Below are 57,671 nucleotides of genomic sequence, written 5' to 3' on the forward strand. Positions count from 1 at the left end.
CGGCCTGCTGGGCATCCGTTACCGACAACGGCGGGATCTTCGGGCCACGATGATTCACACCAAACCAACGAAGAATCTCCGACTCAGGTCACTAGGGTCTGTCCGATGGATCAGGGCCGGGCAGACCCTACCGGGCGAGGCGCTGCTCGTACCCGACGAGCCGTACGCACGTGGTGAGCCCGAGCATCGCCTGCTCCAGGTCGGCCAGGCCCGGGTAGCTGGGTGCGATCCGGATGGTCGCGTCGCGCGGGTCGTCGCCGTACGGGTGGGTCGCGCCGGCCGGGGTCAGCACGATGCCGGCCTCGGCCGCCCGGCGTACGACGTCCTCGGCGCAGCCGTCCGGTACCTCAAGGGTGACGAAGTAACCGCCCTTGGGCTGCGTCCACTTGGCCAGGCCCGTGCCGCCGAGCTCGGCCTCCAGAATGCGCTGCACGGCCTCGAACTTGGGCTGCAGCAGGGCGCGTTGGCGAGCCATGTGGGCCCGTACGCCCTCCGCGTCGCGCAGGAAGAGGACGTGGCGCAGCTGGTTGACCTTGTCGGGGCCGATGGAGCGCTTGGCGTTGTTGGCGAGCAGCCACTGCACATTGGCGGGGGAGGCGCCGAAGAAGGCGACGCCCGCGCCGGCCGCGGTGATCTTCGAGGTGGATCCGAACACGAACGCCCGGTCCGGGTTCCCGGCCTCGGCACAGGCCGCGAGCAGATCGGCGATCTCGGCGGGCTCGTCGGTGAGGTGGTGGGCGGCGTAGGCGTTGTCCCAGAAGACCCGGAAGTCGGGGGCGGCAGTGCGCATGCCGGCGAGGCGGGCCACCGTCTCGTCGGTGTAGCAGACGCCGTCCGGGTTGCTGTACTTCGGTACGCACCAGATGCCCTTGATCGCCGGGTCCTCGGCGACGAGCCGCTCCACGACATCCATGTCGGGGCCCTCGGCGGTCATCGGCACCGGGATCATGTCGATCCCGAACCTCTCGCAGAGCGCGAAGTGCCGGTCGTAGCCGGGCACCGGGCACAGGAACGCGATCCGCTCCTGCTCCACCCAGCGCGATTCGGCGCCCGGCAGCACGCTCAGCAGGGCGTGCACCAGGCAGTCGTGCATCAGCTCAAGGCTGGAATTCCCGGCTGCGAGCAGCTGCCCTGCCGGCACCTGGAGCACCCCGGCGAAGATCTCCCGGAGCTCTGGCAGCCCCTGCAACCCGCCGTAGTTGCGCACGTCCGTGCCGTCGGTGGAGGTGTACCGCCCGCCGGGCAGGCTCAGCAGGTCCTCGGAGAGGTCGAGCTGCTCCGGTGCCGGCTTGCCCCGGGTGAGGTCGAGCGAGAGCCCGCGTCCCGCGAGGTCCTGGTAGTCCTGGCGGGCCCGGTCAAGGAGCCCGGTCAGGGCGTCGGGGCTCAGCTCGGTGGTCATGGTGTTTCCTCTCAGGGGCCGCTCGAGGGCCGGGTCGATGGGTGGCGCCTGCCGAGAATACAAACCGGCCAGGGTCCGGCAGGCCTACCCCTGCCCCCCCTCCCCCGCCGGCCACGACTCTCTCCTGCGCCTCGGCCAGGTCCTCCTCTGTCGGAGCGTCGTCCTGCGTGAGCTTGCGGCGCCAGTAGCCGGTGAAGTCGATCTGACGCTTGTCGATGCCGCGCTCCCCCACCAGGTGTCGCCGCAGCCCACGCACCGCGCCCGCCTCGCCGGCGAGCCAGGCGAACACCGAGCCGGACGGGAACGGGCCGGCCTCGCGCAGGGCGCTCAGCAGGGCGTCACCGTGCCCGGCTTCGATGCCGTTGCGGTGCACCCAGTGCACGGTCAGGTCGGCCCGGGTGGGGAAGGTCTGCTCCTCCGCCGCGTCGGCCACTTCGATATAGGCGACCGCGCGGGCGCCCGGGGGCAAGGATTCGACGAGGGAGCCGATAGCCGGCAGTGCCGTCTCGTCGCCGGCCAGCAGCAGCCAGTCGGCGGTGTCGAGCGGCAGTGGTCTGGCGTAGATCGCCGCCGGGCCGTACCGGGCGAGGGTGTCCCCCACGGACGCGGAGGCCGCCCAGCGGGTCGCCGGACCACTCGCCGTGTCCGCTGTCGACGCGGATGTGCCGTGCAGGACGAAGTCGACGGTTATCCGCTGACGGGCCGGGTCGTAGGACCGCACCGTGTAACTGCGCATCCATGGCCGCTCGTTCTCGGGGATGGCGAGGAATGCCTGGTACCAGCGCATGACGTCGCCGTCCGCACCCTCGTCGGGCAGTCGGGGCTCGGTCTGGCCGGGCTTGGGGAAGCACAGCTTGAGCTGCTGGTCGGGCCAGGTGGGGAAGTCGTCGAGTCCGTCCCCGGCGAAGGTGATACGGGCCATGTGCGGGGTGATCCGCCGGACGTCGGTGACCTGGATGAGCGCGACGGGTACGTCCGCCATCGAATCCTCCATGCAGGGTGAGTGGGTGGGGGGTGGGGTGGGCCGGCAGCCGTCCTCCCTCGCACCGCGAACCTCCATCACACCTCCCCCTGATATCCTTACAGCGTAAAGAGTTATCTCCGCCGAGATTACTTTATGCCGTAAGGAGTTGCAAGTGGTTCTCTTCGCCGGCCAGGGCGACCCCCGCCGTTCGATGTCGCTGCTGTGGCGCACCGAGGGCTCCGCGGGAACGCGATCGACCCCCGGACCGAAACCGGCGCTCAGCGTGGACGCGATCGTCGACGCGGGAATCGCGGTGGCCGACGCCGAGGGCATGGCGGCGCTGTCCATGCGCGCGGTCGGCGACCGCCTCGGGCGTACCGCGATGGCGCTCTACACCTACGTCCCCAGCAAGAGCGAGCTGGTGGACCTGATGTACGACCGCGCGCTCGCCGAGCTGCCCACCGACTACGACCTCGCACCGGGCTGGCGGGCCGCCGTGACGTCCTGGGCCGAAGACACCTGGGAGTTCTATCTGCGCCACCCGTGGGTGCTCCAGGTGTCCCAGGCGCGGCCGGTCCTCGGCCCCAACGAATATGTCGCCCTGGAGACGCTGGTACGCCTGCTGTACGCGACGGAACTGCCCTCCGCCGCGCTTCGCCGGATCGTCGGGGCGCTCTTCCATTTCGTCCGTGGGTCCGCGCAGACCGTCACGGAATCGCGGCTGGCCGCGGCGGCGACGGGCGTCTCCGACGAGGAGTGGTGGCAGTCCCGCTCCACCGTGCTCGGCGAAATCGTCCCCGACTTCTCGGACCGCTTCCCGCTCGTCGTCCGCCTGGAAACCGAGGGCGCCTCCCACCACCCGGGCGACTCGGCACCCTACGACGACTCAGTGCCCTACATGGAACGCGAGGCAAAGACGACCTTCGAGGTCGGCCTGACCGTAATCCTCGACGGGATCGAGGCGACGATCCAGAAAGGCCGTTAAGGCCGGGGGCTCCCCCGCGCACACCATGGGCGTCTCCCCAACTCGCCCCGGAGTCAGGTGCGACCCGCTGGAACGTAGTTTCTGCCCGTCACCACCGGAGGGGCATCTGACGGCCCTAGCGGCCCCGCCCCGCAACTCGGAGACAGATTTCGGGTTGAGTCCGGACATGGACGCCAAACCGACCGCCGGTCACCGTTTCCAGCGCATCTCCGGCCCGCACCAGCCCCCGCCGCCCGCGCCCCCGTACGTCCCCCGGCCACCGGAGGAGGGCACGCCGATCTTCGATCAGCTGCTCAAGGACTGGCGCGCCGGCGCGCTTCGGCCGGTCGTGTCATGGCCGGTGGACGAACCGGGGAAGAACCGGCCGGGCGCCGGTGTTGTGACCGATGATGGCCGTCCCTGTCCGCGGCCCCGCAACGAGGAGCATGCCCGTGAGCCTGTACGACATTCCGCTGCGCACCCTGACCGGTGAGCCCGCTTCGCTCGCCGACCACCGCGGCAAAGCGCTGCTGGTCGTCAATGTCGCGTCCAAGTGCGGGCTGACCCCGCAGTATTCGGGTCTGGAGCGGCTCCAGGAGCGCTACGCGGCCCGCGGCTTCAGCGTGCTCGGCTTCCCCAGTAACCAGTTCGCGGGCCAGGAGCCGGGCACCGCGGAGGAGATTGCCACGTTCTGCTCGACGACGTACGGGGTCAGCTTCCCCCTGTTCGAGAAGACCGACGTCAACGGGCAGGCCCGGCACCCGCTTTACGAGGTGCTGACCGGCACCGAGGATGCCGAGGGCGCGTCCGGCGATGTGCAGTGGAACTTCGAGAAGTTCCTCATCGACCACAAGGGCGAGGTCGTGGGCCGGTTCCGGCCGCGTACGGAGCCGGAGGCCGATGAACTGGTCGCGGCCATCGAGGCGGCACTGCCCGCCTGACCCGCCCTGACAGCGCGCCGACCGGATGCCTCGCCCCTACGGACCGGCCGGCCCGGCGGCGCGCGATCAGTGCCGTTACATCCCAGTTTGCGCCTCTACACCCATAGTTGCACCGTTCCATCCCTGCACCTCGGCTACACCACGGCTACACCACAGCGCCATCCGCGACATCCGTGACGCCGGAGACGGCGACGCGGCCGATCATGCTGATGTGGTCGGCCACGATGCCCTCGACAATGAGCCCATGGGTGGCGGGGCGGTCGGCGACGATCTCGAACTCGCCGGTCAGGCCGGTCATCCGCAGCAGCCGCGCGACGCTTCCCCCGGCGGCGACGCCGGTCAGCCGCAGCCGGCCGCCCCGGTCCCGCGTCCGCTGCCCGGCGCGGACCAGCAGGGACAGCCCGGCGCAGTCCATGAAGGTCACCGCGCGCAGGTCGAGGAGCAGATCGGGGCGGCCGCCGGTGAGATCGTCCAGCCGGTCGGACAGCACCGCCACGGCGAAGATGTCCAGCTCGCCCCGGAGTTCGAGCACGGTGGTGGTGCCCGCCGCTCGTATGCGTCCGACGAATCCTTGGTAGTCCTGGCCCGCGCAGTCGTGGCCCTCGGTGTCCCGGCCCACGACGTCCTGGCCCTCGTCCATCATCAGCCCGACCCACTTTCGTGCCAGTGCGCGGGACGCGGGATTTCGCCAACGCGCGTGCGGAGGAGGCGTACGGAAGGTGAGGGGAGCGCCCGGCGCGATCCTGGCGGATCCGACGTATCCGGGTCGTCGGCTGTAGCCCTTACGCGTCTACGGCATACCCACCGGACGGGGCGTCAAGTCCCGTCCGGTGCCACGAAAATTAGTTGTCTCAAAGTCATCCCGAAGGGAGCCGGGGCAGAGCGATCCAGATGGGTGGCGCCGCCCTCGCTCATGCCTTGCGTGCGTAACCGAGATAGGTGACCAACGGGCTGGCATCAGGGGCGAGTTCGAAGTCGACCATGCGCGCGACCTCGTCGTCGGTGATCCGGCCCCGGCGCCGGGCCAGGACGGCGGTGATCAGGCTGCGCACGGTGCGTGGCTTGAAATCGCAGATATCGGCATTGCGCAGGCCGTGGCGTGCCAGGAACGCGGCGACCTCGGCCGGTGTACGGAGGCGGCGCGCGGCATAGCGGCCGGCCGGCATGACCCGGGTCATCGGCAGGCCCTGGAACGCCACGAGGTAGACCAGGCGGGACACCGGGGTGCGGTTGACCGTGTCGTAGACGAGGACGCCGTCGGGCGTGAGGGCGCAGGCGACTTGTTCGATCACCCGGCCGGGACCCGCTGTGATCTCCAGCGTGTCCGCGAGGTAGACGAGGTCGAACTCGGCGGTGGGGAGTTCGAGGCGCTCCGCGGGTGCGGTGCGGTGGTCGATGTCGAGGTGTTCCCGGTCGGCCGCCGCGCGTGCCATCGCCGTCGCGGACCGGGACGGATCGACGGCGGTGACGTCGAAGCCGAGGCCGGCCAGACCTCGCGCCAGCAGGCCGCGGCCGCTGCCCACCACCAGGGCGCGCCCGGCCGTATCGCGGCCGACGCGTTCCAGTACCTGCGCCGTGTACGCAAGGCGCACGTCCTGGAAGGCGACGGCGCGGATCTGGCGCCCGTCGACCGCCTCCGGGGCGGGTGAGTCCAGTTCGATCAGCGGAGCGCTGCCCATCAACTTCTCCCTCGGCCGCCGGCCCAAAGACGAGGATCTCCAAGGTGACCCCAGGGGGACCCAAGCGGAACCCAGGGAACCCCCTGACGAGTTCCCTGAGGGAACTTACCATCCTTAGTTTCCTGAGGGAACTCAGATACTCTCGAAGTGTGACCCGCACCCCCCTCTCCGACGTAGCCTGCTCGATCGCGCGCGCCACCGACCTGTTCGGCGACGCGTGGACAGCGCTGATCATGCGCGACGTCCTGACCGGCATCGGCCGCTTCGACGATCTCGCCCATGACCTGGGAATCTCCCGCAAGGTCCTCACCGCCCGGCTGTCCAGGCTGGTCGAGGAGGGCGTACTGGCCCGCGAGCGCTACCAGGAGCGGCCGCCGCGCGAGCACTACGTCGCAACGCCCAAGGGGGCGGAGCTCTACCCCGTACTGCTGGCCCTGATGAACTGGGGCGACCGCTGGTACGCGGGCGCGGCCGGGCCGCCGGCCCGAGTCCACCATCTGGCCTGCGAGCGGGACACCACGATGGTCGCCGCCTGCGCGCACTGCGGCGAACCGCTCACCGTGGACAACACCACCCAGCTCCCCGGCCCCGGCGGCCAGGTCGGGCCGGGCACTCGGGTGATCGGCCCGCTGATCGCGTCCCGGGCGCCCCGGTCCTGACGGACGCCAGAAGCCACCGCGCCCCGTCCTGCGTCAGCGCGCGCTCGGCCTGACGAACGGCAGATCGCGGGCGGCCAGTCGCGACGCCGGGCCGGCGGCACGCAGGACGATGTCCAGGGTCAGTTCCGGGTCGCTGGCGTAACGGCCGCTCGCCCAGGCGGCGTTGGCTTCGATGACCGCCCAGCGGCCGTCGATGCGGCCCCGCCCTTGTCGCCCTCGCCCCCGCGTCGCATGCCGGCCATCGTACCGACGGGTTCAGCCTTGCCATCAGCCCTGCCATCAGCGCTTCAGCAGGCTCAACGGGGTTCACCGGACTCGCCGACGTCGCCGGACTCGCCAGCCCGATCGACGGCACCGGCCCCATCGCCCGCATCGCCCCGAGCATGAAGGCACCCCCGGAGGTACCCCGGAGAGTGACCGAACGGGAATCCCTTGACCTCAAGATTGGTTTAGGTCCTAGGTTCCTTTCATGTCGCCGGTCAGCCACGGCGATCGTTCCCGTGACGACCACGACACCTTGGAGGCCGCGATGGACATGGAAGTCACCGCCTGGCATTCGCTGCACAGCACGATGACCGCGCAGCAAGGCAGGCGCCCGTTCTCCCGCACCACCCTGCGCCGCATCCTGGCCTTCGCCCGCCCGCACCGCCGTCGTCTGATGTGGTTCCTGGTGCTGAGCACGGTGACGGCGATGCTCGCGGTCGCCACCCCGCTGCTCGCCGGGCGGGTGGTCGACGCGATCGTGGGCGGCGACTCGTCCCGCCTCGTCGTCGGACTGTCCGGGCTGATCGCCGCCATCGCGGTCGCGGAGGCGGGCCTCGGTCTGCTGACCCGCTGGCTGTCGGCGAGCATCGGCGAAGGGCTGATCCTGGACCTGCGGACCACCGTGTTCGACCACGTGCAGCGGATGCCCATCGCGTTCTTCACCCGTACCCGCACCGGAGCTCTGGTCAGCCGCCTCAACAACGATGTCATCGGTGCCCAGCGGGCCTTCAGCGACACCCTCTCCGGAGTCGTCAGCAATATCGTCACGCTGCTGCTCACCCTCGCCGTCATGCTGAGCCTGTCCTGGCAGATCACTCTGATCGCGCTGGTACTGCTCCCGGTGTTCGTACTGCCCGCACGCCGGGTGGGCCGGCGGCTGGCCGATCTGCGGCGCGAGGGCGCCGACCACAATGCCGCGATGGGCACGCAGATGACCGAGCGGTTCTCCGCTCCGGGCGCCACCCTGGTCAAGCTGATGGGCCGCCCGTCCCGTGAGTCCGCCGAATTCGCCACCCGAGCCCGGCGGGTGCGCGACATCGGCGTCCGTTCGGCGATGGTGCAGACGTACTTCGTCACCGCGCTGACCCTGGTCTCCGCACTGGCACTGGCCGTCGTCTACGGGCTGGGCGGGTTCTTCGCGCTGCGCGGCCAGTTGGAGGCCGGTGCGATCGTCTCGCTCGCCCTGCTGCTGACCAGGCTCTACGCCCCGCTGACCGCGCTCTCCGGCGCGCATATCGAGGTGATGAGCGCGCTGGTCAGCTTTGAGCGGGTCTTCGAGGTGCTGGACCTCAAGCCGCTGATCTCCGAGAAGCCGGATGCCCGCGCGGTGCCCGAGGGCCCGGTGTCGGTGGAGTTCGACTCCGTACACTTCGGCTACCCGTCCGCCGACAAGGTCTCCCTCGCGTCCCTGGAAGAGGTCGCCAGCCTCGACACCCGGGGCGGCGAGGAGGTACTGCACGGCATCTCCTTCCGCGCCGAGCCGGGCCAGATGGTCGCCCTGGTCGGTTCCTCGGGCGCCGGCAAGTCGACCATCGCGCAGCTGCTGCCTCGGCTGTACGACACCGATGCCGGCGCGGTCCGGCTGGCCGGGCACGACGTACGCGACCTGACCGCCGCCTCACTCCGTGACGTGCTCGGCATGGTCACCCAGGACGGGCATCTCTTCCACGACTCGATCCGCGAGAACCTGCTGCTGGCCAAGCCGGAGGCGGCCGATGCGGAGCTGTGGGACGCACTGCGCCGCGCCCGGCTCAAGGAGCTGGTCGGCTCCCTCCCCGACGGCCTGGACACCGTCGTCGGCGAGCGCGGTTACCGGCTCTCCGGCGGCGAACGGCAGCGGCTGACGATCGCCCGGCTGCTGCTCGCCCACCCCCGGGTGGTGATCCTGGACGAGGCCACCGCCCACCTGGACAACACCTCCGAGGCGGCCGTCCAGGAGGCGCTCACCGAGGCGCTGGAAGGCCGGACCTCGGTGGTGATCGCGCACCGGCTGTCGACCGTACGGGCCGCCGACGTGATCCTCGTCGTCGAGGGCGGGCGGATCGTCGAGCGGGGGACGCACGAGACGCTGCTGGCGGCGGAGGGGCGGTACGCGGAGCTGTACCGGACGCAGTTCACGACGTCGGATTCCGGCCAGGATGACGTGGTGAGCATCAGCCCGGACGACGCACTCGGCACCGGCCCGGACTTCGCAGGCGAGACGGCGCTGGTCCGCTGACGGCACGCCGGACGGTCCCCGCCCCTTGGCGGGGACCTCCGCATGCCGAAAACTGAGGCGATGACGCAGCGTTCGGAACACTCGACTGTCATGGACCGCCTCGCCATCGACGATCTGATCACCGGATACGCCATCGCCGTGGACGACGGCGACTGGCCGGGCTACCGGGCTCTGTTCACCCACGACGGCCGGGCCGACTACCGCTCCGCGGGAGGCATCGAGGGCGGCACCGAAGAGATCGCGGCCTGGCTCGCCGAGACCCTGCGCCACTTCTCCGTACGCCAGCATCTGATCGTGAACCGCCGCATCACCCTCGCACGGCGCGACGGCGCCCCTGGTGACACGGCCACCGTCCAGGCCGACTACCTCAATCCGATGCGCCTCGCCGACCTGGCGACGGACACCGGCGACGGGGCCACCGCCCCCGATTACACCTGTGGCGGCCGCTACCGCTTCGCCGCCCGCCGCACCACCGACGGCTGGCGGCTGACCGAGGTCGTCGTCCACGAGAAGTGGCGGCAGGTACGCCCCGCCGGCGACTGAGCCTCCGCCAGCCGCGCTGCACCGTACGAATGCGGACGCGTTGACCCGTACGGATGCGGACGCGCCGCGGAAGACGGACCGCGGACGCACTCTTTTCTTGATCGGTCCGCCCCCCGCACACTGGCCGTCCGCACACACCGGCCGCCCGACCGGCGGACACTGGCGGGACACGGCAGACTCCGGTGCACACCGGAGAAATCCGGCAAGAGGGGAGACGGTATGCCCAGACCGCTCGGCCACCGGGCGCGGTGGCTCGCCTCCCCCTGGAAACGGGGCGTGGCCGTGGCGCTCGCCGGCGCGCTGCCGGTCCTGGTCTTCCCCGCCCCGTCCTGGTGGTGGCTGGCATACATCGCTCTGGTCCCGTGGCTGCTGCTGGTGATGTCGGCGCCGACGAACCGGCGAGCACTGCTGGACGGCTGGCTGGGTGGTGCCGGCTTCATACTGGCCGTCCACCATTGGCTGCTGCCGAGCCTGCACGTCTTCATCCTCGTACTGGCGCTGCTGCTCGGTGCGCTGTGGGCGCCATGGGGGCTGCTGGTGCGCGCTCTGCTGGGCGGCGCGCCCGAAAGGCGGCGGGCGGCGGGCGGGAGATACGCGGCCGCCCTGGTGCTGGTGCCGTCCGGCTGGCTGATGGTCGAACTGGTCCGGTCCTGGGAATACTTGGGCGGCCCGTGGGGGCTGCTGGGCGCCAGCCAGTGGCAGCTGCCACCCGCGTTGCGGCTGGCGTCGATCGGCGGGGTGTGGCTGCTGACCCTGCTCATCGTGGCGGTGAACACCGCGCTCGCCGAGCTGATAGCCCGCCCGGCGGCCCGGGTGCCCGCCGTCGCCGGACTGCTGGTGTGCGCGCTCGCCGGCACCGCCGCCTGGCTCTGGGCACCGCTCCCCCGGTCCGCGGGCACGGTGCGGATCGCGGTCGTCCAGCCGGGCCTCGGCGACGGCCCCGAAGGGCGGCTGGCCCGCAGCGAGGCGCTGACCCGTTCCCTGGCGGGCCGTGGGGTGCGGCTGGTCGTCTGGGGCGAGAGCAGCCTCTACCGGGATCCGGCGGAACGCCCCGCCCTCGCCGCCCGCCTCGCCGCGCTGTCCCGCCGGACGGGCGCGGACCTGCTGGTCAACACCGACGCGCCGCACGCGGACCGGCCGGGCATCTACAAGAGCGCGGTGCTGATCGGTCCGGACGGGCCGATCGGTGAACGCTACGCCAAGATGCGGCTGGTGCCGTTCGGCGAATACATACCGGCCAGGGCCGTCCTGGGCTGGGCGACCCAGGTCGGCAAGGCCGCCACCACCGACCGCCTGCGAGGCACCCACCAGGTGGTGCTGCCGGTCCCCGCGGCCGACGGACTGCGCATCGGGCCGCTGGTGTGCTTCGAGACGGCCTTCCCCGACATGAGCCGCCGTCTGGCGCGCGACGGCGCACAGGCGCTCGTCGCCCAGTCCTCGACCTCGACGTTCCAGGACAGCTGGGCGCCCGCCCAGCACGCCTCGCTCGCCGCGCTACGCGCCGCGGAGACCTGGCGGCCCATGGTGCACGCCACGCTCACCGGTGTCAGCGCGGTGTACGGGCCGCGCGGCGAGCCGGTCGGCGAGCGGCTGGACACCGACCGCAGCGCCGTCGCCGTCTACGACCTGCCGCTGGCCGAGGGCACCAGCCCGTACACCCGGTTCGGTGACTGGGCGCTGTACGGGGCGATGGGCGCCCTCGTGCTCTACGGCCTGGTCGGCGCCCTCGCAGGGCTGCGGACGGTCAGGCGGCCTGCGCGAGCGCCTCGGTGACCACCCGTTCGCACAGCTCGTGGGTGCGCAGCGCGTCGCGGGCGGACGGCTGCCGGCCGGCCCGTACATCGTCCAGGAACGCGAGGACGATCTGCTCGATGCCTCGCTGGCGGGCCACCGGCACCCAGTCGCCGCGGCGGCGCACGGTCGGCTGCCCCTTGTGGTCGATGACCTCGGCGAGGTTGGTCACCTGGCGCTTGGTGTCGTGCCCGGAGACATCGAGGATCTCCTCCGAGGAGCCACTGAGGCGGTTCATGGTGCCGATGGCGGTGAAGCCGTCACCGGAGAGCTGCAGGACGACATGGTGCATCAGCCCGTCGCGGATCCTGGCGCGCACATCCACCTGCTCGATCTCGCCGGGGACCAGGAACCGCAGGGTATCGACGACGTGGATGAAGTCGTCGAGCACCAGGGTGCGCGGGTCCTCGGGGAGGCCGATGCGGTTCTTCTGCATCAGGATCAGATCGCGGGCGTGCTCCAGGCACTGGGCGTATCCGGGTGCGAAGCGGCGGTTGAAGCCGACGGTCAGTCCCACTCCTCGTTCCTCGGCGAGCCGCACGATGCGCGCGGATTCGGCGAGGTCGTAGGCGATCGGCTTGTCGACATAGGCCGGCACGCCGGCCTCGATCAGCCGGGTCACGATCTCGGGGTGCACGGAAGTCGGCGCGTGCACAAAGGCCGCGTCGAGGCCGGCGGAGAGCAGCGAGTCCAGGTCCGTGTGGAGCTGGCTACCCGTCAGTCGATAGGTTTCGCCGACCCGTTGGAGTGTGGCCGGGGTACGGGTCTGCAGATGCAGTTCGACACCGGGGTGTGTGCCCAGCACGGGGAGATACGCCTTCTGGGCAATATCACCGAGTCCGATGCAGCCGACCTTCACTCGCTCTCCTCGGGTAGTTCCACGGTCCTGGTGCCCCGCGCCCCGGAAGCATACGTGGCGGCCGGCGGCCGCCAGTCCGCGATGCCGTCCAGGCTGCGCAGCGCGAGATCCGGCGCGAGGCGGGCGCTCGCGGCCATCAGGGCGGCGCGCAACGCGCAGGCCGGACGGGACCGCCAGGTGGTGAGCCGGCCGATCCGCTCGGACCGCCGTACCACGTCCATGGTGCGCGGCATCCGCTGCCGGGTGTACGCGGCGAGCGCGGCGCCGAGATCGGCGTCCGGCGCGGCCTCATGCGCCAGCACCACGGCGTCCTCGATGGCCTGGCAGCCGCCCTGGCCGAGGTTCGGGGCCATGGGGTGGACGGCGTCACCGAGCAGGGCGACCCGCCCTCGGTGGAAGGCGGGCGGCGGGGCGGCCGCGGAGCGGACGTCGTTGCGGAGGATGGCGGCCGGGTCGACGGCGGCGAGGAGGCTGGGAACGGGGTGATGCCAGTCGCCGAAGCGGCGCAGGAGTTCGGCCCGTTCGCCGTCCGCGGCCCGCCCCCGGGGCGGCACCGCTGCGGCGGCGTAGGCGTAGACGCGTCCGTCGTGCAGCGGCACGGTGCCCCACAGGCTGCCGGGGCCCCAGGTCTCATGGGCCGTATACGGGTGCGCGGGCGCGGGGGCGACGAAGCGCCAGGTGGTGAAGCCTGCGTAGCGGGGTTCGGGGTGGCCGGGGAAGAGTGCGCGGCGGACGGCGGAGTGGATGCCGTCGGCGGCGACTACGAGGTCGGCGGTGAGCTCCTCGTCGGGCTCGCCGCCCTCGGCTCCCTTGATCCGTACACGGGCCGGGCGGCCCCCCTGGACCGGGTCGCCCGCATCGACGAGTTCGGTCGCGGCTCGGGTGCGTATCGCGCCTTCGGGCAGCCGGGCCGCGAGCAGGCCGATCAGTGCGGCGCGGTGTGCGATGACGACCGGGCCGCCGAAGCGCCGGACGGCCGCTCCGTTGTCCGTACGGGCCAGCCGGCGGCCGCCGGGGAGGCGGATCTCGCCGGCCGCCTGCCAAGCGGCCATGGCGCGGACCGCGTCACCCGCGTCGATCGCGTCCAGCGCGCGCTGGGCGTTGGGCGCGAGACCGATGCCGGCGCCGACCGGTTCCAGCGCGGCAGCGCGCTCCAGGACGGTGACCGACCAGCCGCGGCGGTCCAGGGCCACCGCGGCGGTGAGCCCGCCGATCCCGCCGCCGATCACGATCGCGGTGCGTTGCCCCATGATCCCTCCCGTGCTCTTGCCGACCGCTCCTGTCGATGCCTTCCACTGGAACTACACCTGTAGTTCCAGCGACTCCACACTACACCTGTAGTTAGCGCGATAGGCTCACCTGCCATGACCGTCCGCAGCACCCCCCGCAATGAGCTGATCGCCGATACGGCACTGGCGCTGCTCGCCGAGCGCGGGATGCGCGGACTGACCCACCGGGCCGTCGACGAAGCGGCCGGGCTGCCGCAGGGCTCCACGTCGAATCTCGCACGCACCCGCGCGGCCCTCCTGGAGGCGACGGTACGGCGGCTGTCCGAACGCGAGACGGCGGTTCTGACGCCGGGCGAGATGCCGCACGCCCCGACGGCAGCGGCAGCCGGGGGCGATGCCGCGGCGGCGGTCGCCGACGCGCTCTCGCTGGCGCTGCACCGCTATCTGTCCCGGCACCGGCAGCTGGTCGTCGCCCGTTACGAGCTGGCGCTGGAGGCGACCCGCAGGCCCGAGCTGCGGGCGATCTACGACCGGGCGGGCCGCGCCTTCCGCGAGCCGATGGCGGCGATGCTGGTGGCGGCCGGGTCCACCGACCCCGAACGGCATGCGCTCAGCATGGTCGCCTGGTGCGACGGTGTGCTGTTCTCCTGCACGGCGGGCCAGTTCCACGCCGCGGTCCCGACGCGCGACGCGCTGCGCGCCTCCTGCGCGGAACTTCTCGACGGCATGCTCCGCCGATAGCGCCGGCCGCGCGCCACCGCGTCCCCTCGGCGATGCACCGTTCACCCCTGGGGGGCATTCCCAAACGCCCATACGTCAAGGACAGTTGCGCGGGTGCGCCGACTACTCGCTGTGGCCATTCTGGCGGGGCCGGTTCTGGCGGCGGCGGTCGCGACGACCGTCGCCAGCTGCTCGACCGACCCGCCTCGTACCGTCCCTGAGCCCCTACCCGGGCCGCCCTCGCTCTCCGTGGAACCGCGGGGTCCCCGCGTTCAGGCCCCCGGCGACGACCGGGTGGCGATGGTGGTGCCCCCGCCACCCTCGCAATCGCCGTCGCAGTTGTCATCACAGTCGCGGTCGTCATCACAGTCGCGGTCGCCTTCGCTGTCGCCGGGCAGCCGCATCCGTCCGGACAAGGGTCGGGATGGGGATCGGAATGGGGATGGGGATGAGGGTCGGGATCAGGTCTCCGGGGCCGACGACGCCGGTAGCGGGAGCGCCCGGCAGGGCAGGCGCAGCCGGCCGTTCCCGGCCGCTGACGACGCCGGCCCTCGGCCCACCGACCGGGGAGGCGACGGGGCACCCGCTCGCCGAGCCGGACCGCCCCGTGAGCGCCACCTGCCCCGGAGCGAGCACAAGCTCGCCGCACCACCCGACAGGGACGGCTGTGCCCCGGGCCAGGCGTACGGGCACGGGAAGCGTGGGGGCGGGAAGCATGGGGACGGCAAGCATGGGGACGGCAAGCATGGGGACACGGCGCGGCAGGATTGCGGCCGGCCCCACGACGAGTGACATACGCCGACTGACGTACGCCGAGTGAGGCGGGCGTAGTGAGGCGGGCGTGATGAGGCGGGCGTGATGAGGCGGGCGTGATGAGGCGGGCGTGATGAGGCGGGCGTGATGAGGCGGGCGTGATGAGGTACGCCCGGCTACGACGAACGCCCGGCGGCCCCGTCGATCCGCGATTCCAGACGCTCGATCGCCTCTCTGAGCCCCTGGCGGTATTCGCCGTCGGCGAGAGCGTTGGCCGACGCGCGGGCCCGCAGCAGCTGGGCGCGTGCGTCGGCGAGCCGGTCGAGCCCGGCGTAGTCGGCCGCGAGGTTGAGATGCAGTGAGGGGAAGAACGCCCGCAGCGCGACGAGGGGGTGGCGCGGCCCGGGACCGTCGGCGACGCTCGTCGCTCCGAGGGCGGCGCCGGTGTCCACGGCGCGCTCGGTGACAAAGCCCTCGGCCGCTTCCAGGGCCCTGAGGTCCCAGTCGAGTTCGTCCTTGGGGTCGTCCTGGGTGTCGGCCATGTAGTGGGCGAGGGTGCAGCGGTGGAAGGCGTCGCCGTGCGGCCCGATCTCGTGCCATAGCTCCGAGAGGCGATTGCGCGCCTCTTCCCGGTCACCGGCGCGATGCAACATGATCGCTTGCCCGATCCGGGTCAGGACACCGTCCTCGGCTGCGTCCTCCCGCCGCCGCTGATCCGCTCGCCGCCGCTCCTCGCGCCACTGCTCCCCTCGCTGCTCCTCCGCCACCGCGCACTCCCCGCGTTCGCTCGCCGCCGCCCAGTCCGGCCCGGCGGATCCGCGCGTCCCGGTCCCGGCCCTTCCCCTGACGCTAACCTCCAGGGGAAGGCTCCGCGCGGTGTGCGCGGCGCGCCGGGGTGCGGCTCAGCCCAGGTCGGGGATGCGCCAGTCGATCGGGGCGTGGCCCTGCTCGGCGATCGCGGCGTTGATCTGGGTGAAGGGACGGGAGCCGAAGAACTTCTTCGCCGACAGCGGGGAGGGGTGCGCGCCCTGCACCACGGCATGCCGCTCCTCGTCGATCAGCGGCAGCTTCTTCTTGGCGTAGTTCCCCCAGAGCACGAAGACGGCCGGGTCGGGCCGGGCGGCCACGGCGCGGATCACCGCGTCGGTGACCTTCTCCCACCCCTTGCCCTTGTGCGAATTGGCCTCGCCCTCGCGGACCGTGAGGACGGCGTTCAGCAGCAGTACGCCCTGCTGGGCCCAGGGCATCAGATAGCCGTTGTCCGGAACCGGGTGGCCCAGCTCCTCCTTCATCTCCTTGTAGATGTTCCGCAGCGACGGCGGCGTCTTGACGCCGGGCTGCACGGAGAAGCACAGGCCGTGGCCCTGCCCCGCGCCGTGATATGGGTCCTGGCCGAGGACCAGCACCTTCACCTGGTCGTACGGTGTCGCCTCCAGCGCCGCGAAGACCTCCTCACGAGGCGGGTAGACCGGCCCCTGGGCCCGCTCCTGCTCGACGAAGTCGGTGAGCTCCTTGAAATAGGGCCTCTCCAACTCCTCGCCGAGGACCCCGCGCCAGGATTCGGGCAGCATGTCGGTCACCACGTCAACAACCTCCGGTGTGCGTTGCGTTCTCACTCACAGAACTTACCGGCGACCACTGACAACGCCGTCCACAGGCCGGATCCGCCGGCCGGAGCGGGTGCCGGAGGCAGGGCCGTGCCACGTCTCACGCGGTGTCGAGCCGGGCCCGCTGGTACGGATCCAGGTCGACGTCGAGCGCCGCCAGGCATTCGTCCAGCTGCCCCACCGAACTCACACCGATCACCGGGACCACCGGCACCAGGCCGCCCATCAGCCAGGACAGCACCACCTGATTCTCGGTGGCCCCACACTCGGCCGCGACCTCCGCCAGCACCCGCAGCCGCGCCACGGAGCCCGGATGGTCATACCGTTCCGGCAGCGGCTTGTCCTCGCGGGTGTAGGCGCCGTGCATCAGCGTCGAGTAGCCGAGCAGCGTCAGGCCGGGGTGCGCCGCCGCGTAGTCGAGGAGTTCCTCGTCGGCCTCTCTCTGAAGGCCGTACGGCAGGCCCTGGCGCGGCCGCAGATAGGTGTGCCGCTGCTGTACGGCCCGGAAGCCTGGCAGTCCGCGCCCGGCGGCGAGGTGCCGGGCCTCGGCGAGCCGCCACGTCGGATGGTTGCTGACCCCGAGGGTGCCGACCCGGCCGTCCTGGACGAGTCCGGCGAGCGTCTCGACGGTCTCCTCCAGAGGGACGCCGCGGTCCTCGACGTGCGCGTAGTAGAGATCCACCCGGTCGGTGCCCAGGCGGCGCAGGCTCCCCTCGATCGCGGCACGGATGGCCGACCGGCCCAGCCCCTCCGTGTTGGCGGGCCACTGGGGGCCGCGGGCCGGGTCGGGCCGGGCGCCGACCTTGGTCGCCAGGACCGTACGGCCGGCCGCGCCCCGGCTGCGCAGCCAGCGGCCGAGCAGCAGCTCGCTCTCGTCCCCGGTGGCGCCGGGCACCCAGAAGGCGTAGTTGTTCGCGGTGTCGACGAAGGTGCCGCCGGCCTCTGCGAAGCGGTCCAGGATGGCGAAGGCGGTCCGCTCGTCGACGGTGGTGCCGAACGGCAGCGCCCCCAGGCAGACGGCGCTGACCCGGGGCCCCTGATCGCCGCCGAGACTGCGGTAGTGCATGGCGTGTCTCCGTCCAAGAGGTCCGCGAAGAGGTCCGCTGATGAGTGTGGTGCCGGCCCCGAAAAGGACCGGCACCACAGACTCTGCCTCTTGGAGTGCACGCCAAGGCAAGGCTCCCTGGGCCCCGGCGTTTCAGACCCCGGGCGTTTCAGACCCCGGCGTTTCAGACCCCGGCGTTGAGGAACAGCCCGCCATCCACGACCAGCGTCTGCCCGGTGATCCAGCCCGCGGCGTCGGACAGCAGGAAGGCCGCGGCCCCGCCGATGTCCTCCGGGACGCCGAGCCGCGCCATCGGGTACCCGGCCGCCGCCTCCTCCTCGCGGTTCTCGTACAGCGCGGCCGCGAACTTGGTCTTCACCACGGCGGGTGCGATGGAGTTGACCCGTACCAGCGGCGCGAACTCGTGGGCGAGCTGCAGCGTCAGGTTCACCATCGCGGCCTTGCTCATGCCGTACGCGCCGACGAAGGGCGAGGCGTTGAGGCCGGCGACGGACGCGATGTTGACGATCGCGCCGCCGTTCTCCTTCTGCCACGCGTGCCAGGTGCGCTGCGCGAAGCCGAGCGCCGAGACGACATTGGTCTCGAAGACCTTGCGCGCCACGCTGAGATCGAGGTCGGCGATGGGGCCGAACACCGGGTTCGTACCGGCGTTGTTGACGAGGTAGTCGACCCGGCCGAACGTCTCCATCGCGCGCTCGACGGCGACGGCCTGGTGTGCCTCGTCGTGTGCCTTGCCGGCGACGCCGATCACCCGGTCCGCGCCGAGCCTGTCGACGGCCTCCTTGAGGGCGTCCTCGTTGCGGCCGGTGATGACGACCCGGTCACCGCGGGCGACCAGTGCCTGGGCGATGCCGTGGCCGATGCCGCGGCTGCCACCGGTGACCAGCGCCACCTTGCCGGAGAGCTCGGGCAGCCCACTGTCCTGTGCGGTCATGTTCGGTACTCCTGAAGTCGGTGGGGCGGCGGTCAGTTGAGCGGGCCGCCGGCGACGTACATGACCTGGCCGGAGACAAAGCCGGCCGCCTCGCCCGTGAAGAAGGCGATGGCGTTGGCGATGTCCTCGGGGCGGCCGACGCGCTGCACCGGGATCTGGGTGGCGGCCGCGGCCTGGAAGTCCTCGAAGCCCATCCCGACGCGCTCGGCGGTGGCCGCGGTCATGTCGGTGACGATGAAGCCGGGGGCGACGGCGTTGGCGGTGACGCCGAACTTGCCGAGCTCGATGGCGAGCGTCTTGGTGAAGCCCTGCAGACCGGCCTTGGCGGCCGAGTAGTTGGCCTGGCCGCGGTTGCCGAGCGCCGAGCTGGAGGAGAGGTTGACGACCCGGCCGAACTTGGCGTCCACCATGTGCTTCTGACAGGCCCGCGACATCAGGAACGCGCCACGCAGATGCACGTTCATGACGGTGTCCCAGTCGGTTTCGCTCATCTTGAACAGCAGGTTGTCACGGAGCACGCCCGCGTTGTTCACGAGGACCGTCGGCGCGCCGAGCTCGGCCGCGACCCGTGCCACCGCCGCCTCCACCTGCTCCGCGTCCGAGACATCGCAGCCGACGGCGATGGCCTTGCCGCCGGCCGCAGTGATCTTCTCGACGGTGTCCTTGCAGGCCGCCTCGTCGAGGTCGAGTACGGCGACGGCGCGGCCCTCGGCGGCCAGGCGTACGGCGGTGGCCGCGCCGATGCCGCGGGCCGCGCCCGTCACGATGGCGACGCGCTGCTCGGTGGTGGACATGCGGGTTCTCCTCACCCTCGAAACCTCGACAAGCGGTCCGTCGCCCACCAGGTCCCGAAGGTGAGCAACCGCTTAGTAGCTTCAGCAGGGCTGACGCTAGAAGCCAGGCCACCCGCTGTCAACGCCCCACCACCGCGCCGTTGCCCACCTCACCAGCGACGCGGGCCGGGACGTGGCCCGATCCCGCCCCGTCCCGGCCCGCCGCCGCCCGTTCCCGGCTCAGCGCACCAGCAGCTCCAGCAACCGCTCCGCCTCCACGGCGGGATCCGCGGTCAGCCCGGTGTGCACCGGCCCCGGCTGGACGATCGTGCTGCGCGGCGCGATCAGCCAGCGGAAACGGCGCCCCGCGTCGTCCCCCGCCGCCTGTCCGGCCTGTTCGCCGCCATGGCAGATGCCCTCGACGGCGCCGAGCGCAGCCCGTACGCCCTCGACATCGGCCGAGGGATCCAGGGCCAGCAGCCGGGCCTCGTCCAGATGCGTCCGGGCCTCGACGAAGCGCCGGGCGTGGCAGTACACGACCACTCCGGCATTGATCATCTCGCCGCGCTCGACCCGCGGGACGACCTTCAGCAGGGCGTACTCGAAGACATCGCGCCCGTTGTGCAGACCGCTCATGCCGAAACCTCGCTCCGCTCGGCCTCGCACTCGCGAGGCGCGCACCTCTCCATGGCTCGCTCGCTACGCTCCCTCACGCCGAAACCTCGCTCCGCTCGGCCGCGCATTCGCGAGGCGCGCGCCTCTCCATGGTTCGCTCGCTGCGCTCCCTCACTTCACTGCCCTCCGCGGCGGCCTGCCCGCCAGCCACCCCGGCACCTGGGAGGGCTTGGCCTTGGTGGGCTCCCCGATGGTGATGTGGTCGCTGATCGTCCCGGCACGGGCCAGCAGTGTGGCCACATACGCCCGGCGCAGCGCGTCCGGGGAGTCGAAGCCGGGCTCGTCAACCAGCCATTCGTCGGGGACTTGGGCCGCGATCCCGGTCAGCATCTCCTCGGTGACCTGCGGCGCGAACTCGGCGGCGGCCGCCGCGACGTCCGGTGCGAACGTGGCGAGGACATGGTCGGAGGCGTCGTAGGGCTTGGTCGCGGCCTTCTCGGCGGTCGGCCAGTTGTGGTGCCAGATCATCGTGGCGCCGTGGTCGATCAGCCACAGTTCGCCGTGCCAGACCAGGGCGTTGGGGTTGCGCCAGGAGCGGTCGACGTTGTTGATCAGCGCGTCGAACCACACCACGCGGCCCGCCTCACGGGAGTCCACCTCGAACGCGAGCGGATCGAAGCCGAGCGACCCGGGGAGGTAGTCCATACCCAGATTCAGTCCGCCGCTGGCCTTCAGGAGCTCCTGCACCTCCTGGTCGGGCTCGCTGAGGCCGATCACGGGGTCGAGCTGCATCTGGACGAGATCCGGTACCCGCAGGCCGAACCGGCGGCCCAGCAGACCGCAAATGACCTCGGCGACCAGCGTCTTGCGGCCCTGTCCCGCACCGGTGAACTTCATGATGTAAGTACCGAGATCGTCGGCCTCGACGATCCCCGGGAGCGATCCACCCTCACGCAAGGGCGTGACGTAGCGGGTCGCTGTGACTTCTGTCAGCATTTTCCCAGGTTATCTAACCCAGCGGCCTTACAATCAACAATTAAATCCGGACCCGCACAAACCGGGAATCCGCCGCGAACAGGCCCTGGGGAGAATCTGGCTAAGAAGATAGCCACTAGGCGCTGATCTCGATCTGCGACCAGCGCGCCTGGCCGACGCGCACACAACGCCCTTTGTCTGCTGCGCGCGCTTCGTCGAGCTACCGCTCGCTGAGCATGCCGTCCTCCAGCGAGTCGTGCGGCCAGGCGGCGGCCAGTTCATCGCTCCCGCCCCACGCGTGGATGCCGTCGGCGACCGTCTGGCCTGGCCTGCAGATCCTCAGCCGAGCGGCGCCCCGCCTCGTCCCGCTGTGCGGCATGCACGGCGCGCGCGACGGCCTCGACCTGGAGCAAAGTCATCGACTGAAACCGCAACTCCTCTACCTGCGGCAGAGGTCAGGAGTGCATCAGCCCTTTCGGATGCCGCGCGGCGCCGCTGGGTAGAAAAACGGAGGAGGAACCGGAACCGGTCTTCCCCAAGGCACCCGACAGTGGGACCTCCTGCACACCGAGAACTTCGCCCCCTCATCCGGGTGATCGAGGTAGTACGAGATGAGCTGCTGCCCACTTGGCGGGACGGGCTTCCCGACTCGGTTCGGCTACCCGCCCGGGTCTCAGTCCCCCGCTCGTGGCACGGGCCGGCTGTTGTCCGCCGCAACCGGGCGTTCGGCCGCGGGGCTCGGCTCGGGGGTAGCCGGAGCGCCCGCCGCGGGGTCTGCGCCCGGGCGGAGGAAGAGGGCGACGGCGGCCGTTACGGCCAGGATCGCCACTCCCGCGATGAGCAGGCTCAAGCGCAGCCCGTCCGCGAAGGCTTCGGTGAAGTAGTGGTGCACGGTGTCGGCAGGAATGCGGAGCGATGTGGGGGCCTGGCCGTGCTGGGCCACGATTTCGGCGGCGGTGTCGCGGGCACCGGCGCCGGCGGCGTCCTTGATGTCGGCGGCCATGTCCGTCGTGGCACGGGCGCTGAGTACCGAGCCCAGCACGGCGATGCCGAGGGCGGTGCCGGCCTGCCGGGCGGCGTTGACCGTGGAGGCGGCGGCGCCGGAGCGCTGGCGTGGTACGGCCGAGAGGGCGGCCGCGTTGGTCGGGGCGATGGCCAGCCCCATTCCGGCGCCGAGCACGGCGAAGAGCACGCCCACCGTGACGTATCCGGTCGTCGGGGAGAGCACGAGCAGGCCCAGCAGGCCGACGCCGATCAGTCCGTATCCGCCGATCATGGTGCCGCGCGGTCCGAAGCGCGCCGTGAGCCGTCCCGCCTGGGTGGAGCAGAGCGCGATGGCGATCGAGTACGGCAGGAACTTCACACCGGTCATGGCGGCCGAAGTCCCCTGGATCTGCTGGAGGTAGAGGGAGAGCAGATAGAACGTGCCGTAGGCGCCGAAGCCGAGGACGAAGGAGGCGATGTTGGCGACGGTGAAGCGGCTGTCGGCGAAGAGGGAGGTGGGCAGCATGGCGCGGGGGCTGTGCCGCTCGACGGCCACGAAGACGGCGAAGACGAGGACGGCGACCGCGAGCAGGCCGAGGATGAGCGGGTCGGTCCAGCCCCGGTGGCCGGCTTCGATGACGACGAAGGTGAGCGCGGCCAGCCACACCACGCCGAGGATCTGGCCCAGCGGATCGGTCGCGGCGTGTTCCGGGTCCGCCGACTCCCGGATGCCCTTGGCCCCGGCCACCAGCGCGATCAGGCCCAGCGGCACATTGATCAGGAAGATGTACGGCCATCCGGGCCCCTGGGTCAACAGCCCGCCCAGCAGCGGGCCGAGGACGACGGCCAGTGCGCTGACCGCGCCCCACAGCCCGATCATCCTGGCCCGGCGCGCCTGGTCGGGGAAGCCCTGGGCGAGCAGCGACAGCGCGCCCGGTGTCACGGCGGAGGCGCCGATGCCCTGGAGCATCCGGCCCGCGATCAGCGTCTGGATGTCGGGGGCCAGCGCGCACAGGACGGAGCTGAGGGTGAAGACGGCCAGCCCGCTGAGGAAGACCTTCCGGCGACCGAAGCGGTCGCCCAGCGCCCCGCCGGTGAGCATGAAGGCGGACAGGCACAGGACGTATCCGTCCACGACCCACTGGACGTCCGTCATCCGGGCGTGCAGTTCGGTCTGCATGGCGGGGAGCGCCACGTTGACCACGCTCATGTCCAACAGGGCCATGAACGTGCCGAGGAAGACGGCCGTGATCAGACCGGCCGGGGTGCGCTGGGTGGACACTGCGTGCTCCTGTGTCGGGTGCTGGTGGAAGGCCGCGGCGATCCTTGTCGCGGGGCGCGGGTCACTACGGTGCCGCCTCAACTCGGGTTGAGGTCAAGTCCGATGGGGCGGTGTGCCGGCCGGGCCGGACGCGCTGGACTTGACCAGTTCCCCGCGCTGCCAGACATGGGTGACGCGGTCGGGGTCCGCCAGCACCGAGATGTCCCGCACCGGATCGGCGGCGAGCACGATCAGATCCGCGTCGTACCCCGTCAGCACCCGGCCCGATGCCGGGCCTGCGGCCCGAGGGTGAGGGGGGCGTGCGCGGTGCAGGCGTCGATGGCCTCGCGGGTGCTCAGTCCGGCCGCAACGAGGTGTGCGGGCTCGGTGCCGTTACGGCCCCAGGACAGAGCACCGTCGAGCGTGATCAGCCCCAGGTCGGTGCCGGCGGCGATGGTCACTGATGCGTGCTCGATGGTGCGGCAGCCCGCACGCAGCGCCGCGAGGATGCCGGCCTTGCCGTGGCAGTGCGCCGCCACGGTGCGTTCCGCCCGCTCGGCCTCCGCCCCGACCACCCCCTGGTGGCAGCTGCGTCTGTCACTGTCGATGGCTCGCGCGCATGCCCGGCTCGGCGACCCGCAGCGCGCCCTGGCCATGGCTCTGCCGGGCCGGCCAGTTGGGCGTCGCGCTAGGTGCGCACCGGCTGGCCGACCACGCCCAGCGCTCGCTGCGCGCGGTCGGCGGCCGGCCCAATCCGGGCACCGTCACCGCCCAGGACCTGTACGGCCATCGGGACCTTGCCCAGCTCATTGGCGAAGTTCCGCATGGTCAGCCCCGGCCGCGCCCTCGCGCTCCACCAGGCGCAGCCCGGCGGCGACGATCTGCGGGCGGGTGAGTGTGCGCGTGCGCGTCCGGCGACGGAGGTTCGACGGCGCTCGTCCGGTGGCCATGTCACCTCTCCGGTTTCTGCCGTCGGTTCGGGGCGGCGGCGCTGGGAAGTGCCGCCGACCGTGCAGCGTCAACCCGGGTTGAGGTCAAATGGAAGGCATGGAACCCCGCCTTCTCCCCATTGGAACCGTCGCCGAACGATTTGAGGTAGCGGTCTCGACACTGCACTACTGGGAGCGTCGAGGCATCATCCAGCCCACCGAGCGCCGGTCCGGACGGCGGTACTACGACGCGGACGAGGTGTACCGGATATCGTTGATCGTCATATGGCAGGAGACCGGGCTGATGAGCCTGGACGAGATCGCCGCCGTACTGGCCGGGCGCACGGGCTCCACCGACTGGCGGGACATCGTGGGCAGTCGGCTCGCGGAGATCGACACTCAGATCCGGCGGCTGGCCGACGCCCGCGAATACCTGGGCCATATGCTCGCCTGCCCCCGCGACAACCCGGCGCGCGATTGCCCGGAACTGCGGACCGAGGTGGATATGCGGCACGCCGAGCGCCACTGATCCCGCCAACCCGGCCGCAGGCCGATTCCGCCTTGACCTCAACCCGCGTTGAGGCGGCAGCAACGCCGTCGTCCCCAAAGGGGGGATCGGCATCGACCTGCCCGGGGATGAAGTCCAGTACCTCCCGGCCCTGATCATCCACGCCGTGCGCCTTCGGCACTCCTGTGAACCCGACTACGGCCAGATGGTTCAGCAGGGCATGGACAGCTCGGGTCCAGGGGCCAGTGGGTCGGCGCACCGTCTCCCCGACGCGAACAACGTGGTTCACTCCTCCACCTGTCAGGATCTCTTCGTCCATGTCGGGGAAGCTATCGCGCCGTCTCGTCGAGCGAACACCGACATCTCGGCGTCACAGGTGCCTCACGCGGGGAGCTCCGCATCCGGCCGTGCAGCGGCTGACGCGGGTCAGCGGACGGTTGCCGTCACCCGCACGGTGGCTCCCACCCGCGCCGCCGGGAGTAGCAGCCTGGCCCCGTCTGGGCCGTTGGACGCCACTACCACCACCGGGCCGGCCCCGGTGACGGATACCCGTGCTCCGTCGGGGAAGGCGGTGGCGGGCAGGGAGAGCAGCGTCCAGGCGCGCCGCGTGGTGCGGTCGGCGGTCAGGGTGAGGGTGTAGGTCCGGGTGGCCGGGGCGTAGGACTCGGTGCCTGGGGTGCCCGCCACCGCCGGTGCGTATGGCGCGAAGGCCGGCTCCTTTCCGGGGGCGGGGCTGCCGTCGCGGTCGTAAGCGCAGTAGCCGCCGCCGTTGTTGGCACGGCAGCCGTACCACAGGGCCCAGCCCGAGGCGAAGCGGTCCATGGAGGCCACTTGGCGCCGTATCAGCTCGACGTTTCCGGGGGTGGTCGCCTGCGGCGGGCCCCATTCACCGACCAGCACCGGCAGCCGGTGAGCGGCGGGGTAGCCGCCTATGGCGGTTTCGTAGTTCTCGATGAAGCGGCCTGAGGGGTCCCAGTCGGCGCCCGATTCAACGCTGGTGTCGTAGTAGTGCGGGGCGTAGCCGAGTCGGTCCGCGCCGGGGCGCGGGTCATCGAAGCCGGGCAGGCTGGTGGGGACGCCCTGGCCGACCAGGACGGTGGGTTCGAGGAAGAGCCACGCGTCGGGGTCGGCGGAGCGGACGGCGTCGATCAGCCGCCGGTACATGGCCGCCAACCGGCCACGCTCCAGGGCGGCGGATGCGTCGATCTGGTCATCGGGGTTGGTCGGGTCGCCGGGAATCGGCCCGAAGGGCTCGTTGAACAGGTCGTAGCCCAGCAGGGAGCGGTGTCCGCGCAGAACGGCCGCGACCTTGGCGTAGACGGCGGTCTGGGCGGCGCGCAGGTCGGGGTCGTCATACAGGTGGGTGAAGGCGGCCTGTACGGCGGGCTGGAAGTAGTCCGCGAACCAGTCCTCGGGGTTGGGCTCGAAGGGCAGGCCGTCGGTGCGGGTGGCCCAGTGGGGGATGCCGTTGTGACCGAACGCCGGGCCGAAGACGTCCTGGTGCCAGTCGATCAGGACCAACACCCGGTGGCGGTCGGCCCAGCCCAGGACCCGGTCGAGGTAGCGCAGATAGCCGGTGTCGTAGCGTCCGCGGTGCGGTTCGGCCTTCTCCCACTGGATGTTGAGCCGCAGTAGGCCGAAGCCATCACTCACCAGCCGTGCGATGCGCCCCTCGGTCACCGTGTCGGTCTTGCCGAGGTTGAGACCGCGCAGTCGCAGGACACGACCGTGCCGGTCGGTGAAGTGCGTACGACCGTCGGGCGAAGTGACGGTGCCGGACGGTACGGGCCAGGCTGTGGCCCGCCCGCGCTGGGCGGCCGTCGGCTCGGACCGGGAGACGGTCGACTCGGACCGAACGGCCGTCCGCGCGGACACTTCCAGCGCCGCAGCGGGGACGGCGGCGGGGACGGCGCACAGCAGGGCCACACCCAGGACGAGGGTCGTGGCGACGCGACGCAGACGCATAACGGCCTCCTGATGGCAGCGACTTGACGACTAGTCAGCTCTCTGCGGTCAGCCGCTATCTACCCAGGGGACGTCATCAACCACCACCGGGCCTTGCACGACGCGGGGCTGCCGCAAGAACAAGGACCATGTCGCTCTCCCCGGCCTGGCCTCGCAGGCCCGTATCTCAGTTGCACGGAGGCGAGTTGTTGCTTTCCTGGGGCGACCGAGCCAAGGCGTTGTGTCGCACAACACGCCGTTCGTTCCTGGGGTACGAGTGAACTTACGTAACAGGAGAGCCGCGTTAGACACCCGTCGAGTGGTTTACGGTTCTCATCCGTGGGAACGCACTTCCGCCGTGTCGCTCATATGCCAAGAGTGATGCGCGATGAGCACACAAGACATGAGCACTCCAGATGTCAGCATTCCTGCCACGAAGAACGCGAAGGTATCGAGCGAGGAGCAACTCGCTTCGGATACCTCACACACCTCCTACCCCTCACCCCCGTCGCACGGCGCGCGGCCCTCGCGGCGCTCCATCGTCACGGCGACCGGCGCCTCGGCGCTCGCTGCCGGGCTCACCGCCGCCTCCGCCGCACCCGCGACCGCGCTGAGCCCTGCCAGCGCACCTTCGACGGCGCCGGCCGCGGTGCCGCCCGGCATCGACCGCAAGGCATACACCACGGTCGCCCGCGCCATCGTCGTCTACGACGAGCGCGACAGACCCCTCGTCCCGGCCTACGTGAAGGTCATCGAGAACGGCCTGCCGGCCAGCCGGGCGAAGGCAACGAAGCGGGTCCTGATCGTCGGGGCCGGACCGGCCGGTCTGCTCGCCGCCGACCTGCTCAACCGGGCGGGCCACGATGTCGTCGTGATCGAGGCCAACGGCAACCGCGTCGGCGGCCGCATCAAGACGTTCCGCAAGGGCGGCCACGAGAACGGAGAGCAGCCCTTCGCCGATCCCCATCAGTACGCCGAAGCCGGGGCCATGCGGCTGCCCGACAGCCACCTCCTCCTCATGGCACTGATCAAGAAGCTCGGCCTCGCGCTCCAGGAGTTCTACCTGGTGGATGTGGAGGTCGACCACCCGACGAAGCCGGCCAACCACACCTGGATCCACGTCAATGGCATCCGCATGCGCCGGGCCGAGTACGAGAAGAACCCCGAAAAGATCAACGACACCTTCGGTGTCACGGGCCCCAACCGCACGAAGACCGCCTCCGCCATCCTCGCGCACGCCCTCGAACCCGCACACCGGCTCATCCGGGGCAAGGAAGGGACCGCGCTCGTCAACGGGTGGGTCAAGGTCCTCAAGAAGTACGGCCACTGGTCCATGTACCGGTACCTCACCGAAGTCGCCAGGCTCGACACCAGGACCATCGACCTCATCGGCACGATCCAGAACCTGACCTCACGGCTGCATCTCTCCTTCCTGCACAGCTTCCTGTCCAGCGCGCTGATCGACCCCAAGACCAAATTCTGGGAGATCAAGGGCGGCACCGCGCTGCTCGCCGACGCGCTGTACAAGCCGGTGAAGGGCAAGGTGAGACTCGACAGGCGCGCCGTACGCATCGAACGCAATGGCAGCAAGGTCAGGGTGCACACGGTTTCCGAGGACTGCCAGACCGGCGAGGGGGGTGTCACGGAGGTCTTCGAGGGCGACGAGGCGATCATCACCGTTCCCTTCTCCGGACTGCGCCACGTGCCCTTCGACCCTCCGCTCACTTACGGCAAGCGCCGGGCCATCACGGAACTGCACTACGACGCCGCGACCAAGGTGCTGCTGGAGTTCTCCCGCCGCTGGTGGGAGTTCACCGAGGAGGATTGGAAGCAGGCGCTGAACTCCATCGAGGACAAGCTCTACGACAAGTACCAGGCGGGACAGGTCAAGGACGGCAAGTACCTCGGCGCGCACAAGTCCGTGAAGGACCTGGGGGTGACGATCCCCGACGAACTCAAGGAGTGTTTCGCCGCATTCCGCCCCGTCATGAGCAGCGAACCCGAAGCCGCCCACACCCGTGGCGGCGGCTCCGTGAGCGACAACGCCAACCGCTTCATGTACTTCGAGCACTCAGGGGGTGCGGAAGTTGGCGACGGAGGCATCACGCTCGCCTCCTACAGCTGGTCCGACGACGCCCTCAAATGGGACGCGTTCGCTGACGGCGAGCGTTATCTGCGCGCACTCGCCGGACTGCAGGACGTCTACGGCCGCCGCTGCGAGGTCTTCTTCACCAACAAGTGCAAGACCCAGTCGTGGATGCGCGACCACTACGCCTACGGCGAGGCTTCCGTGCTCTTCCCGGGCCAGCACGCGGAGCTGTTCCCCGACATCCCCGCCTCCGAAGGACCGCTTCATTTCGCGGGGGACCACACCTCCATCAAGCCCGCCTGGATCGAAGGCGCCCTCGAATCCGCCGTCCGGACCGCATTGAAGGTCCACACGGGCTGACGGGGGCGGTGGGACGCCCAGGCCGCGCCCCGCTTGTCGGGACGCACGCCGCGTGCCGGCGGAGCGGCGGGGAAGGCGACTGCGGCCGGTGGGTGCGTGGAAGTCCGTCGCCCTGGGAGAGTGGGCCGCAGCGGGCTGCGCACGTCAACTCCGAGGCGCGCGCCGTTGTCGAGTGGTACGGCTACCCGTGGTGACGGTGGCCGTCGCCGAGGACTACGCAGCCGCCTGCCGCATTCTCAACCGGGCCCCGGAACCACCGGAAACCGATGTGCTGCCACCCACCCGGTCCCCGGTGGCCCCCGGTACCGGTCGCCACCGCAAACCCTGACCCACGGCACAACCAAGGCGGCTCCGCCCGGGATAGGCGGGGCCGCCTTCGTGTGCGCGTCCGGCACCGCGTCGAATCGGATCTCGTTGACCAGAGGATCGATCAAACTGCGCACGTCGGGAGACGGTGACGGGTTGTCAACCCGGATGAAAGCCGCGTGCGCCGCTGGCCGGCCGGGGAAACGCCCCGCGATCCGCTGCCGCAACCGATCGCCGACGTCCTCGCCGAGCGTGCCGACCGTCCGCTGCCCCGTCCCGGCCTCGGGCTGCCCAGCTCCCGGGGATCATCACTGCCGAGTACGTGCCTTCCCAGTGTCCCGGGCACTGCGCGCCGCGTTGCCTTGTTGCGCACTTCCGCGTTGCCCAGTTGCGCTCCTCGGCGTTTGCCCGCCGTAGACCTCTATTCAAGGAAGTTCCGATATGACCCTTCCAGCCCATATCGCCATGATCGGCACGCCTATGGTCGGCCATGTGCTGCCCAGCCTGGAGATCATCCGTGAGCTGGTGGCCCGTGGCCATCGCGTGACGTACGCCAACGCCGACCACGTCGCCGAGCTGATTACCCACACCGGTGCAGAGCTGGTCCGCTTGACCTCCACTCTGCCGGCCGCCGCCGGCGACTGGCCGCAGGATCCCCTCGCCGCCGCCTCCCTCTTCCTCGACGAGGCGATGGCCGTACTGCCACAGCTGCACGCCGCGTACGACGACGACCCCGCCGACCTCTACCTCTACGACATCGGCGCGTACGCGGGCCGCGCGCTGGCTGAGGCGCAGGGCCGCAGCCTCGTCCAGCTGTCACCGACGCATGTGGCCTGGGAGGGTGCCCAGGAGGAGATCCGTGCGGCGTTCGCCGGGCTACCCGGAGGTTCCGCCCACCGAGCACGGTTCGCCGCCTGGCTGGCCCGGTGCGGTGCGGTGACCACGAACGTGGAAGAGTTCACAGGTCGGCCGCGGCGGGCGCTGGCCTTGATCCCGCGCGCCATGCAACCACATGCGGACCGGGTCGACACCGAGGCGGTGACGTTCGTCGGCCCGTGCTTCGGCGCCGGTGAGGAGCAGGGCGGCTGGGTGCGGCCGGCCGGTGCGGAGAAGGTGCTGCTGGTGTCGCTGGGCGGCTCGGCTTACCCCAGGCAGCGGGAGATCTACTGGCAGTGTGTGGCGGCCTTCGCCGATCTTCCGGGCTGGCATGTGGTGCTGCAGATCGGCGGTGGCAGCGATCCGTACCAGATGGAGGAACGGATTCCTCCCAACTTCGAAGTGCAGCCGTGGGTGCCGCCGTTGACGATCCTTGAGCAGGTGGACGCATGGGTGACGCACACCGGTATGGGCAGCAGCGGTGAGGGCCTGTACGCCGGCGTACCGATGATCGCGGTACCGCACGGGGCTGAGCAGTGCCTCTACGCAGACCGGCTCGTCGAACTGGGTGTCGCCCGTCGGATCGACACCGCGGACGTCACGGCGGCGGTGCTGCGTACGGCCCTGATGGAACTCATCGGCGATCCGCAGGTCGCCGCGCGCTCGGCATGGCTGTGGGCCGAGGTGCGCACCGAGGGCGGCACCCGTCGGGCCGTGGATCTGATCGAGGAGCAGCTGGTAGAGGAGCGAGTGGGCTGATGGCGCCGGGCAGGCACCGCGCGGGGCCGGCCGACCAAGGAGGCGCTCTCGTCACAGCGAGGACGCCCCACCGCACTTCGATCACTGTCCTATGACAGCGAGGCTGAGCGCGTGCCATCCAAGGTTGACTGCCCGGTTCGACGGTCAGGGGACGGAGTGCCCGGCGCGGACAGGCGGGGAATGGTCCGCCTTCCCCGACCCGAGAGTTCGGCCTGAGCAGCTTCGCGACGAGCTCGTTTGCGATCATCAGGCCGCGGTTGTGAACGCCATATGAACTCAACTAGGCGGCCTGACCTGCGAGTTACCGCCTAGTTCGACATCATCCGGAACCGACAGTCGGGTAGGTTTCCGGTGTCGCCGCCACACCGGGAACACTGGGTTCCCAGGGACTAGCGGCACGTAGGGACATCGTCTCTTGACGACAGCGACCGAGATTTTTCACGTCCGTCCGTACACCCCGCACTGCCAAGTCATCACCGACGAAGGCGATCACGCCGTCATCGGCATTTCTCCGGGGAACTCCTACTTCACCCACCAGCGAGTGCTCGGCCTCGCCGCCTGGGGATTGGAGAACTTCCGTCAGGTCGATCTCATCTATACGGATCTGCACGTCGCCGACATGTATGAGGCGCTCGGCTATCCGGCCATCGAGGCCCAGCGCAAGGCCGTGAAGAACCTGCGCGGTGTACGGGCCAAGGTGACCTCCGCCGTTGCCGCGCTCGACCCGGACGGCACCAGGCTCCGCGGCCGCCCCATGTCCGCGCTGCTGGACATCCCCGCCTATCGGGTCATACGCGAGAGCCTCGACGATCGGCTGTCCACCGACCTGGCGTTCCGCGAGGTCTGTGATCAGCTCGTGGTCCAGTTCCTCACCAGCAAGGTTCTCGACGGGCAGCAGCCCACGGACCGTCAGCGTCAGGTCTGCCTCGACTACATCTGTGCCGAAGCGCCGCTGTTCATCGACACCCCCGCAATCATGGGCGTCCCCTCGTCGCTCAACTGCTACCACCAGGCATTGCCGATGGCCGATCTCCTCTACTCACGCGGGCATGGCCTGCGCGCCACACGCAACCAGGGCCACGCCGTGATAACCCCCGCCGACACCATCGCCGAAGGACACGACCAGTGACGACCGCCCCGACCCTGATCGACTTCCCGTTCTCGCCGCGCGGCGACCGCCTCCCCCCGGAGATCGAGCGGCTTCGCGCCACCCCGGTCACCCGGGTGCGCACCATCGCCGGGGATGAGGCGTGGCTCGTCTCCTCCTACGAGCTGTGCAAGCAAGTGCTCGAAGACCCCCGCTTCAGCCTCAAGGACACGTCCGCCCCTGGCGTTCCCCGGCAGTACGCGCTGACCATCCCGCCCGAGGTGGTCAACAACATGGGCAACATCACCGGCGCCGGTCTGCGGAAGGCCGTACTCAAGGCGATCAATCCCAAGACCGGTGGCCTGACGGAGTGGATGACCGACCACGCCGCCCACCTGGTCGACGGCATCCTCAGCTATGGCCCGCCGGTAGACCTGCGCGGACAGTTCGCCAACCCCTACGCCGAGCACCTCCACTGCCACATCCTCGGCATCCCCCGCGATGACGCACCGCTGTTGGCGTCCAGTCTCGACATCGCGTTCATGAACTCGGCATGCCCCATCACCGGGGCGCGCCTGAACTGGGACCGGGACATCGCCTATATGACCGGGCGGCTCAACGACCCCGCTACTGACGGGCTCATGGCCGAACTCGCCGCCCTCCGCGGTGACCCCGACTATGCGCACCTCACTGACGAGATGCTCGCCACTGTCGGCGTCACCATGTTCGGCGCCGGAGTCATCTCCACCATGGGCGCCTTGACCATGGCCCTGTTCACGCTCCTCCAGAACCCTGATGTGTGGGAGCAGTTGCGAGCGGAGCCCGGCAAGATACCGGCCGCCGTGGATGAGCTGCTGCGCGTGAACCTGTCCATCGCCGACGGACTGCCCCGCCTGGCCATGGAAGACATGCAGCTCGGCGACACAGAGATCAAGAAGGGCGAACTCGTCCTCGTCCTGGTCGAGGCCGCCAACGCCGACGAGAGCGTGTTCCCCGACCCGCACACCATCGACATCGACCGGCCCAACGCGGCCGCTCACCTCTCGTTCGGCTACGGCGGGCACTACTGCCCCGCCGTGCCGCTCGGGAAGAAGCACATCGAGATAGCGATCGAGGCCCTCACCACCCGTATGCCCAGCCTGCACCTGGCCGTCCCCGTCGACCAACTCGTGTGGCGCACCCGCTTTATGAAGCGCATCCCCGAGCGCCTGCCGGTCGCCTGGTAGGAACAGCAGTGCCGGCGTGAGCCGGCGCCCAACACAACACGATGGTCCCGACCTGAGAGAGGTCGGGACCATCACTCTTGTGGGAATCGCGGGACGGCTCAGCAGTTGCGGATCGATCAGGCCGGGTCCCTGTCGTAGGAATGCTGCGGACCAACGTCACTCGGGGCGCCGGAAGTGCGGCCTCCGCCCTTGCCACGTCGTCAAACTCGTCGAGTCCGCCCAGGCCCGCCGGCGGGCCGTGAACGCACCCCACCTCGTTGCCCTCGTCCGATCCGGAGCCATCTTCGAACGCGGTCAGCTCGTCGAGCGCATCGAGGCGGTCGTGGCCTGACCGATCGTGAAGGTGGCAGCGGGGGCGGCGTAGTCGACAGGACCGTCGAACCGGGCCGAGGCACGCGCCACCGCCTGCTGCGGGGTGAGGAAGCGGCCGACATGCGTGACGATCAGCCGGCCTGCGCGGGCCGCGCGGGCGGTGTCGCCGGTGTCCTCGGGTGTGTGGTGCACCTGGTCGCCCTCGGCTGACGCCTGTGCGCTCTCGGCCTCGCACAGCAGCACGTCGCATCCCTCGGCCAGCTGTGTGAGGCTCGGGCACGGCGCGGTGTCCCCGGAGTACACCAGCGACCCGCCGGCTGCCTCGATGCGCACGGCGAACGCCGGGATGCCGTGCGCCACGGCCCGGCTGGTCAGCCGCAGCGAGCCGATGGTCGCCTGATGCCCGTCATGCAACTCGGTGATGGCGAAGGCGGATTCGATCGGACTGCGGGCCGGTGTGTTGGTGAGGAACCCGGCCAGCCGGTCGGCGATTCCCGGCGGGCCGTAGAGGGGAATCGGCGCTGCCAGGCGGATGTCCGCGTACAGGGCGCCGTAGTACGCGGTGAGCAGGTCCGCGCTGTGATCGGCGTGCAGGTGGGAGATCCAGATCGCGTCGAGCTCGTCCAACCGCACGTGCCGCTGGAGCGGGCCGAGCGTTCCGCTGCCCGCGTCCACCCAGATCCGGGTGTCGCCGCTCGACACCAGATAGCCCGAGCACGGGTTGTCCACGCTCGGGTACGGCGTCGCGCACCCCAGGACCGTAAGGCGAAGGAGCTCATCACTCATCCCGGGATCTTAGAACGCTCGATCCACAGGTTCTGACAATTTCTCGCCGCCGAGCTGACCCTCAGAACGGTGCCGAGACGCTGCGGCAGGCACCCGTCCGCAGCGTCTCGGCACGCGTCTCGACTTCCCGTACTGAAGTGAGCGAGGGCCCCAGCTCGCCCCCCCGGGATAGCGACCCGGCGGCCCAGTTCCACGCAGGACCCTGCGCGGGTGGATCCGGACCTTTCGCTGGACGCGGTGACCACGGCGGCCTTGTTGAATCCGCGGACGTGGATCTCGGCGGGCCAGCAGCAGGTCGTTCTCTCCTGTGCCGCGTCGCTGGCGATCAGCGGGTCAGGGCAGCTAGGTAGGCAACTTCATGATGTATGTACCGAGATCGTCATCCTCGACGATTCCATGGCCCACCGCTGCCATCGTGAGCGCCTTGGCCTGCCATGGGGTCAGCGCGCAGGTGCTGCGTTCATCTCGCGCCCGACCGGTGCCGTGATCTCGGAGCGACGTGCCGCCCTGGGCGGGTTTTGTATCGGGCGCGTATCAGGGAGTGCTTGGTTGTCCATCGAATCGGTGCGCCGGGCCACGGCGAACGGGGCCACGGGGAGCCGGAGTGCCATGGAACCGGCAGCGGCCCGAGTCGTGTCACCGCATCTGACCTGGATGTTCGCGGAGGGACGATGCTGTGGGGGTGTGCTGCGTGTCCGCTGGGCGACGCAGTTGCCACGACCGATGTCTGCCATATCGTTCCTTTCAGGTCGCCGTCCGCGCGTGAGCGCGCACGAGACCTCTGCCTCACGACCGTCCGAACAGGAGTCATCTGCCCGTGTCCTCGTCCACCCCGGCTCCGGCCTCTCCGCGACCCGTTCGCGTGCTGCTGGTGGAGGACGACGAACTGATGCGCCGGTCCTTCACCGTCGCCCTGGAGCGCTACGGCTATCAGATGAAGGCCGCCGCCGACGGTCTTGCGGGCCTTGAGCTCTTCCGCGACGAAGGCTTCGACCTGCTGATTCTGGATGTGATGCTGCCCGGTCTGGATGGGATCGGCCTGTGCCGCAGAGTCCGGGAGACCAGCTTGGTGCCGGTTTTGATGATGTCCGCTCGCGGCGACGGGCTCGACGTCGTCGCCGGTTTGGAGGCCGGAGCAGACGACTACGTGGTCAAACCCGTGGACACCTACGTGCTCGTGGCACGCATCCGTTCGCTGCTGCGGCGGGCGACCTACGCGCCCGCCCCAGAACCCGGGCAGACCACAGACGACGAGCCACCACCGTCCGAGGGGGAGCTGTTGGTCTTCGGGGACCTGACCATCGACACCGGTGGCCTGGAAGTGTTCGTCTCCGGAAGCCCGGTGGCGCTGACCCCGACCGAACTGAAGCTGCTGCTGGCGTTCGCCGCCCACCCGGGCATCGTGCTGGAGCGGCACACCCTGCTGCGGGACGTGTGGGAGTACGGCTGGGACGGCGACAGCCGGGTCGTGGACCTGTGTGTGCAGCGGCTGCGCAGGAAGCTGGGCCGGGACCGGATCGAGACGGTCCGCGGCTTCGGCTACAAGCTCAGGCGCTGAGGCCGGTGCACCCGTTCCACCGGCTGCGGCCGGCCCGTGTGTCCCTGCGCTGGAAGATCGCCGCGCTGGCCGCGGCCACGGCCTGCCTGGTCGTGGCCGCGGTGGGCGTGCTGGTGCACCTGTGGACCGCGCACGACATCCGCGACCGGGCCGAAGCACAGGCCTTCAACAGCGTCTACTCGGCCATGGACGTCTACCGGCGCACCGGAACGCTGGCGGACGGTGCCGAGCTCGATCCGGCCGAGCTGCCCGCGGCACTGCGCCAGCCGGCCGATGGCAACCGGCATACGGCCTACGACGGGCGCGTCGACGGGAATGTGGGGCCGAGCGTCTGGGCCGCCCAGCGCGTCGGCGGCCCGGATGGTCCGGTGCTTGCCGTCCGGGTCAACATGAGCTCGGAGCTCTACGGGCTGCACCGGCTCGATGTGAGCATGGCGGTGGCCTCGCTGGTCGCGCTCGCGGCGGCCGTGCCCCTGGCGGTCTACGGGGCCGGGCTGCTGGGCCGCAGACTGCGGCGGGTCTCCGAGACCGCGGGCCGGATCTCCGCCGGGGACCTGGATGCCCGAACCGGGCCCACCAAGGGCCGCGACGAGGTGGCCGACATCGCCGCCACCGTCGACCTCATGGCCGACAGTCTCGGCCGACGGCTGCGCACCGAGCGCCAGTTCACCGCGGATGTGGCACACGAGCTGCGCACCCCCGTCGGCGGTCTGCTGGCCGCCGTCGACCTGCTGCCGCCCGGCGAGACGGAGGATCTGCTCCGGGCCCGGGTGCGCGATCTGCGCGGTCTGGTCGAGGACCTCCTTGAGATCTCCCGCCTCGACGCCGGCGCCGAACAGCCGGTCCGCGCCCGTGTGCCGCTCGGGGCGGTCGTCTCCGAGGCCGTGGCGCGCACCGGCCTCGACGCCGAGGTCACCGTCACCGACGTGAAGGGCGGAGAGGCCGCCAAGACCGTGGAGACCGACCCGCGCCGCCTCGAACGGATCGTCAGCAATCTTGTCGTCAACGCCCACCGGCACGGGGACACCCCGGTGCGGGTCACCGTCGAGGGCCGTACCGTCGTCGTGCGCGACCATGGCCCAGGCTTCCCCCCGGACCTGCTGCTCGACGGCCCGCGCCGCTTCCACACCGGCACGACGGAGCGCGGCTCGGGCCACGGCCTGGGCCTGACCATCGCCCTGGGCCAGGCCCGGCTCCTCGGCGCCGAGCTGTCCCTGGACAACGCCCCGGACGGCGGCGCCGTCGCCACCCTGCGCCTGCCGAACTGACCGCCGGCCCCTACAGAACCGCTACGAAGCCAATACGAAGCCAAGCGGGCGCCGATACACGGCGGCTGAGGTCCTGATACGTCCCCCGGACACCTTTGGTGTGCACCCTTCCGCATCCGAAGACCGCACCCGAAGTGGAGTCCCCGTGACCGCCGACCCCCGTGACACGCTCGACACGCTCACGCCGCACCCGACTACCGGGGCCGCGGCCGCCACCACCGACCTGTCGAAGGTCTACGGCAGCGGCGATACCCGCGTCGTCGCCCTGGACCGTGTCAGCATCTCCTTCCGGGAGGGCGAGTTCACCGCGATCATGGGCCCCTCCGGCAGCGGCAAGTCCACCCTGATGCACTGCGCCGCCGGGCTCGACTCGTTCAGCTCCGGCTCCGTCCGCATCGGCACCACCGAACTGAGCACGCTCAACGACCGGCAGCTCACCGCGCTGCGCCGGGACCGGATCGGCTTCATCTTCCAGGCGTTCAACCTGCTGCCGACACTGACCGCGCTGGAGAACATCACGCTGCCGCTGGCCATCGCCGGTCGCCGGCCCGATCCGCAGTGGCTGGACCGTGTGGTCTCCATGGTCGGCCTCTCAGGGCGCCTTGACCACCGGCCCGGACAGCTGTCCGGCGGGCAGCAGCAGCGCGTCGCGGTGGCCCGGGCCCTGGTCTCCCGCCCGGCGATCATCTTCGGCGACGAGCCCACCGGCAACCTCGACTCCCGCGCCGGGGCAGAGATCCTCGGCTTCCTGCGCGACTCCGTGCGCGAACTGGGCCAGACCGTGGTCTTGGTCACCCACGACCCCGTCGCCGCCGGCTACGCCGACCGCGTGGTCTTCCTCGCCGACGGCCGCCTGGTCGACGAGATGACACAGCCCACCCCGGACCGGGTCCTGGACCGGATGCTGCGTCTTTCTGAGGGGAACCCCCAGCCCCCCGCATTCGACACGCGCTCACGCACAAGCTGACCCGCCCTCACACCAGCACCGAACCAGCCGCCCGCTCGCATCCGCCGAGCCCGCCTCCCAGGATCCGCACCCTCATGTTCCGTACCGCCCTGCGCAACGTGTTCGCGCACAAGGCCCGCCTGCTGATGACCGCATTCGCGGTCATGCTCGGCGTCACCTTCATCTCCGGCAGCCTCGTCTTCGGCGACAGCCTGAATCGTGCCGCCACCGCCCGGGCGACCGACGGCTACGAACGCATCGCCGTCAACGTCGCGTCCGACGGGCCCCCCGCCGGCGGCAGCGGCCCGGCCGGCATCGACGCCCGCACCGTGACCACCCTGGCCAAGGTCCCCGGCGTCGCCGTCGCCGCGGGTCGAGTCGACGGCTTCGCCGCCGTCGCCGACCGCGACGGCCGACTGATCGGTCACGGCTCGTCCCACCGGGGCGGCAACTTCGCCCCGGGAGCGGATGGCACGGACCCCGCCTACCGCTTCACCCAGGGTTCCGGCCCGACCGGCAACGACACGATCGCCCTCGACGAGACCACAGCCGCGAAGGGCGGCCACCGCGTAGGTGACACCGTGCGCGTCGGCACGGACAAGGGCGCCTCCTCCTACACCCTCAGCGGGGTCTTCCGCGCCGACGGGACCAAGCTCCCCTCCGGGGGCAGCCTGACGCTGTTCACCAACGCCACCGCCCAGCGGCTCTTCCTCCAGCCCGGCCGCTACCAGAACGTCGAGCTCACGGCCGCACCCGACGCTGACGTGCAGCAGCTCCTCAGCGGCGTCGAATCGGTGCTGCCCCAGGGCACCAGCGCGGCCACCGGGACCCAGCTCGCCCAGATCAAGACGAACCTCGCCACCACCGACAGCGACACCATGAGCCAGATCCTGGTGGGCTTCGCCGCGGTCGCCCTGTTCGTCGCCACCTTCCTCATCTCCAACACCTTCACCATGCTTGTCGCCCGACGCACCAGGGAGCTGGCCCTGATGCGGGCCGTCGGCGCCTCCCGGAAGCAGGTGCGCCGCATCCTGCTGACCGAGTCCCTCCTCGTCGGCGCGGTCGCCTCCGCGGCCGGCCTCGCCGTCGGCACCGGGGTCGCCGCCCTGCTTCAGACACTCTTCGCCCCCGCCGACACCCCGGCCGGCCCGCTGGTCCTCACCCCAGGCACCGTGATCACGTCCATGCTGGTCGGCACCGCCCTGCCCATGGTCGCCGCATGGCTCCCGATCCGCCGGGCCATGGCCATCCCGCCCGTCGCCGCGCTCAGCGCGGCCGAGCCCACGGCGCCCGCGCGCACCGGCTCCCTGCGCAACGGCCTCAGCGCCGCGCTGGTGCTCACCGGCACCGCCGCCGCGGTGTACGGAGCCCTCACCACGGGGAAGGACGCCCGGACCGTCATCGGCCTCGGCGCGGCCCTCACCCTGACCGGGACGATCGGCCTGATCCCGCTGCTGTCCCGGCCGTTCGTCGCCCTGCTCCAGCCGCTGCTGACCCGCCTCCACCCGGTGCACGGCAACCTCGCCGCCCTCAACACCGTGCGCGACCCGCGCCGCACCGGCGCCACCGCCGCCGCGCTCGCCATCGCCCTCACCCTCGCCTCGGGCCTGTCCGTCCTCGGGGCCTCCGCCGCCCAGTACCTCGACCGCGCGACCACCCACGACTTCACCGCCGACTACCTGGTGAAGCCCGCCGAGGGCGGCATGCGGATGACCCCCGCCACCGCGGCGCCCCTCAAGAAGCTGCCCGGCGCCGCACTCAGCCCGCTCAACCAGTCCACCGAATACCGCCTGGCCGGCACCTCCTCCGTCCTGACCGGCGTCGACCCCGCCACCATCGGCCGGCTGCTGCGGTACGACGTGGTCGACGGCTCTCTCGACTGCCTCGCCAAGGGCCAGATCGCCGTGGCCGATTTCAAGGCCAAGGAGGCCGGCTGGCATGTCGGTCAGACCCTCCCCCTGCAGCGTCATGACGACCAGCGCGGCAGCGTCACCATCGGCGCCATCTACCAGGCGGACGAGCAAAGCAACCTGCTGCCCAGCATCACCGCACCCGACTCCCTCGTCGCCCGCTACGACTCCACACCGCACACCGCCGGGTTCCTCGTCGCCACGGACGGCGGACCCAGCCGGGCCGCGCTCGGCAACGTCACCCACGCCCTCGGCGACAACCCCGCCCTGGCCGTCCTCGACCAGTCGGGCATCCGAGCCCAGGACAGCGGAGACATCGGCGACCAACTCAACGTCTTCTACGCCCTGTTGAGCATGGCCCTGGCGATCGCCGCGCTGGGTATCGCCAACACCCTTGCGATGTCCGTCCTCGAACGCCGCAAGGAGATCGGCACTCTGCGCGCCCTCGGTGTGGATCGCGCCGGTGTGACCCGGATGATCCGCCTGGAGGCCCTGCTCCTCGGCGGGCTCGGCGCGACCCTCGGCACGGCCCTGGGTGTCTTCCTGGGCTGGGCGCTCGGACGCACCCTCCAGGAAAGCGTCGTGGGCTACACGTTGGTCCTTCCCTGGGGCCGCCTCGCTCTCGGCGTGCTCATCGCCCTGGCAGGCGCGCTGGTCGCCTCGCTCTGGCCGGCCCGCAGGGCCGCCCGCGTCGACATTCCCGCCGCGACGACGGCGCAGTAACCACTCGCGCAAGGAACGCCCCGATGCCCTCCACGACTTCCTGTTGCGCAGGAAGTCGTGGAGGACATCGCGGGCCGGCTGCGACGCCGGTTCCCCGGCAACGCCTCGACCTCGTATGGCCACCCCGTTCCTGAGGACGGCAGTTACCCGGCCGGCTCTGCTCTGCTCTGCTCTGCTACGTTGACCCGCATGTTCTTCCTCTGTGCATAGGAGCCCGTGCTGACTGCGCCCATCGGGCGCGGCTCTCGACGCCCATGCACGTTTTGAGCGCCATCAACTCGGCGCCGCCTCTCCGAGGAACATGATCATGTCTTCGTCTTCCATGGCCCCGTCGTATGCGGCCGTGCTGCGCACCCGCTACGCCTGCCGCACATTCGGCGCGGCACTGTTGGGCCGACTTTCATACGGAATGGTCTCTCTATCGCTGGTGCTGGCGGTCAAGGAGGCCACCGGCTCCTATGCCGTAGCCGGCACTGTCATGGCCTTGTTCGGGCTGACGAGTGTCTTTCTCTCGCCGACCCGTGCTGGTCTGGTCGACCGATACGGGCCGCGCCGTGCTCTGCTCCCCATGGCCACGGCCTACGCACTGTTGCTGACCGGGCTGGCCTTCGCGGCCTCGTGGTCAGGTGCGTCAGGTGCGTCAGGTGCGTCAGGTGCGTCAGGTGCGTCAGGAGTCCTTCTAGGGGTCTTGGCCATGACCGCCGGCGCCAGTACACCGCCGCTCGGACCGGTGATGCGGACATTGTGGAGCGACCTGGTTCCTGACAAGCGGCTGCTGCAGCGTGCGTACAGCCTGGACGCGGTCGCCGAGGAACTCCTCTTTGTCACAGGACCACTGCTGGTGGGCCTGCTGGTAAGAGTCACCGTGCCATCGGTCGGTCTTGCGGTGAGCGCCGCACTCGTACTGACCGGCTCACTTGCGCTGATCTCCTCGCCGGCGGTCCGCCGCGTGGTTGATCATGAGAAGGCCTCCGCCGTGCCGGCTGCGTCCGAGGCACTCGTCTCCACCGTGAAACCTGCCCCGCTGCGCCGACGGCCGCGGCAAGGCGGCCCCGGGCTGCGTCAGGCAGTCGCCGTCTCAGCCGCGGTGGGCATGTGCCTGGGAGCGTTGGACCTCCTTGTGATCGCCTTCGCCGACGAACATCACGCTCCTGAGGCGGTGGCCTGGGTCCTGGCCGCGCTGTCCGCAGGCAGCGCCATCGGCGGCCTGATCTATGGCGCCGTCCCATGGCGCGCCTCAAGCAGACTGCGGCTGTCATGTCTTGCCGCAGCCCTGGGCCTGACCCTGGCTGCGACGGGGCTTTCCCCTCATCCCTACGTGCTCATCGCGTGGGCAGGGCTCGGCGGACTGTTCGTCGCCCCAGCCGTGACCACCGCCTACCTGATCGCCGACGAGGCCGCCGGCCCGGCCACCCGCACCCAAGCGGGCGCATGGGTCAACACCGCTTTCAATGCCGGTTCAGCGGGGGCAACAGCCGCTACAGGGCTACTGGTTGGCCGCCTCCCCCTGCCTGCGTGCTTCGCACTTGCAGCGGCCCCGGCGGTACTGTCCGCTGCCACAGCCCTGACCCGGTCCCGTCGCCTTGCCGCAGTCACCGCCGCCCTGCCTCAGGGGGAACGGACATCGGACGCAGTGCAGGCACCCAGCGCAACGGATGAGTGCTCCGCGAGGCAGCGCAAGGCCTCCTGAGCAGCGGATTGGAGCAGGTGCAGGGCGAGCATCGAGCTCTCGGCGTGCTCCTTGTGCGGCCCGCTCATTGTCCGGCCCGCTCCTTGTCCGGCCCCTGTGAGGACGCCGTCCTTGCCGTAGTGCGGGACGGCGTTCGCGCTGTTCCCGTTCTCGACGACCTGGAGGCCGCGGTGGATCTCGCGGCGCAGGCCGGGTCCGGGCGGGTGTCGTCGGGACGGTACAGGCGGATGCCGCCGATGTTCTTCAGCCGGGCAGCAGGCGGAAGTTGAGCGGATGGCGAACGGTCGCCCGTCACATGTCCCCGCCTGGCTGTGCGAGCTGAGAGTCCAAGGTGGAGCACAGTTGAGCCAGGACGGTCTCGAACTGTTGAAGCAGCTCGGACGGATACCGGGACAGGACGGCGTCCTGGCGTTCGTTGACGGGGCCGAAGAACTCGTCAGCGAGTTCCTTGACCTGCGGGCTGCTGTGCAGGGTGACGATCCGCCGGTCGGCGTGTTCGCGGGTGCGGCTGATGTATCCGGCCTGTTCGAGGCGGTTCAGCAGCGCGGTCATGGCACCCGAGGACAGCGAGATGCGTCTGCTGAGCAGCGCCGGCGACAGTGGGACACCTCTCTCTTCGGCGGAGGCGATCTCCAGCAGAGCGAAAGCATCGGTGGAGTGCACGCCGATCTGGGCAGCGAAGCGGCGGCCTAGTTCGGTGAAGCTCGCACCGTAGGCCCTGAGCCCTTCCGCCAGCCGCTCACGCTGCGCCGCGACGCCGCCGGGCACCGATTCCTCCACTAGGCCCTCCGCCCTCTCGTTGCGGCCGACGATTCACGTCGGCAGCACACGTTGACAACCTGCCGCCGATCAGCATACCTTCCCCGTGGAATTACTTCACCATGAAGTTTCTTCTTCATGGAGTCACCTCCTTATAGAGTCACTTCCTTATGGAGTCCTGATGCGCAACGCTCCCCACCTCGACAGCATCGATCCGTTCGCCCCAACCGTCCGCAGCATCACCGAGCCCGATCCAGTACACGCCGCCCTGCGCGCCGGCGGCCCCATCGTCCAAGTGGACGCCCCGGCCGGAGGACGGGCATGGATCGTGACCGACGGCTCGCTGGCACGCGAGGTGCTCGCCGACCCTCGGGTCGCCAAAGACCCCGCGTTCGCGCCTCCCGGCTGGGATCGGGACACTGCCGGGCTTGAGCAGACCGCAGCCGAGCAGCCATCCCTCACCACCCTCGACGGCCCCGAACACGCCGACCTGCGACGCGCCCACGCTCCGCTCCTCAACGCCAAACGGATCCGCGAGCAGTCCGATCGGGTCCACGCGATCGCCCGGAAGTTGCTCACCGAGCTCGCCGCCGACCGCACGGTGGTCGACCTGATGGCCGATTTCACCACCCGCTATCCGCTCACCGTCCTGCTCGACCTGCTCGGCATTCCTCTCGACCGCGTCGACCGAGCCGCCGATGCCTGCAGGCGAATGTTCAGCGGCGGGCCCGGCGAGCAGGGCAGGGCGATCGGCGCACTCGCCGAGCTCGCCGCTTCCGGGATCGGCGACAGCGGCCAGGGACTCGCCGCCGAGTTGCGTGACCGGGTCCCCGCGCACACCACCCGGGACCAACTGCAGTACCACCTGTTCGGGTTGATCTTCGCCGGGCAGCTCACCACCGACGCCGCGCTCGGCTTCCTGATCGCGCACGCACTCGCGGACGGCCCGCACCGGAGCTCGGTGGACGAAGGGAGAATCGGCGAACTGGTCCGCGAGACGCTGAGGCAGCACCCGCCCGCCCCGTTCACCCTCTGGCGGTTCACCACCACCGAGATCGAACTCGCCGGGACGCGGCTTCCCGCCCGAGCGCCCGTGCTCGTCGACATCCAGGGAATCAACACCGACCCAACCCGCTCACCCGGACCAGACCTGGCCTTCGGCGCCGGCCCGCACTTCTGCATCGGCGCACAACTCGCACAACTCGAACTGAGCGCGGTGGCCGCGGTGCTGCGATCCGACTTTCCCGACGCCCGCCTCGCCATCCCCTTCACCGAACTCCAGCAGACCAGCATCGGCGGCCTGCAAGGCAGCCGACTGACCACCCTCCCCGCCACACTTCACGGATGACAGCCTTCCGCCACGGGAGACCCCATGAGTTGCCCGCCAAATCGCCGATTCCGCAACGGAGTTCGCCGCCCATGCCGGAACGCTTCAGCGACAGCGTTTGTCGACGGGTTTGAGCAACACCCAGTGATCACTGGAGAGATCACTGTTCATGAGTTCTGACGGCACTCGGGCGCATGGTCGGGGTCTGGAGTCTGGGGCTGGGGCCTGGACTCTGGGGCTGGGGCCTGGACTCTGGGGCTGGGGCCTGGACTCTGGGGCTGGGGCCTGGACTCTGGGGCTGGGGCCTGGACTCTGGGTCTGGGCCTGGGGTCTGGGTTTGAGTAGCCGTGCCGCCTGACGGGGTGATTGGCTACGCCACATGGATCTCGCGCGAGTGTTACCCGGGTGTGCGTATGTGCTGCTGAGCTGTTTCAGCCGGGCTGCCGGCCGGCGTCCCGGCCTCCGACCGGGGGGTAGGCCATGAGTGTCCGTCGCGCGTCGTCGGAGTCGGACCGTGTCCCCACGCCAAAGGCGGTGCCTCCCTTCGACCCCGAACTGAGCGTCGTGCTGGCGGCCATGGGCAACGAGCCGATGGAGTCGGTTACCCCGCAGAATCTTGGGGCTCGGCAGGAGCGGGATGCCGCGGCCCGGCCCAGGCCGACGGCCGAGGACCTTCGCCTCGACGGCCGTTTCGAAGTGGCGGAGCTTTGTGTGCCGGGACCGCCGGACGGACCGGACGTCACGCTCGTGAGCGCGCGGCCCGCCGGCCTCGTCGGGCCGCTGCCGCTGCTGTACTACATCCACGGCGGCGCAATGATCACGGGCAACGCGTGGTCCGTGCTTCCGCGGATCCTTCGCGAGTGGTCCCTCCCGCTGGAAATGGCTGTCATCTCGGTCGAGTACCGGTTGGCACCGCAGACGCAGTACCCAGGACCGCTGGAGGACTGCTACGCCGGACTCGTCTGGGCGGCCGGGCACGCAGCCGAACTGGACATCGATGCGGACCGCATCATCATCGGCGGGAAGAGTGCCGGCGGCGGGCTCGCCGCGGCCCTCGCCCTGCTGACCCGTGACCGCGGCGGTCCCGGGCCACTAGGACAACTGCTGCTGTGCCCGATGCTCGACGACCGCGACAGCACCTTCTCCAGTCATCAGATGACAGGCCTCGGGATGTGGGACCTCACCTCCAACGCGACCGCGTGGCAGGCACTGCTGGGTGACCGCTACGGCGCTGCGGACCTGCCGCCCTACGCGGCCCCCTCCCGTGCCACGGACCTTTCCGGACTCCCCCCGGCCTATATCGAGGTCGGATCGGCCGAGATGTTCCGGGACGAGGACGTGGCCTACGCGAACGCGATCTGGCAGGCCGGCGGCCAGGCTGAACTGCATGTATGGCCCGGTGCCTACCACGGCTTCGACAGCTTGGCACCGCGGGCCGCTCTCAGCCAGGACGCACGCGACGCCCGTACCCGCTGGCTCCGGCGCGTCCTCGCGCAGTCCGGTACGAGGAACTGACCTGCCGGATGAGCGCGTTGCGGCGGCCGAACCGAGTCCACGCTCCGGCACCCCTCCGGCTCCGGTGCCGGCTCCGGCTCCGGCTTCTAGAGCTTGGTGATGCCCAGCTCCTTGATGGTCCGCTCGGCGACCTCTCGGCCCCGCTCCGTCAGATCCCCCTTGCCCGGGTACAACACCGTCAGTTCGTACATGTCGCCCGACTGGGTCTTGTAGTAGAAGATGCGGAACTCGCGCAGAACGGGGTTGTCACTGTCGCTGGTGTCGATGAAGGTGCCCGAGTTCATGGCGGCCTTCTTCCCCTTGTGTGCGACATCCGTCTTCGTCTGCATCTTCAGCTCGGAGTCGGAGCCGAACTCAAGGTTAGTGCTGCCGCTCTCGCGGAACGTCTCGGCGTCGTCGTACGCCTCCGCAGCCGCCGAGCCGGCGATCTCGCTCAGGTCGTCCTTCTTACGGGCCAGATCCAGCCGGATCCAGACGGCGCCGCTCGGGTCCGCGTACCGGATCCAGTCCTGGTCACTGCTGGACTCCGTCGGATTCCAGCGTTTGTAGGCCTCGGGCACCGACAGCGTCGCGCCGAGCTGCTTCTCCGCCCTCTGCTTCCACTTGTCGCCCTGCTCGTCGCCCTGCTCGGTGTCCGCGGCGAACGGGTTGGTGAGGGCGAGGGCCATGGCGACGAACGCGGCGACCACCGCTCCGCCCGCGCCGAGCAACGTCTTCCGACTCAACGTCACGCCCTGCCTGCCGCGTTCGCCTTGCGGCGGCGAGTGCACCACCGTCGGCGCGGGCGGCGGGGGCGCGGAGGCCTCCTCCAGGAGCCGGCGAACTCGGTCTGCGGGCAACCGCTGGGACGGATCCTTGAGGAGCAGGCCGTTGATGACCTGTGCGAGCGGGCCTTGGGCGGCGCCCGGCCCGGCCGGGGCGGTGTTGAGAACGGCTTGCAGGGTGGCAGGGGTGTTGCCCCGCCGGAACGGGGACACGCCCTCCGTTGCCGTGTACAGCACCACGCCGAGCGACCAGAGATCGCTGGCCGGTCCGGGGCGCTGGCCCAGCACCCGCTCCGGCGCGATGAACTCCGGTGATCCGACGAAGCCGCCGGTATCGGTCAGGCTGGTCTCGCCCTCGATCTGGGCGATGCCGAAGTCGGCGAGGACCACGCGGTCGTGATGCCCGAGCAGGACGTTGTCGGGCTTGACGTCGCGATGCAGGATGCCGGCCTGATGCGCAGCCTCCAGGGCGCCGAGCACCTGCAGGCCGATCCGAGCGGCCTCGCGCGTGCCCAGCGTGCCCTCCTGAAGGACGGCTCCGAGCGAGTGGCCCCGCAGCAGCTCCATCACGATCCAGGGCTGACCGTCCTCGACAGCCACGTCGTGCACGTTGACCACCGCGGGGTGGTCGAGTCGCGCTGCGGCCCGCGCCTCACGGCGCATCCGCTCGAAGGCGGTGGCCCGTTCCCGCTCGGGGAGGTGGTCGGGGATCCGGGGCTCCTTGACGGCCACCTCGCGGCCGACCGTCTCGTCCTCCGCCCGCCACACGGTTCCCATGCCGCCGTGGCCCAACTTGGCCAGCAACCGGTACCGACCCGCGATCAGCCGTCCTGTACCGGGGTCCGCGGCGTTCGCCTGCGGCTGCGCTGCCTGCTGCGTCGGCGCGGCGTACGGCGCGGCGTCGGGCTGAGGCGGCTGAAGTACGAAGCTGGTGGGCTCGCCGTTCCCCTGAGAGGATCCCCCGTAGTTACTCATGCTGATTGTTTATCGCGGATGGCAGGCCAATTCCACTCCGGTCACGGACTGTGACGTGACGTACCACCGCACGCGTACTCATATCAGCACCAGCCAGCACGGATACCACGATGCCGGAGTCCGAGCCGCGTGAGCCAGAAAGAATGACTTCGGTCAACATCCCCACAGGCGATGTGTGCCTGCGACGGTCTCCCTCTCACCAATTTTCACCCGGTCCGGTACCGGCCCTTTGTGCTGCCCTCGTTCCGGTAGGGCAGCACCCGATATACAGCCGCGATGGACGGTACCCGGTAGACAGCACGCTGGAGGAGCGCACCTTGAACAGGAAGAGCCGCGACTTGGACAGGAATATCCTCAACTCCGCTGACTTTCCCCGCCAGTTCGCCCGGAGTCGGCGATTCTCTCTCGGGGTGCCGCGGCATTTCACCGTCTCCCCGGACGGCCATCGGATTCTGTTCGTCCGTACGGGGGCGGGCACCGATCCCGTAGGACGGCTGTGGCAGTTCGAGAACGGCGTCGGTGAGGAACGGATGCTGGCCGATCCGGCGCTCCTGGTGGGGGCCGGTTCCGGGGCGGTCCCTGAGGAGGAGCGACTGCGGCGGGAGCGGGCCCGCGAGCGCTCCGAGGGCGTGGTCACCTACGCGGCGGACGACGCCACCCGTCTCGTGGCCTTCGCGCTGTCCGGTGCCCTGTGGGCGGTGCGTACGGACGGCGGCACGCCGTTCTCCGTCCCCGCGGCCGGCCCGGTGGTCGACCCCCGCCCCTCCCCCGACGGCCGGCATATCGCCTATGTGAGCCGCGGCTCCTTCCAGGTCGTCGATCTGGCCGGCAACGACCGGCAACTGGCCCGCGCGGAGGGACCGGAGGTCACCTACGGGCTCGCCGAATACGCCGCCGCGGAGTCGATGGGCCGGCTGCGCGGCTACTGGTGGGCGCCGGACAGCCGCCATGTCCTTGTGGCCAGAGCCGACACCACCCCTGTGGAACGGCGTTACATCAGCGATCCGGCCGACCCGGCGAAGCCGCCACGGCCGATTCGCTACCCGGCGGCGGGCACCGCCAATGCGGAGGTCACCCTGCAGCTGCTCTCCCTTGAGGGGGAGCGCGTCGATGTGGAGTGGGACCGGAAGGCGTACGAGTACCTCGTCGACGCCGGCTGGGACGCGCACGGTCCCCTCATCGCCGTACAGAGCCGCGACCAGTGCATACTGCGCACACTCGCGGTCGACCCGGCGACCGGGGCCACCGAGGTGCTGCACGAGCGGACCGATCCCGCCTGGGTGGAGATCGTGCCCGGCACCCCGGCCCGTACCGCGTCCGGCGCCCTGGTGCTGCCCGAGGACGCGGGAGACACCCGCTACCTGACCGTCGGCGGCACCCGGTTGACGCCGGATGGACTCCAGTTGCGCGCGGTCCTTGGGGTGGCGGGCGAGCAGGTTCTGTTCACGGCGAGCGAGGACCCCACGGAGACCCATGTGTGGCGCTATGAGCCCGGCCACGGTATCCGTCGGCTGAGCGACGTCCCGGGCCGGTACACGGGCGTGGGGCGCGGCGGGACGGTCGTCCTGGACGGGGTGACGGAGCACGGCAGCGAGGTGCGCGTGCTGCGGGACCCTCCCGATACGGACGGGGGTGCCGGCGCGCTCTCCGGTGTCATCGCCTCGGTCTCCGAGGAGCCGGCGGTGACCCCACGCCCCGTCCATCTGGCGCTCGGCGAACGGGAGTTGCGCGGCGCCCTCTACCTCCCGTCATGGCACAAGGAGGGCGCGGGGAAGCTTCCGGTGCTGCTCGACCCGTACGGCGGTCCCGCCATGCAGCTCGTGACACGGGCTCGCGCATGGTTCACGTGTGTGTCGCAGTGGTTCGCTGAGCAGGGGTTCGCGGTGCTCGTGGTCGACGGGCGCGGGACTCCGGGGCGGGGGCCTGCCTGGGAGAAGGCCGTGCACGGCGACCAGCTCACGCCTGCCCTGGAGGACCAGGTGGACGCGCTGCAGGCGGCCGGTGCCCGTTTCCCGGACCTGGACCTGGAGCGGGTGGCAATCCGTGGCTGGTCGTTCGGCGGCTTCCTGGCGGCGGCCGCCGTGCTGCACCGTCCCGACGTCTTCCACGCAGCCGTCGCCGGGGCCCCGCCCACCGACCAGCGGCTGTACGACACCCACTGGAAGGAACGCTTTCTGGGCCACCCGGACGAGCAGCCGGAAAACTACGCGCGCTCCTCCCTGGTCGGGGACGGCCATCTGCTGCGCCGCCCGCTGCTGCTGGTCCACGGTCTCGCGGACGACAACGTGGCGGTCGCGCACACCCTGCGCTTCTCGGCGGAGCTGCTAGCCGCGGGCAAGCCGCACAGCGTGCTGCCGCTGCCCGGCGCCACACATTCGCCGACCGACGACGGGGTCAACGAGAACCTGCTCCGTATCCAGCGGGACTTTCTGCGCGAAGCGTTGGCGCGCCCCGGGGAGTGATTGAACGCGCTCCGCCGCCCATCCGTATGGACCTTTGTGCAGCGTGCATGAGACGCGGCGTTCGTGAAACGCGGCGTGCATCAGACACGGCATGCATCAGACACGGCATGGCTGGTGTGCGGCAGAGGAGTCACTCCACGACGTGGCCATCTGCCGCACATCGCGCACCGAAGGCACCAGAACCGGAGGCACACCATGGCTCGACAGGCACCATTGGAGCGGACCGGCGAGAGTGACACAGCGGCTGGAACGGGCAGCGGTGCGGCGCGGCGCACCGTTGTTGCGGCGGTCGGCGCGGCCGGGCTGACGGCGGCGCTCGCGGCGTGCGGCGGCGGAGTGGAGGCCGCGGGCGGGGATCGGACGGCCGTCCCGGAGACCCCAGGCGGGGATCGGACAGCCGTCCCGGAGACCAGCGGGTCGGCCGACACCGGAGGGAGCGGCGACGACGGAGGCTCCACCGGGGGCGAGGCCGGCGGTGGGAGCAGTCTCGCGAAGACCTCGGAGATCCCCAAGGGCGGCGGCAAGATCTTCAAGGCCGAGAAGGTCGTGGTCACGCAACCGCAGGACGGCGAGTTCAAGGCGTTCTCCGCGATCTGCCCCCATGCGGGCTGCGTCGTCGGCGAGGTCTCCGGCGGCACCATCAACTGCATGTGCCATGGCAGCAAGTTCGACATCACCGATGGCAGCGTGAAGGAAGGGCCCGCGACCAGGGCGTTGGCGCCTGCCAAGGCGAGCGTCAAGGGAGGCTCAGTCACCCTCGGCTGACGGCGCGGCCACCCAGCCGCCCCCCGGCGCTGGAGCCCCGGCGCGACTGTCACACGCACCGCTCAGGCCGGGCCGGGCCGCTGGGGAGAACCTGCACGGGAATCTGCTGGGTGGCACGACGAACGGATGGGCGCAGCGAGTGCTGTGCCCATCCGTGACGTGAGTTGTTGAGATGCGTCTTGTACTCGGCCGCGGCGACCGCACAATGTCGGTTGAAAAGAGCGTCGATGGCTCTGCGCCCCTTGCCGCCGGCATCAGGCATGAAGTGGGCGTAGTAGTCCAGCGTGTGGTCGGGCTGAAGTGGCCGAGCCAGCGGGCCAAGGGCCCACGGACTCGCCCGCTTCGAGGATGATCGAGGCGGGCGTGTGCCGGAGGACATGGAAGCCGTCCGTCCTTGCGTGAAGCCTTCCAACGCCCCCTCCCTCAGCATGCGGATGACTCCGGTTGCGGCCAGGGCAAGGCTCTCGCTCGTGCTGCCCCCGTCGAGCAGGATGCCGGACAGGGTCACGCGGCGCGCCGCGTGCCCGTGCCGCCACAGCTCCTTAGCGAGCGGCTCAAAGCACCAACCGACGTGGCAGGCACCCGGGATGAGTGTGAAAGTGATCAGGCTCCCAACATCCGTACTGCAACGTCACGAGGTTCCGCCCTGGCGCGAGGCCGAGTTGGATTGAGCCCCGACCATTCCTCCTGGTCAGCGGCGCTCATTGGACTTTCTGCTGATGGAATTCAGCGTCCATGGTTTGGAAAGCACATTGCGTATGGGGTTGTTGACGGATTGGATCGCCAAGGTCAAGGCGGCGGGGTTGCTCCCCGGCGTTGAGAAGGGGCGATATGGGGTCGGATTGCGACATTGACCTGGATGAACACCGGCTGGCCCGACTGTCGTCGGGAGCCCGGCTCCTCCTGGAGGTCGACGTCGTGCTGGACGGCCCTTCACGCTCTATGAAGCCGCCGACATGCTGAGGCGTCGCGCGGTCGAACTGCTCGCCTGCGCCGAGGAGACGCTCACGTCCCGCACGGCTTCCGATTCAGAAGCCGGTGCAGAAGGATCAGAAGCTGGCACAGAAGGAAGCGAATGACATCCATGCTCGACGGCTGCACGCCCTGGCCCGAGGAGTTCGTCGACCGCTACTGGGCGGCCGGGCACTGGCGTGGCAATACGCTGGACAACCTGCTGCGCGGCTGGGCCCTGCAGTACGGACCGCGGACCGCGCTCGTGCACGGCGGCACCCGCATCACGTACGCGAACCTGAACCGGCGCGTGGACCGCATGGCCGCCGGATTCCGGCTGCGCGGCCTCCGGCCCGGGCAACGGGTCGTGGTCCAGCTGCCGAACGTTCCCGAGTTCGTCATCACCGTGTTCGCGCTGATGCGCGTCGGCGCGGTCCCCGTGTTCTGCCCGGTCTCGCACCGCGCGTCAGAGGTCTCCCACCTCGTGCGGGTCACCGAGGCCGTCGGCTACGTCAGTCCCTCGACGTACCAGGGCTTCGACCACACCGCGATGGCCGCGGACATCGCGGCCCGAGAGCCCTTCCTGCGGCGGGTGTTCACCCTTGAGGCGCCGGGCGCCTCGTCCCCGTACGGCGGCTTTACCATCGACCCGTCGGGCTGCCACTACTTCCCGCTGGGCTCCATCGACGACCCGCCCGGGCTGGCACGCGCGCAGAGCGCCGACCGGGTGGCGTTCTTCCTGCTCTCCGGCGGTACCACCGCGGCGCCCAAGCTCATTCCGCGCACCCACAACGACTACGCCTACCAGGCGCGGGCCGCCGCCGAACTGGTGTCGCTCACCGAGAACGACGTGTATCTCGCCGCGCTGCCCGCCGAGTTCAACTTCACGTTCGGCTGCCCCGGCATCGTCGGCACCCTCTCCGTCGGCGGCACCGTCGTCCTGGTCGAGAACCCGGAACCCGCCGAATGCTTTCCGGTCATCGAACGAGAGCGGGTCACCGTCACGTCGGTGGTGCCCGCCGTCGCCCGGCTCTGGCTCGACGTACTTCCCACGGTCCAGGCCGACTTGAGCAGTCTGCATCTCGTGCAGATCGGCGGCGCGCCCCTGCACCGGGCGACCGCCGAACGGATAGGCCCTGAATTGGGCTGTCGCCTGCAGCAGGTCTTCGGCATGGCTGAGGGGCTGTTCACCCTCACCCGGCCCGCCGATCCGGACGAGACCGTGCTCACCACGCAGGGCCGCCCGCTCTCGCCCGACGATGAGATCCGCATCGTCGACGTCGACGGCAAGGACGTGCCCGACGCGGAGCCCGGCGAACTCCTCGCCCGCGGTCCGTACACCGTGCGAGGCTACTACCGGGCGCCCGACGACAACGCACGCTCGTTCACCACCGACGGCTACTTCCGCAGCGGCGACCTCGCGCGGCGCACCCCGGACGGCAACCTGGTGGTGGCCGGCCGCCTCAAGGACGTCCCGCGGCGGGCTGACCACGAAGATCCATCTGGCCTGTGACGGGCAGGGCCGGCCGCCGGCCTTCACGATCACCGCTGGAAACGTCAACGACTGCACCCGGTTCGAGCAGGTCATGGCCCGCATCAGAGTCAGCCGGCGCAGCCCGGGCGGCCCAGGTGCCGGCCCGGGCAGGTCGTTGCCGACAGGTGACTACTCGTACAGGGGGCTACTCGTACAGGGGGCGACTCGTCCACATAGATCCGCGCCTGTCTGCGCAGGCGCGGCATCAAGATTGGCCCGTTCGGGTCACGCACGGGATCCGAACGGCAGTCCTTACCCGGGCGGTCTCACTTCCACGGGTCGGTGAACGACCGGCCGGGCACCGGCTTGGCGATGAGCGCCACGGCGACGAAGAAGTTGACCTGACCGATCGCGAACATCAGGGTGGCAAGCGCCTTGGCCTCATAGTGCTCTGCTGCCTGGGCATACAGCTCGTCGGAGACCCTCTCGCCGTGCGCGGACGGCTGAAGCACGGCTTCCACGAGTGCCAGCGCGGCACGCTCGGCACCGGTGAAGTACGGCGAGTCCTGCCAGGAGGCCACCGATGCGATGCGCTCCTCCGACTCCCCGGCCTTGCGCAGGAAGCCCGTGTGCAGAACGGTCAGATAGGTGCTGCCGACGATCTGGCCTGCACGCAGCTGGACCAGGCTGATCGTGGAGCGCGGTACCGAACCGTTGCCGGTGACCTTGAACAGCGCCGCCGACACCGCTGCCAGCTCGGGTACCAGCTCCGCAGGGTCCTCGGCCATCCGCGGAACCATCGGGACCTCCGCCGCTATCGAACGTGTTTCCATCGCCGTCTCCTTCGGGCTTTCATGTTGCCGTCACTGCCCTGACGGATCGCGACAGAGAAATGTGACCGAGGGAAGACAGCCGTTCGTGTTCGGCTTGGACATTGAGGAGCCCGGCTCTGCCCGGCCTCCGGACCATCGCCCAGCAGGGTGCACCGACCGGGCGCAGGCGGCCGACTCCGACTCACCAGAGCGCCATGTCCGCTGTGCGTGGATATCCTGCGAAGTGTGATCAAGCCTGGACGGCTGCGCCTCCGTCGTCGCCACGGCCGGAGGCCACTTACTCTGCTGTCTCCGGTGATCCTGACCGTTGTCATCGCCGGCCTGGCGTACGCCACTCCCCCAGAACTGGCTTTCAGCCGGCTACTGCCCGCGGCGCCGGCCCTCGCCGCGGCCATGTGGCCCGTGCTCCCCACCGTCCTCCTGGGGACGGTCTGCCTTCTTCTCATGATCGGTCTCGGCATCGTGTTCCCCGGCCTGGGGACGTGGTGGACGGCGGCGGGGATCGTCGGCGTCACCGTGGCGGCCGCGTACGGAAGCCATGTCCGGCTCCGGCGGGAGCAGACCCTGTTCCAGGTCCGGCTCGTCGCCGACGCGGCGCAGCAGGTGGTCCTGAGTCCGATGCCGCGCCGCTTCGGGGGCGTCGAGATCGAGGCGCTGTATATCGCGGCCGCGGCGGAGGCCAGTATCGGCGGCGACTTCTACGAGGTGGTCGACACGAAGTACGGGGTCCGGCTGCTCATCGGCGATGTGCGGGGCAAGGGTCTGCCGGCGGTGGGCTCGGCCGCGGCGATGGTGAACTCCTTCCGGGAGGCGGCCTACGACGAGGCCGACCTGGTCAATATCGCGCGTCGCCTGGAGGCAAGCAGTACCCGTTACAACGCCGCCTTTCCCCCCGAGGGCATGATGGAGCGCTTCGCCACCGCCCTTCTCGCCGAGATCCCACACGGGGGCGGCCGTATCGGAATCCTCAACTGCGGACATCCGCCGCCGCTGCTCCTGAACCGCGGGGAAGTCCACGCCCTGGAGCCCACCGCTCCCTCGCCGCTTCTCAACCTCGCCGAGCTGATCGGTGATCACTACAGCATCGACACCTTCGGCTTCGCCCCTGGCGACCTGCTGCTCCTCTATACCGACGGTGTCGCCGAGGCCCGCGACCGCGACGGCGAGTTCTTCCCGGTGGCGGCCTGGTTGCGCCGGCAGACCCCAGGGCGACCCGGCGAACTGCTCAACGCTCTTCACCATGACCTCATCCACTACAGCAGAGGACGCCTCGACGACGACATCGCCGCCCTCGCCGTGCGCTTGTGCGCCTCTCCGGAGCCGCTTGACGGTCAGAGGGATCAGCCCGCTTAGATCAATCGCACTGGAACGCGGATCGCCCGTCCAGCCAATAGCCGAAACCGTACTGTCTCGTCCGGTCTTCTTTCTTGACCCAGATGCGCCGACAACATCGTGAGACTGGCGAGGTGTCCGGTCGCATTGAGGAGGTGTCCTGTCGCATTGAAGGTGTCGAATTCCCACTCGGTCTCGTTCGTGCTGGCAGATTCTCAGTGCGTGGGTCCTGAGCGGCGGCGATGCGACCGTGTGTGGCGAAACAGGTGACCAGATCGATCAGGAATCGAGAAGCGCGGGTCACAGAGCCGCACATAGCCTGATCATCATGGACATCACCATTCACACGAGCTTCCTCCCGCATGACGACCCGGACGCGTCCCTGGCCTTCTACCGCGACGTCCTCGGCTTCGAGGTCCGCAGCGACGTCGGACAGGGCAAGATGCGCTGGATCACCGTCGGCCCCGTCGGCCAGCCCGGCACGTCCATCCTCCTGGCGCCGCCGGCCGCCGACCCTGGGGTCACCGAGGACGAGCGCCGCACCATCGCCGAGATGATGGCCAAGGGCACCTACGGCTGGATCCTGCTGGCCACCCGGGACCTCGACGGCACTTTCGAGCAGGTGCAGGCCGGCGACGCCGAGGTCGTCCAGGAGCCGACCAAGCAGCCGTACGGCATCCGCGACTGCGCCTTCCGCGATCCCGCGGGCAACCTGGTCCGCATCCAGGAGCTTCGCTGAACCGTCCGGTCATCGATTCGGCCATGATGGCCGGCGTCGCGACCACCTGCGAAGAATACGGCGGCCGGCGCTTCCAGGCCGCTGTCCTCGACCATCCCCTCGGCGGCCGCACCATCACAGAGGCGCTCGCGATGTCGGCCGCCGAGGCCGAGGCGCGCACGCCGGCCGCCCACCAGGGCCTTTCCGACCCTGACCCATCCGACAGGACAGGCCCTAGGACGGGTCCACATCCTCGCCGAGCCGACCACCGGCCCCCATCCCGCCGACGTCGAGCAGTTGCTCGACCGGCTCGTCGACTCCGGCAAGCCGGTCATCGCCATCGAGCACCTCGCCGCCTACCTCGGCATGCAACCCAGGTGCTCACGGACATCGATGAAAGGAGTTCTCCCATGTGTCACCCCCCATGGGGGCGCGCACGCACCGCGGCGCACCTGAGCGACCTCGCGCGACTGCGCCGCGACCGCGACCGGATCGACCGGGAGTACGCGCAACCTTCCCCAAGCTCTTAAGGAGCAGGGGAGACCCCCTTACGTCGAGGCGCTCGCCCGCGGCGTGAACATGTCCGCTGGGCACCTCAGCCGCCAGTTCCGGCTGGCCTACGGCGAGTCGCCGTACGCGTACCTGATGACCCGGCGCATCGAGCGCGCGACGGCACTGCTGCGCCGCGGCGACCTCTCCATCACCGAGGTCTGCTTCGCGGTCGGCTGCTCGTCGCTGGGCACCTTCAGCACCCGCTTCACCGAGCTGGTCGGCATGCCACCCAGCGCCTACCGGCGCCGCGCAAAGGGCGCTGTGGCGGGGATGCCGCCATGTGTGGCGAAACAGGTGACAAGACCGGTCAGGAATCAAGAAGCGCCGGTCGCCGAGCCGGAACTAGCGTGCTGACCATGGCATCCATCGAATCCGTCACCCTCGACGTGGCCGACCCCACGGCCGCCGACCGCTTCTACACCACCGCCTTCTGTTTGGACACGCAGATACGCCTGCGGGCCTCGCAGGCACCCACAACCGGCTTCCGTGGGTTCACGCTGGCGCTCACGGTGTCCCAGCCGGCCAACGTCAACAGCCTCATCGACGCCGCCCTGGAGGCCGGCGCCACGCCGCTGAAGCCTGCCGCCAAGTCGCTCTGGGGCTACGGCGGTGTCGTACAAGCCCCGGACGGGACGATCTGGAAGGTCGCGACCTCGGCGAAGAAGGACACCGGCCCTGCCACCCGGCAGATCGACGAGATGGTGCTCCTGCTGGGAGTCGCGGACGTGGCCGCGAGCAAGCGGTTCTACGTCGAGCGCGGCCTTGCCGT

Annotated in this window: 47 protein-coding genes and 5 pseudogenes (1 of these 52 running past the window's edge); 30 read left to right on the forward strand and 22 right to left on the reverse strand. The window is 70.2% G+C overall.

The genetic code is table 11. From position 1 onward, the window contains the following. Window positions 1-127: 127 nt before the first annotated feature. Together AB0I10_RS24825 and AB0I10_RS24830 are read right to left on the reverse strand one after the other, a co-directional pair. On the reverse strand, window positions 128-1,399 hold the full coding sequence (locus AB0I10_RS24825) for an aminotransferase class I/II-fold pyridoxal phosphate-dependent enzyme (RefSeq protein ID WP_363154806.1): 1,272 nt from the start codon (window positions 1,397-1,399) through the stop codon (window positions 128-130). A gap of 118 nt (window positions 1,400-1,517) precedes the next feature. Continuing rightward, window positions 1,518-2,381, reverse strand: a pseudogene (locus AB0I10_RS24830) (siderophore-interacting protein); the annotation flags it as partial. A 154-nt stretch (window positions 2,382-2,535) separates the two neighbouring features. On the opposite strand from AB0I10_RS24830, the gene AB0I10_RS24835 reads away from it, so the two are divergent. After that, a complete protein-coding gene (locus AB0I10_RS24835; RefSeq protein WP_363154807.1) occupies window positions 2,536-3,348 on the forward strand; it encodes a TetR/AcrR family transcriptional regulator in 813 nt (270 codons plus the stop codon). A 431-nt stretch (window positions 3,349-3,779) separates the two neighbouring features. After that, window positions 3,780-4,268, forward strand: a complete 489-nt coding sequence (locus tag AB0I10_RS24840) for a glutathione peroxidase (RefSeq protein WP_363154808.1) — start codon at window positions 3,780-3,782, stop codon at window positions 4,266-4,268. A gap of 145 nt (window positions 4,269-4,413) precedes the next feature. Here AB0I10_RS24840 and AB0I10_RS24845 read toward each other — a convergent pair whose 3' ends face one another. Together AB0I10_RS24845 and AB0I10_RS24850 are read right to left on the reverse strand one after the other, a co-directional pair. Further along, the gene (locus tag AB0I10_RS24845) at window positions 4,414-4,911 is read right to left on the reverse strand and encodes an STAS domain-containing protein (RefSeq protein ID WP_363154809.1); all 498 of its coding nucleotides are present in this window, start codon (window positions 4,909-4,911) and stop codon (window positions 4,414-4,416) included. 268 nt (window positions 4,912-5,179) lie between these two features. After that, window positions 5,180-5,947 carry a methyltransferase domain-containing protein gene (locus tag AB0I10_RS24850; protein ID WP_363154810.1) on the reverse strand — a complete coding sequence of 256 codons (768 nt, stop codon included), beginning with the start codon at window positions 5,945-5,947 and terminating at the stop codon, window positions 5,180-5,182. Window positions 5,948-6,096: 149 nt separating this feature from the next. Between AB0I10_RS24850 and AB0I10_RS24855 the strand changes: the two genes are divergently transcribed. The 4 genes from AB0I10_RS24855 (at window position 6,097) to lnt (ending at window position 11,404) form a co-directional block, all read left to right on the forward strand. Next, a complete protein-coding gene (locus AB0I10_RS24855) occupies window positions 6,097-6,606 on the forward strand; it encodes a winged helix-turn-helix transcriptional regulator (protein ID WP_363154811.1) in 510 nt (169 codons plus the stop codon). A 529-nt stretch (window positions 6,607-7,135) separates the two neighbouring features. Continuing rightward, window positions 7,136-9,088 (forward strand): ABC transporter ATP-binding protein, encoded by a 1,953-nt coding sequence (locus AB0I10_RS24860; RefSeq protein WP_363154853.1) that lies wholly within the window; start codon window positions 7,136-7,138, stop codon window positions 9,086-9,088. Between the two features lie 60 nt (window positions 9,089-9,148). Beyond that, complete coding sequence (locus AB0I10_RS24865; RefSeq protein WP_363154812.1) at window positions 9,149-9,631, forward strand: nuclear transport factor 2 family protein; 483 nt, start codon at window positions 9,149-9,151, stop codon at window positions 9,629-9,631. 219 nt (window positions 9,632-9,850) lie between these two features. Then, complete coding sequence (gene lnt, locus AB0I10_RS24870; RefSeq protein WP_363154813.1) at window positions 9,851-11,404, forward strand: apolipoprotein N-acyltransferase; 1,554 nt, start codon at window positions 9,851-9,853, stop codon at window positions 11,402-11,404. Here lnt and AB0I10_RS24875 read toward each other — a convergent pair. Continuing rightward, on the reverse strand, window positions 11,376-12,281 hold the full coding sequence (locus AB0I10_RS24875; protein WP_363154814.1) for a Gfo/Idh/MocA family oxidoreductase: 906 nt from the start codon (window positions 12,279-12,281) through the stop codon (window positions 11,376-11,378). The two genes, lnt and AB0I10_RS24875, sit on opposite strands and share 29 nt — an antisense overlap. Further along, window positions 12,278-13,531 carry an FAD-dependent monooxygenase gene (locus tag AB0I10_RS24880; protein ID WP_363154815.1) on the reverse strand — a complete coding sequence of 418 codons (1,254 nt, stop codon included), beginning with the start codon at window positions 13,529-13,531 and terminating at the stop codon, window positions 12,278-12,280. Before AB0I10_RS24880 ends, AB0I10_RS24875 begins: the two co-directional genes overlap by 4 nt. Before the next feature lie 114 nt (window positions 13,532-13,645). Here AB0I10_RS24880 and AB0I10_RS24885 point away from each other — a divergent pair, with 114 nt between their 5' ends. After that, on the forward strand, window positions 13,646-14,251 hold the full coding sequence (locus AB0I10_RS24885; protein WP_363154816.1) for a TetR/AcrR family transcriptional regulator: 606 nt from the start codon (window positions 13,646-13,648) through the stop codon (window positions 14,249-14,251). Between the two features lie 908 nt (window positions 14,252-15,159). On the opposite strand, the gene AB0I10_RS24890 is transcribed toward AB0I10_RS24885, so the two are convergent. The 11 genes from AB0I10_RS24890 to AB0I10_RS24940 form a co-directional block, all read right to left on the reverse strand. After that, entirely contained in the window at window positions 15,160-15,636 is a 477-nt protein-coding gene (locus AB0I10_RS24890) for a hypothetical protein (RefSeq protein ID WP_363154854.1), read from the reverse strand. Window positions 15,637-15,885: 249 nt separating this feature from the next. Beyond that, a complete protein-coding gene (locus tag AB0I10_RS24895) occupies window positions 15,886-16,554 on the reverse strand; it encodes a uracil-DNA glycosylase (RefSeq protein WP_363154855.1) in 669 nt (222 codons plus the stop codon). A 136-nt stretch (window positions 16,555-16,690) separates the two neighbouring features. Continuing rightward, window positions 16,691-17,656, reverse strand: a complete 966-nt coding sequence (locus tag AB0I10_RS24900) for an aldo/keto reductase (RefSeq protein ID WP_363154817.1) — start codon at window positions 17,654-17,656, stop codon at window positions 16,691-16,693. A 163-nt stretch (window positions 17,657-17,819) separates the two neighbouring features. Further along, complete coding sequence (locus AB0I10_RS24905; RefSeq protein ID WP_363154818.1) at window positions 17,820-18,590, reverse strand: SDR family oxidoreductase; 771 nt, start codon at window positions 18,588-18,590, stop codon at window positions 17,820-17,822. A 32-nt stretch (window positions 18,591-18,622) separates the two neighbouring features. Further along, entirely contained in the window at window positions 18,623-19,384 is a 762-nt protein-coding gene (gene fabG / locus AB0I10_RS24910) for a 3-oxoacyl-ACP reductase FabG (protein WP_363154819.1), read from the reverse strand. 219 nt (window positions 19,385-19,603) lie between these two features. Beyond that, a complete protein-coding gene (locus AB0I10_RS24915; RefSeq protein ID WP_363154820.1) occupies window positions 19,604-19,999 on the reverse strand; it encodes a DUF3037 domain-containing protein in 396 nt (131 codons plus the stop codon). Between the two features lie 150 nt (window positions 20,000-20,149). Next, window positions 20,150-20,974: a HipA family kinase gene (locus tag AB0I10_RS24920; protein WP_363154821.1), complete on the reverse strand. Its 825-nt coding sequence runs from the start codon at window positions 20,972-20,974 to the stop codon at window positions 20,150-20,152. Between the two features lie 652 nt (window positions 20,975-21,626). Next, window positions 21,627-23,219, reverse strand: coding sequence for an MFS transporter (locus AB0I10_RS24925; RefSeq protein WP_363154822.1), 1,593 nt, complete (start codon window positions 23,217-23,219; stop codon window positions 21,627-21,629). A gap of 93 nt (window positions 23,220-23,312) precedes the next feature. After that, entirely contained in the window at window positions 23,313-23,477 is a 165-nt protein-coding gene (locus AB0I10_RS24930) for a hypothetical protein (protein WP_363154823.1), read from the reverse strand. Further along, window positions 23,471-23,773, reverse strand: a complete 303-nt coding sequence (locus AB0I10_RS24935) for a hypothetical protein (protein WP_363154824.1) — start codon at window positions 23,771-23,773, stop codon at window positions 23,471-23,473. The genes AB0I10_RS24930 and AB0I10_RS24935 overlap by 7 nt, the downstream gene beginning before the upstream one ends. Window positions 23,774-23,886: 113 nt before the next feature. Then, entirely contained in the window at window positions 23,887-24,024 is a 138-nt protein-coding gene (locus AB0I10_RS24940; RefSeq protein WP_363154825.1) for a hypothetical protein, read from the reverse strand. Between the two features lie 221 nt (window positions 24,025-24,245). On the opposite strand from AB0I10_RS24940, the gene AB0I10_RS24945 reads away from it, so the two are divergent. Then, a complete protein-coding gene (locus AB0I10_RS24945; protein WP_363154826.1) occupies window positions 24,246-24,656 on the forward strand; it encodes a MerR family transcriptional regulator in 411 nt (136 codons plus the stop codon). Window positions 24,657-25,061: 405 nt separating this feature from the next. Here the strand turns inward: AB0I10_RS24945 and AB0I10_RS24950 are convergent, their stop codons facing one another. Beyond that, the gene (locus AB0I10_RS24950) at window positions 25,062-26,600 is read right to left on the reverse strand and encodes a cellulase family glycosylhydrolase (protein WP_363154827.1); all 1,539 of its coding nucleotides are present in this window, start codon (window positions 26,598-26,600) and stop codon (window positions 25,062-25,064) included. A 382-nt stretch (window positions 26,601-26,982) separates the two neighbouring features. On the opposite strand from AB0I10_RS24950, the gene AB0I10_RS24955 reads away from it, so the two are divergent. From AB0I10_RS24955 to AB0I10_RS24980, 6 genes and pseudogenes are all read left to right on the forward strand, one after another. Further along, window positions 26,983-29,028 (forward strand): FAD-dependent oxidoreductase, encoded by a 2,046-nt coding sequence (locus AB0I10_RS24955; protein ID WP_363154828.1) that lies wholly within the window; start codon window positions 26,983-26,985, stop codon window positions 29,026-29,028. 52 nt (window positions 29,029-29,080) lie between these two features. Then, entirely contained in the window at window positions 29,081-29,356 is a 276-nt protein-coding gene (locus tag AB0I10_RS24960) for a DUF6087 family protein (RefSeq protein ID WP_363154829.1), read from the forward strand. Between the two features lie 419 nt (window positions 29,357-29,775). After that, window positions 29,776-30,969 (forward strand): macrolide family glycosyltransferase, encoded by a 1,194-nt coding sequence (locus AB0I10_RS24965; protein ID WP_363154830.1) that lies wholly within the window; start codon window positions 29,776-29,778, stop codon window positions 30,967-30,969. 415 nt (window positions 30,970-31,384) lie between these two features. Continuing rightward, window positions 31,385-32,098, forward strand: a complete 714-nt coding sequence (locus AB0I10_RS24970; protein ID WP_363154831.1) for a tRNA-dependent cyclodipeptide synthase — start codon at window positions 31,385-31,387, stop codon at window positions 32,096-32,098. Continuing rightward, complete coding sequence (locus tag AB0I10_RS24975) at window positions 32,095-33,282, forward strand: cytochrome P450 (RefSeq protein WP_363154832.1); 1,188 nt, start codon at window positions 32,095-32,097, stop codon at window positions 33,280-33,282. Before AB0I10_RS24970 ends, AB0I10_RS24975 begins: the two co-directional genes overlap by 4 nt. Window positions 33,283-33,425: 143 nt before the next feature. Next, a pseudogene (locus tag AB0I10_RS24980) lies at window positions 33,426-33,613 on the forward strand (IS256 family transposase); the annotation flags it as partial. On the opposite strand, the gene AB0I10_RS24985 reads toward AB0I10_RS24980, so the two are convergent. Next, the gene (locus tag AB0I10_RS24985; RefSeq protein WP_363154833.1) at window positions 33,577-34,380 is read right to left on the reverse strand and encodes an MBL fold metallo-hydrolase; all 804 of its coding nucleotides are present in this window, start codon (window positions 34,378-34,380) and stop codon (window positions 33,577-33,579) included. The pseudogene AB0I10_RS24980 and the gene AB0I10_RS24985 sit on opposite strands and share 37 nt — an antisense overlap. Before the next feature lie 817 nt (window positions 34,381-35,197). On the opposite strand from AB0I10_RS24985, the gene cseB reads away from it, so the two are divergent. The 5 genes from cseB to AB0I10_RS25010 all read left to right on the forward strand — a co-directional run bounded on the left by cseB (window position 35,198) and on the right by AB0I10_RS25010 (window position 42,475). Continuing rightward, a complete protein-coding gene (gene cseB, locus AB0I10_RS24990; protein ID WP_363154834.1) occupies window positions 35,198-35,938 on the forward strand; it encodes a two-component system response regulator CseB in 741 nt (246 codons plus the stop codon). A gap of 5 nt (window positions 35,939-35,943) precedes the next feature. Beyond that, the gene (locus tag AB0I10_RS24995) at window positions 35,944-37,206 is read left to right on the forward strand and encodes a HAMP domain-containing sensor histidine kinase (protein ID WP_363154835.1); all 1,263 of its coding nucleotides are present in this window, start codon (window positions 35,944-35,946) and stop codon (window positions 37,204-37,206) included. A 223-nt stretch (window positions 37,207-37,429) separates the two neighbouring features. Then, window positions 37,430-38,173 (forward strand): ABC transporter ATP-binding protein, encoded by a 744-nt coding sequence (locus AB0I10_RS25000; RefSeq protein ID WP_363154856.1) that lies wholly within the window; start codon window positions 37,430-37,432, stop codon window positions 38,171-38,173. 74 nt (window positions 38,174-38,247) lie between these two features. Continuing rightward, complete coding sequence (locus AB0I10_RS25005) at window positions 38,248-40,785, forward strand: FtsX-like permease family protein (RefSeq protein ID WP_363154836.1); 2,538 nt, start codon at window positions 38,248-38,250, stop codon at window positions 40,783-40,785. A 343-nt stretch (window positions 40,786-41,128) separates the two neighbouring features. Continuing rightward, on the forward strand, window positions 41,129-42,475 hold the full coding sequence (locus AB0I10_RS25010; protein WP_363154837.1) for an MFS transporter: 1,347 nt from the start codon (window positions 41,129-41,131) through the stop codon (window positions 42,473-42,475). 291 nt (window positions 42,476-42,766) lie between these two features. On the opposite strand, the gene AB0I10_RS25015 is transcribed toward AB0I10_RS25010, so the two are convergent. Then, on the reverse strand, window positions 42,767-43,255 hold the full coding sequence (locus AB0I10_RS25015) for a MarR family transcriptional regulator (RefSeq protein ID WP_363154838.1): 489 nt from the start codon (window positions 43,253-43,255) through the stop codon (window positions 42,767-42,769). A gap of 160 nt (window positions 43,256-43,415) precedes the next feature. Between AB0I10_RS25015 and AB0I10_RS25020 the strand changes: the two genes are divergently transcribed. Together AB0I10_RS25020 and AB0I10_RS25025 are read left to right on the forward strand one after the other, a co-directional pair. Continuing rightward, window positions 43,416-44,582: a cytochrome P450 gene (locus tag AB0I10_RS25020; protein WP_363154839.1), complete on the forward strand. Its 1,167-nt coding sequence runs from the start codon at window positions 43,416-43,418 to the stop codon at window positions 44,580-44,582. A gap of 459 nt (window positions 44,583-45,041) precedes the next feature. Next, window positions 45,042-46,076, forward strand: a complete 1,035-nt coding sequence (locus tag AB0I10_RS25025; RefSeq protein ID WP_363154840.1) for an alpha/beta hydrolase — start codon at window positions 45,042-45,044, stop codon at window positions 46,074-46,076. An 86-nt stretch (window positions 46,077-46,162) separates the two neighbouring features. Here the strand turns inward: AB0I10_RS25025 and AB0I10_RS25030 are convergent, their stop codons facing one another. Then, complete coding sequence (locus AB0I10_RS25030; RefSeq protein ID WP_363154841.1) at window positions 46,163-47,815, reverse strand: serine/threonine-protein kinase; 1,653 nt, start codon at window positions 47,813-47,815, stop codon at window positions 46,163-46,165. Between the two features lie 317 nt (window positions 47,816-48,132). On the opposite strand from AB0I10_RS25030, the gene AB0I10_RS25035 reads away from it, so the two are divergent. The 4 genes and pseudogenes from AB0I10_RS25035 to AB0I10_RS25050 form a co-directional block, all read left to right on the forward strand. After that, window positions 48,133-50,277, forward strand: a complete 2,145-nt coding sequence (locus AB0I10_RS25035) for a prolyl oligopeptidase family serine peptidase (RefSeq protein WP_363154842.1) — start codon at window positions 48,133-48,135, stop codon at window positions 50,275-50,277. Window positions 50,278-50,472: 195 nt separating this feature from the next. Further along, a complete protein-coding gene (locus AB0I10_RS25040) occupies window positions 50,473-51,042 on the forward strand; it encodes a Rieske (2Fe-2S) protein (RefSeq protein WP_363154843.1) in 570 nt (189 codons plus the stop codon). Between the two features lie 1,075 nt (window positions 51,043-52,117). After that, window positions 52,118-53,506: an AMP-binding protein gene (locus AB0I10_RS25045; protein ID WP_363154844.1), complete on the forward strand. Its 1,389-nt coding sequence runs from the start codon at window positions 52,118-52,120 to the stop codon at window positions 53,504-53,506. Further along, window positions 53,466-53,701, forward strand: a pseudogene (locus AB0I10_RS25050) (transposase); the annotation flags it as partial. The gene AB0I10_RS25045 and the pseudogene AB0I10_RS25050, both read left to right, overlap by 41 nt. Window positions 53,702-53,793: 92 nt before the next feature. Here the strand turns inward: AB0I10_RS25050 and AB0I10_RS25055 are convergent. After that, the gene (locus tag AB0I10_RS25055; RefSeq protein ID WP_363154845.1) at window positions 53,794-54,300 is read right to left on the reverse strand and encodes a carboxymuconolactone decarboxylase family protein; all 507 of its coding nucleotides are present in this window, start codon (window positions 54,298-54,300) and stop codon (window positions 53,794-53,796) included. Window positions 54,301-54,594: 294 nt separating this feature from the next. Between AB0I10_RS25055 and AB0I10_RS25060 the strand changes: the two genes are divergently transcribed. The 5 genes and pseudogenes from AB0I10_RS25060 to AB0I10_RS25080 form a co-directional block, all read left to right on the forward strand. Then, on the forward strand, window positions 54,595-55,653 hold the full coding sequence (locus AB0I10_RS25060; RefSeq protein WP_363154846.1) for a PP2C family protein-serine/threonine phosphatase: 1,059 nt from the start codon (window positions 54,595-54,597) through the stop codon (window positions 55,651-55,653). A gap of 307 nt (window positions 55,654-55,960) precedes the next feature. Beyond that, the gene (locus AB0I10_RS25065; protein WP_363154847.1) at window positions 55,961-56,371 is read left to right on the forward strand and encodes a VOC family protein; all 411 of its coding nucleotides are present in this window, start codon (window positions 55,961-55,963) and stop codon (window positions 56,369-56,371) included. A 14-nt stretch (window positions 56,372-56,385) separates the two neighbouring features. Next, a pseudogene (locus tag AB0I10_RS25070) lies at window positions 56,386-56,698 on the forward strand (excinuclease ABC subunit UvrA); the annotation flags it as partial. 62 nt (window positions 56,699-56,760) lie between these two features. After that, window positions 56,761-57,256: pseudogene (locus AB0I10_RS25075) on the forward strand (helix-turn-helix transcriptional regulator). A 2-nt stretch (window positions 57,257-57,258) separates the two neighbouring features. Further along, on the forward strand, window positions 57,259-57,671 hold the 5' portion of the coding sequence (locus tag AB0I10_RS25080) for a glyoxalase (RefSeq protein WP_363154848.1). Its footprint extends 214 nt past the window's final position; 413 of the gene's 627 nt are visible here — the first part of the coding sequence; the start codon lies at window positions 57,259-57,261; its stop codon lies beyond the right edge, outside the window.

This window comes from Streptomyces sp. NPDC050636, assembly GCF_040654775.1.
In the GTDB taxonomy this organism is placed as follows: Bacteria; Actinomycetota; Actinomycetes; order Streptomycetales; family Streptomycetaceae; genus Streptomyces.

Excerpts from the sequence above, each read along its gene's own strand:
- AB0I10_RS24825 (WP_363154806.1), bottom strand. The coding sequence starts at position 1,399 with ATGACCACCGAGCTGAGCCCCGACGCCCTGACCGGGCTCCTTGACCGG.
- AB0I10_RS24845 (WP_363154809.1), bottom strand. The coding sequence starts at position 4,911 with ATGATGGACGAGGGCCAGGACGTCGTGGGCCGGGACACCGAGGGCCAC.
- AB0I10_RS24850 (WP_363154810.1), bottom strand. The coding sequence starts at position 5,947 with ATGGGCAGCGCTCCGCTGATCGAACTGGACTCACCCGCCCCGGAGGCG.
- AB0I10_RS24860 (WP_363154853.1), top strand. The coding sequence starts at position 7,136 with ATGGACATGGAAGTCACCGCCTGGCATTCGCTGCACAGCACGATGACC.
- AB0I10_RS24865 (WP_363154812.1), top strand. The coding sequence starts at position 9,149 with ATGACGCAGCGTTCGGAACACTCGACTGTCATGGACCGCCTCGCCATC.
- lnt (WP_363154813.1), top strand. The coding sequence starts at position 9,851 with ATGCCCAGACCGCTCGGCCACCGGGCGCGGTGGCTCGCCTCCCCCTGG.
- AB0I10_RS24880 (WP_363154815.1), bottom strand. The coding sequence starts at position 13,531 with ATGGGGCAACGCACCGCGATCGTGATCGGCGGCGGGATCGGCGGGCTC.
- AB0I10_RS24885 (WP_363154816.1), top strand. The coding sequence starts at position 13,646 with ATGACCGTCCGCAGCACCCCCCGCAATGAGCTGATCGCCGATACGGCA.
- AB0I10_RS24890 (WP_363154854.1), bottom strand. The coding sequence starts at position 15,636 with ATGTTGCATCGCGCCGGTGACCGGGAAGAGGCGCGCAATCGCCTCTCG.
- AB0I10_RS24895 (WP_363154855.1), bottom strand. The coding sequence starts at position 16,554 with ATGCTGCCCGAATCCTGGCGCGGGGTCCTCGGCGAGGAGTTGGAGAGG.
- AB0I10_RS24900 (WP_363154817.1), bottom strand. The coding sequence starts at position 17,656 with ATGCACTACCGCAGTCTCGGCGGCGATCAGGGGCCCCGGGTCAGCGCC.
- AB0I10_RS24905 (WP_363154818.1), bottom strand. The coding sequence starts at position 18,590 with ATGACCGCACAGGACAGTGGGCTGCCCGAGCTCTCCGGCAAGGTGGCG.
- fabG (WP_363154819.1), bottom strand. The coding sequence starts at position 19,384 with ATGTCCACCACCGAGCAGCGCGTCGCCATCGTGACGGGCGCGGCCCGC.
- AB0I10_RS24915 (WP_363154820.1), bottom strand. The coding sequence starts at position 19,999 with ATGAGCGGTCTGCACAACGGGCGCGATGTCTTCGAGTACGCCCTGCTG.
- AB0I10_RS24920 (WP_363154821.1), bottom strand. The coding sequence starts at position 20,974 with ATGCTGACAGAAGTCACAGCGACCCGCTACGTCACGCCCTTGCGTGAG.
- AB0I10_RS24940 (WP_363154825.1), bottom strand. The coding sequence starts at position 24,024 with ATGCGGAACTTCGCCAATGAGCTGGGCAAGGTCCCGATGGCCGTACAG.
- AB0I10_RS24945 (WP_363154826.1), top strand. The coding sequence starts at position 24,246 with ATGGAACCCCGCCTTCTCCCCATTGGAACCGTCGCCGAACGATTTGAG.
- AB0I10_RS24950 (WP_363154827.1), bottom strand. The coding sequence starts at position 26,600 with ATGCGTCTGCGTCGCGTCGCCACGACCCTCGTCCTGGGTGTGGCCCTG.
- AB0I10_RS24955 (WP_363154828.1), top strand. The coding sequence starts at position 26,983 with ATGAGCACTCCAGATGTCAGCATTCCTGCCACGAAGAACGCGAAGGTA.
- AB0I10_RS24965 (WP_363154830.1), top strand. The coding sequence starts at position 29,776 with ATGACCCTTCCAGCCCATATCGCCATGATCGGCACGCCTATGGTCGGC.
- AB0I10_RS24985 (WP_363154833.1), bottom strand. The coding sequence starts at position 34,380 with ATGAGTGATGAGCTCCTTCGCCTTACGGTCCTGGGGTGCGCGACGCCG.
- AB0I10_RS25005 (WP_363154836.1), top strand. The coding sequence starts at position 38,248 with ATGTTCCGTACCGCCCTGCGCAACGTGTTCGCGCACAAGGCCCGCCTG.
- AB0I10_RS25020 (WP_363154839.1), top strand. The coding sequence starts at position 43,416 with ATGCGCAACGCTCCCCACCTCGACAGCATCGATCCGTTCGCCCCAACC.
- AB0I10_RS25025 (WP_363154840.1), top strand. The coding sequence starts at position 45,042 with ATGAGTGTCCGTCGCGCGTCGTCGGAGTCGGACCGTGTCCCCACGCCA.
- AB0I10_RS25030 (WP_363154841.1), bottom strand. The coding sequence starts at position 47,815 with ATGAGTAACTACGGGGGATCCTCTCAGGGGAACGGCGAGCCCACCAGC.
- AB0I10_RS25040 (WP_363154843.1), top strand. The coding sequence starts at position 50,473 with ATGGCTCGACAGGCACCATTGGAGCGGACCGGCGAGAGTGACACAGCG.
- AB0I10_RS25045 (WP_363154844.1), top strand. The coding sequence starts at position 52,118 with ATGACATCCATGCTCGACGGCTGCACGCCCTGGCCCGAGGAGTTCGTC.
- AB0I10_RS25055 (WP_363154845.1), bottom strand. The coding sequence starts at position 54,300 with ATGGAAACACGTTCGATAGCGGCGGAGGTCCCGATGGTTCCGCGGATG.
- AB0I10_RS25065 (WP_363154847.1), top strand. The coding sequence starts at position 55,961 with ATGGACATCACCATTCACACGAGCTTCCTCCCGCATGACGACCCGGAC.